A 55,231-nucleotide genomic window follows, 5' to 3' on the forward strand; every position below is an offset into this window, starting at 1 on the left:
CCATGGGGACGTGCGCACTTGCCGTAGATCGCTTCGTTCTCTTCCTGACTGAGTTCCGGACGGGCCAGTCGGTGAGCGGCGGCGAAGTGGGTGCGGATGGTGAGGAAGGCGTCCATGGGATGTCCGAGATAGTCGGCCCAAAGGCCCGGTTGTTCGTAGAGGCGCAGCGCCGTGATCGGCAGATGAGGGCTGAGGCGCTGCCAGATCACCCGCACCAGGGCCTCGGTGGTGGGGAGACAACCTTCAGGGGTGGCAACGTCAAATTCCGGCCAGGCCTCATTGAGGAAGCGGAAGTCGAGCTGGCCCGTCACCTCGTTGCGGATGGCGTGCTTCACCTCCGAGAGGTTGAGCACCATGCCGTCGGCGTCCAGACCACCAGCCATGGAGACAATCAACTCGTAGTTGTGCCCATGGCCAGGAGCCAAAGCGCAGGGCCCGAAACGGGCGGCATTGTCATCGGCAGACAGTTCTGGCAGCCAATAGCGATGGCTGGCACTGAAACAGGCCCTCCGGGTGATGACACAACCACGACCTTGGCCGTGCCGTGCTTGTGACTTCGTTTCAGTCATGTGACGTTCCGGCCGCGGTGCATCCTAATGAGCTATTGCCGTTTCCGAGTCATGGCGGATTCCACCCCCACCCTCAAGCAGCGTCTTGCCGGGCGCAGCCTCTATTTGGTGGGAATGATGGGCAGCGGCAAGACGAGCACGGGCCGCCCCCTGGCCGAACGCCTGGGCTACGGCTTTGTGGATGCCGATGCCGTGATCGAACAGGCGGCGGGCTGCAGCATCCCGGACATCTTCGATCGGGATGGCGAAGCGGGCTTCCGCAGCCTGGAAAGCCAGGTGCTCAGTGCGATCAGTCAGCGCCACTCGCTGGTGGTGGCCACAGGTGGCGGTGTGGTGACCCAGCCGGAGAACTGGGGAATGCTCCACAGCGGCATCGTGATCTGGCTCGATGTGGTGCCCGATCAGTTGCTGCAGCGGCTGAACGCTGACAGCACTGTGCGCCCGTTGCTGCAAACCGCCAATCCAGAGGCGGCTCTAAACGCGCTGTTGAACGAGCGTCGTCCCCTCTATGCCGAGGCCGATCTGACGGTGGTGATCAACGACGAAACCCCAGAGGCCGTGGCCGACGGAATCCTGCAACTTGTGCCAAGCCTGCTGAAGGATCCGACCCAACGCCGAACCGACTGAATCTCAAGCGGTGGGCGGCTCCAACCGCACCGCAAACCACTGCAAGGTCACCCCGGGGCTGATCTCCAGATCACAGGCCGTATCGATCAACCGCTGCGCCGCTGCATCGACATCCGGTTGATCTGCCAGATCGGCCGGCAACTGATCGAGGCTGCGCAACCAACCGCTCAGCCATGTCAACGTGTCGGCAGCGCTGAGCAGCTGCTCCGGCTTGCCGGGCTCCAGCACCACATAGTCATCAAGGGCACGGATCAGGGGATCAGACATGGAACGGCGGTTGTGGATGCTGCTGATCAGCCTCACCATCCTGCTCAGTGGCGGCCCCGCCTGGGCCCAGACAGGTCTTGAGCAGCGGTTGAACAGTTGGCCCGACTGGAGCCTGCCAGCACCGTTGCCGCGGCCCTCAAATCGGGACGACCTGATTTACCCCGACTGGTTTGCCGGGCTTTGGCAGGTGGAGAGCATTGATCTCGATGCCCCCGACGATCCACCGCTGCTGCATCAAGCACGGTTTCAAGCCGACCGGCGCGGTCGACTTGTCGGCGATCGCAGCTTCAACGCCACAGCCATCGGTCGTGCCCTGCTTGGCGAGCAACTGCTGAAGGTGGAAGAAGACCCCGACTCCGCCAACCGCCAGATTGCCCGACTCAAGGGAGATCTCTATCTCGAGACCACGGTGACGGGCCGCCGCCAGGAGAGCCCGAGCACCGAAATCTTCCTGGCCGATGAATTGGTGCTGCAGATCCTGCATGCGCCCGGGCCGCCGAGGCTGAGCAGGATCGAAACCCTGAGCCGTTATCACCGCTGCGGCAAGGACATCTGCGCCGAGCAATGGCAAGGGCGCTACGCCTCGCCGGGCGAGAGCCTGCGGGATCAGGCCATCGCCCAGCACCACTACCAACTGCGCTTCACACCTCTTCCAGAGTCCGCTCCATCAATTTGAGTTCGATCTGGTCGCGCCACTGGAACAAGGGCTGCAGCTTGGGGTGATCGCTCAGCCCAGGCACACCTTTGCCGGCCAGGGCTGCTCCCGCCGAGGAGGGGAAGCGCAGCAACGACAACTGAGCGGCAACGGCGATGTCGGCACTGGTCATGCTGTCCCCAACCAACCAGGGGCTGGCCTGCACGGATGTGGCCAACTGCTCCAGGCTGGCCAGCAGCTCGGTGCGCTCCTTCTGGTTGACCAGTTCAGTGATGTTGCTCACCCAACCGCCAGGGATCACGCCCATCACCGAACGCACGGGGTCGGGCAGATCGTCGGGCAACAGGGCCACCCGTAGCTCAGGATCCAGTGCCGCGGCCTGCACCAGAGAGGAGCGGCCCGCCATGGCCAGGGTAGTGTCGGCCCAGTCCTCCAGCAGATGCACCTGGGCGGCCTGACGCGGATCGGCGGGAATCAAGGCAGGGTCTGGCTCCCGCTGATCCAGATGCAGTGCAATGGCGCTGGAGTCGGCGATGACCTGATCACCATCCACCAACACGGGAACCTGCCGTTGGCCGGACAGCCGGAACACGGCCACCTGGCCGACACCGGGGGTCACCTCCACGGTGCGGAAACTCAGCCCCTTGGCCTGCAACACCATCCGCACCTTGAGACAAAACGCGGAATGGCGGAATTGATGCAGCTCCAACATGTCCAAAACAGCCATGGGCCCGGCAGAGTAGCCAGCAGATTTGCAAGCACGCCAGAACCATGCGGGAGTTTTTCCTCAACGTCTCCCGTTATCCCCGTTACTTGATCGCCTTCACCCTCGGGGTGATGAACTCCGTCGCCGAACCCCTGGCCGCACGCCGGAGCAATCCCGTCACGGCCGTGGCCTTGATCGGCGCCTTGATCAGCGGTGGAATCAGCCTCACCTTGGTGCTGCGTGCCATGGTGAATTCAGCACCGATGGCGTGATGGCACAGGGGCGTCGAGTGGAGCGGGTGGCCGCCCTGATCCGCAAAGAAGTCAGCGAACTGATGATCAACGGCATCCGTGATGAACGGGTGCACCAGGGCATGGTGAGCATCACCGAAGTGGAGGTATCCGGCGATCTGCAGCACTGCAAGATCTTCGTGAGCGTGTTTGGGGAAGCTCAAGAACGCGACCAGGTGCTCGAGGGGCTCCAGGCCGCCAGCGGCTTCCTGCGGGGGGAACTGGGACGGCGGCTGCAAATGCGCCGCGCCCCCGAGGTGGTGTTCCAACTTGATCGGGGCCTGGAACGCGGCACCTCCGTGCTGGGCTTGCTGAATCGCCTGGAGGACGAACGGCAACAGCGGGGCGACATCCCACCGGGCAGTGATGAACAGCCCGGCGACTGACAACCAAGAGGCAAACAGCCTGCGGCGCCAGGTGGCGGAACTTCTGGTGGTGCGGGGCAGTGGCCATCTCAGCGATCCGCAGCGCCGCTACCCCCAGTGGGAACTCCCCAACAGCGAACTGCAGCGGCTGCTGCAGGAGGGAGTCGGCGGCGTGATCCTGCTGGGGGGCAGTGCCGTGGAGCTGCAGCAGCGCACCCAGCAGCTGCAGGGATGGAGTGAGCAGCGGTTGCTGTTCTGCGCCGACGTGGAGGAGGGCGTGAGCCAGCGCTTCGAGGGGGCCAGCTGGCTGGTGCCGCCCCTGGCTCTCGGACGCCTCTACCAGGACAACCCAGAGCTGGCCTTGGCGTTGAGTGAACGCTACGGCCGCTGCACCGCCGAGCAGGCCCGCCGCTGCGGTCTGAACTGGGTGCTGGGGCCGGTGTGCGACGTCAACAACAACCCCGCCAACCCGGTGATCAATGTGCGGGCCTGGGGGGAGGATCCGGACAGTGCCGCTGCCCTGGCCGTGGCCTTCCTGCGGGGCCTGAAGCAAGCGGGTGTTCTCGGTTGTGCGAAGCACTTCCCCGGCCACGGCGACACCGCCAGCGACTCCCATCTGGACCTGCCGGTGCTGCCCCACAGCCGCGAACGGCTGGAGCAGATCGAACTGCCGCCCTTTCAGGCCGCCATCGCCGCCGGTGTGGACAGCGTGATGACGGCCCACCTGGTGCTGCCGGAGCTGGACCCGCAGCAGCCCGCGACGCTCTCCAAAGCCGTGCTCACCGATCTGTTGCGGCGGCAGATGGGCTTCAACGGGTTGGTGGTGACCGATGCCCTGGTGATGGAGGCGATCAGCGCAAGACACGGCGCCGCCGAAGCGGCTGTGCTGGCCTTTGAAGCCGGGGCCGACCTTATCCTGATGCCGGCGGATGCCGATGCCGCTATTGCGGGGCTCTGCGAGGGCTTCAGCAGCGGACGGCTGCCCCTCAAGCGCTTGGAGGAGAGCCGCCAACGCCGCGCCGATGCCCTGGCTTCGATTCCCCCCGGTGCAGCGGCCAGTCCGATCGTCACCGCAGCCGACCGGGCCCTGGAGACAGAGCTGGTGCACCACAGCATCAGCATCCGTGGTGGAGCGGTTCAGGCGACCACGGGCATCAACCTGGTGCGCGTGGATGCCCTGCTCCCCAGCGCAGCGGCCCTGAGCGGCTGGGCCCCGGCCCTGCGCATCCCGGAAACCCAGGGGTTTCGCTCGGTGGTGCTGCATGGTGAGGGGCTCTCGCCCTGGAGCGGCCAAGCGGATGCCCCGCTAGCGCTGGAGCGATTGGGTGATGGGCCGGTACTGCTGCAACTGTTCCTGCGGGGCAACCCCTTCCGCGCCGGGCGGGACGCCCGGGAGCCCTGGGCCGCAGCCATCCAACAACTGGTGGGCCTCAACCGCCTGGCCGGGGTGGTGATCTATGGCAGCCCCTACCTCTGGGAGAGCCTGCAGGCCGTCCTGCCCAGCGGCTGCCCTGCCGCCTATTCCGCCGGCCAGATGCAGGAGGCCCAGCGCCAGGTGCTCACCGGGCTGTTCCCCAAAGCTTCAGCAGCGGGCGGCGGCGGTGCCTTCACCGACTGACCACAGCCAACCAAACGCGACAGCCAACCGCATCTAACCTCGCGCCAACCTCCAGCCGGCCGGCCATGCTCAGCCTCTCGATGATCGTGCGCGATGAAGAAGCGCGCCTCGGGGAGTGTCTGCGCTCCGTGCAGGGCTTTGCCGACGAGCTGGTGGTGGTGGACACCGGCTCCACCGATGCCACGGTCGCCATTGCCGAGGCCGCCGGCGCCCGGGTGGAGCGGATCAGCTGGCCCGGGGACTTCGCACCGGCCCGCAACCAGGCCCTGGAGTTTCTCAACGGCGACTGGGTGCTGGTGTTGGACGCCGATGAACAGCTGCGCCCCGAGGCCATCACGGCCCTGAAGGCATTGATGGCCCAGCCCGATGTGCTGGTGATCAACCTGCTGCGCTACGAGGTGGGAGCCGCCATGGCCCCCTATTCCAGCGTCAGTCGCCTGTTCCGCCGCCACCCCTCCATCCAGTGGAGCCGGCCGTATCACTCGATGATCGACGACAGCGTTCGCGCCCTGCTGGAGACGGAACCGCAATGGCGCATCGCTGATTGCAGTGAGCCGGCGATCCTCCACGACGGCTACCGCCCGGACCTGCTGGCGGGCAGCGACAAAGCGGATCGGCTGCGGCAGGCCATGGAAGACGACCTGCGAGACCGCCCCGGTGATCCCTACGCCAGCGCCAAGCTGGGCGGACTGCTGATCAGCGAGGGCAAGACCGACCAAGCCATCGCACTGCTGCAGACAGGCCTCCAGCAGTGCGATGGGGCCAGTGCCGAACGCTATGAGCTGCTGCTGCACCTGGGCCTCGCACTAACCCCCAGTGATCCCGACAAGGCCCTGCACTGCTACCGGCAAGCCCTGGAGATTCCCCTGGACACCCGCGTGAGTCTGGGCGCGCGGCTCAACCTGGCGGCCCGACTGATGGACCAGGGCGACCTGGAGGAAGCCATCAACCTCACCCAAACCGCGGCCCAACGGGCGCCCGAGGTTGCCCTGGCCTGGTACAACCTCGGTCTGATGCAACGGCGACGCGGCGACCTCGCCGCGGCCCTCGAGGCCTATGGGCGCGCTCTCGCCCTGGATCCCAACAACGCCGCCTGCCACCAGAACAACGCTGTAGCCCAGTTGCTGGGCGGCAACATCGACGCCGCCCGCAGCAGCTTCATCCGCGCCATCAGCCTGCTGCAGGCCCAAGGGGACACCGATGCGGCAAACCAGCTGCGGGAGCAGGTGCAGGGGATCGTGAAGCTGGACGGGGAGGCGGTCGCTTGAGCCATCCCTTGCAGGGCCGCACGGTGATCGTCACCCGCGCGGCCGACCAACAGGGGGCCGCACGCCAGCTGCTGGAGCAACGGGGCGCAACGGTGCTCGACTTACCAGCTCTGGTGATCGGCCCCCCAGACCACTGGGGCCCCCTGGATGACGCACTTGAAGAGCTGGACAGCTTTCACTGGCTGGTGTTCTCCAGTGCCAATGGCGTGCAGGCCGTGGAACAGCGGCTGCAACGCCTTGGCCGTTGCCTGGCCAGACGCCCCGCCAGTCTCAAGATTGCCGCGGTGGGCCGCAAAACGGCGCAGGTGCTGGACGACCTTGGGGCGGCCGCTGATTTCGTGCCCCCAAGCTTCGTGGCCGACAGCTTGATCGATCACTTCCCGGTGTCGGGCTGGGGCCTCAAGATGCTGTTGCCACGGGTGCAGAGCGGTGGTCGCACCGTGCTGGCGGATGCCTTTGGAGAGGCCGGGGTGCGGGTGGTGGAGGTGGCGGCCTATGAGTCCGGCTGCCCCTCAGCGATGCCGGAGCAGACAGCCACAGCCCTTGAGCAAGGCAGCGTGGATGCCATCGCCTTCAGCAGCGGCAAGACAGCGGAGCACACCGCGCAGCTGCTGGAACAGCGCTTCGGCCCAGCCTGGGCTGAACGGTTGGAGGGGGTGAAGCTGGTTTCAATCGGCCCCCAGACCAGTCGCAGCTGCCGCCAATGCTTCGGCCGGGTGGATGCTGAGGCCGACCCCCACGATCTCGAAGGGTTAGCCGAAGCCTGCGCTCAGGCGATGCAGAAGGGATCCTGAGGTTCATCGTTCAGCGCGAAGCGAATGCAACCGCGCTCCACATAAATACTGAGCACCGACCATCCAGGCGGCAGCAGCAGCAGAGCGTCAGCACCGCAGCGGCCATCTGCGCCTGCACAGATCACACCAGTGCCGTTGGGGGTGGTCACGATGGCTCGTTTCTGATCTCCCACCAACAAAACGCCAGTCAGGGCAAGGCCAGTTGTGGGGTCCTGAGCATCCGCAGCCTCCACACCAACAAGAGGAGCAAAGGGATCCGCCCGGCCGCCGGGGGCAGCCTGCTGCACCTCCTCAGCCGAAGGCAGAGGGGTCAGGCCAATCGGCGGGGCCTGAACCGCTGAGGTTTCCGGAAGCGGCTCAGGTTTCACTGGAACCGATGGCAGCGCCGTGGCCGTTGGCGTTTTGCCACCACAGCCCCCCACGACCACCAACACGGCAACGGAGGCAAGCCAATGCTTAGCCGCCTGCTTCCACCAGGTCACGGAAACGGTCAAGATTCGCCTGAAGCTCCTTGGTCACGATGCCCCCCAGGATGCTGGGTTCCATAAGCGGTGCCAAGACCCTCGGCAATTCGTAGGTCACGCTCAACTTGACCACAGTGCGGTCGTCGGCTTCGGGATAAAAGCGAACGGCACCCTTGGTGGGCAGGCCACCCACTGATTCCCAGTGCAGTTGCTGGGCTTCAACCCGCTGGGTGATCCGGGCCTTCCAGCTGAAGCGAAAGCCCTGTGCCGCCAAAGTCCAATCGGTGAGATCAGGGTCGTCGAGTGGTTTGACCGACTCAATCCAGCGCATCCAACGGGGCATCGCTTCGAGATCACTCCAGACCTCCCAGACCTTGGCGGCCGGGGCCTGCACCTCGGAGGTGACCGTGTGTTCGAGCCAGCGTCCCATCAGGCCACCGCCGCGTTGGTGGCCAGCTTCACCGGCTGATCGAGGATGGCCGCCGCCGCCAGATGACCGCTCATCGTGGCCCCCTCCATCGAATCGATGTAGTCCTGGCGGGTGTAGCTGCCGGCCAGGAAGAAATTACGGATCGGCGTGCGCTGCTCCGGGCGGTAGGGCTCCATGCCAGGGGCTTCGCGGTACAACGATTGCGCCAGTTTCACAACGTTGCTCCAGGTGAGCTTGAGATTGCGGGCCGAGGGGAACAGCTCGCGCACCTGACGGTCGGTGTGGGCAACAATCTCATCCACCGACTTGGGAATCCAGGGATCACCAGGGGTGAGCACGCATTGGAGCAGGGAGCCCTCTCCCTCCTTGCGGTAATCCTCCGGACTGGCCAGGGCCAGATCGGCAAAACAGCTGAAATCGGCATCAGCCGTGTACAGCAGGTTGTTGAGCCCCGTGGGTGTCGCCACATCCCGGCGCTGGGCTTCCTGGGCATCTCCCAGCTCTGTCACCCAGCCGTCGTAGCGGAGCTGAACGGTGGCCACGGGTACAGCCTCCAGCTGATGAATCGCCTTGAACTGGGGGTAACGGTTCCAGGCCTCGGGCAGCAGTTTCTGAATCCCGGGCACGTCACAAGCGGCCAGGTAGGCGTCTGCCTCAACACGAATGTCTCCTTCGGGCGTTCCCAGCTGCAGGCCAGTGATCTCAGGGGTGTCACCCTCGCTGTAGTCCACCTGCTTCACCCGATGGCGCAGATGCAACTTGCCTCCACGCTGCTGGATGTAGTCGAGGATCGGACCCGTGAGCCAGCGATGGGGTGATCCCTTCAGCAGATTGAGCTTGGAGGCTTCCGTCTTGGCCGCAAACATCATGAAGATCGTAAGCATGCAGCGGGCGGAGATGGCCTCGCAGTCGATGAAGCCCAGGGCATAGGCAATGGGATTCCACATCCGCCGGATGCTTTCGGGGCTGCCGCCATGGCCCACAAACCAGTCCTGGAAACTGACGGAGTCGAGGGCTCGGATGGTGCGCATCGCCCCCTCGTAATCCACCAGACCCCGCACGATCGGACTCGTGCCCAGGGCCAGGGCATTGCGCAGCTTGTCGATCCAGCTGAGCTGCGGTGTGGTGAAGAACGCCTTGAGGCCGTTGAAGGGTGCGCCGATGGGGAAGCGAAAATCCAGCTCCCGCAGATCGCCCCCCTTGTTCACGAACAGGTGCGTGTGCTGCTTGGGCAGAAGGTTCTCGAACGCTCCCACCTTGCGCATCAGAGCGAAGAGGTTGGCGTAATTGAAGAAGAAGACGTGCAACCCCATCTCGATGTGGTTACCGCCCTCATCCACCCAGCTGCCCACCTTGCCGCCCATGAAGGGACGGGCTTCGTAGAGATTCACCTCATGGCCCGCATCCACGAGGTCCACTGCAGCGGAGAGGCCGGCGAGGCCGGAACCAACGATCGCGACCCGCACAAGATCTGGTCAACTAAGGCGACTCTATGTATGAGCGTTCATAGAGTGAGAGCAAGAGCCTGCGTTGACCATGACTTCCACCCCAGATACCGCGCCGGCCCATACCGCCAAAGACGGCAAGGGCATCCTGATCACTGAACCGGCGATGCAGCAGCTCGCCAAGCTGTGTGGTGAACAGGGTGAGAACCAGGTGCTGCGCGTCGGGGTGCGGTCTGGGGGCTGCAGCGGCATGAGCTACACGATGGATTTCGTGCCCGCCTCAGACACCCTCGACGATGACGAGACCTACGAGTACATGGCGGCTGATGGTCAGAGCTTCCGGGTGATCTGTGATCCCAAAAGCCTGCTCTACATCTACGGAATGCAGCTGGACTTCAGCACTGCTCTGATCGGTGGTGGCTTCAACTTCACCAACCCCAACGCCAGCCAGACCTGTGGCTGCGGCAGTTCCTTCGCCGTGTGAGCGAAGCCACGTGGGAGTCTGAGGTGAGATCACTGCCCTCTCCCCGTTGATGGAGACTTCCCAGGACAGCCTGTTTGAGCAGGCCATGGCCCGATATCAGGCCGGCGCAGCAGCAGAAGAGGTGCTCCCTGATTTCGCCCGCATCGTTGAAGCCGCTCCTCGCCAATCGGCGGGCTGGACCTGCCTCGCCTGGCTGCAGCTGCTTTGCGACCAACCGGAGGAGGCGCTGCGGTCGGCACGTTTCGCCGTGAGACTCAACGGCCAAGACCCCCAGGCCAGGATCAACCTGAGCCTGGCCTTGCTGGAAACCCAATCCAAAGGTGTGCGTGACCACATCCAGGTGGTCCAGCAGGTGATGACCCTGGCCCCAGAGGTGTCTGGCGAACTCAAGGCCTCGATCGCCGACGGGCTTGAGCGCAAACCCGGCTGGAAGGCCCTCGAGAAAGTGAAAGCCTGGCTTGAGCTCTGATCACAACGGACGCTCTGCATGACAGCCACTGCATGACAGCCACTGCATGACAGCCACTGCCTGACAAACCCTGCATGACAGCCACCTGGACCATCACCCGTCTGCCGTCCCAGGTTCGCGTGCGGCCTCCATCGGATCGTTCGGCCCAATTGCGGCAGGAACGCCTGGCCAGCGAAGCGCGGCGGTTGCAACTGGCCAGGCACGCCAACGGCATACCGGATCCGAGCACCTGGATGTGGTGATGGGCAGCCCGGCAATGGCACGCATCCTGATGCTGAGCAATGGCCACGGTGAAGACCTCTCCGGCGCCCTGCTAGCCCAGGAGCTTCAGCAGCAGGGCCACAACGTGCAAGCTCTTCCGCTGGTGGGGCTTGGCAGCGCATACCAAAAAGCCGGGGTGCCACTGCTGGGACGCAGCCATGAATTCAGCACCGGCGGCATCGGCTACACCAGCCTTCGCGGCCGCCTCACCGAGATCGCCCAAGGGCAAGTGCTGTATTTGCTCCGACGCCTGGTGCGTCTGATGCGGTACCGGCGTCGCTTTGATCTGATCCTGGTGGTGGGAGATGTGATCCCTGTGATCGCGGCATGGCTCAGCCAACGGCCTGTGGCGACCTACCTGGTGGCCTACTCCAGCCACTACGAAGGGACGCTGCGCCTGCCCTGGCCCTGCGCTGCTCTGTTGAAAAGCCGCCGCTTCAAAGCGGTGTACAGCCGCGATCAACGCACCGCCGAGGACCTCAGCAGACAACTGCAACGGCCGGTGACCTTCCTGGGCAATCCGTTCATGGATTCGGTGCTCACAGCGGCCACCCCGCCGCCCAGCAGCACGCCACGCATCGGTCTGCTGCCCGGCAGCCGCCGACCGGAACTGGAACAGAACCTTCAGCTGTTGCTGCGGCTGATCGAGCTGCTGCCCAACACAGTTCGCTGCAACGTCGATCTGGCCTTGGTGCCCAGCCTCGATGACGACAGCTTGCGGCGGCTGAGCGAACGAAGCGGTTGGCACTTGAAAAACGGCGTGCTGGAGCGTGAGGGGGCCTGGGGGATCAACGTTCGCCGCGGGGCCTTCCGTGCCGTGCTGCAGCACAGCGATCTGGTGATCGGCATGGCAGGTACCGCCATCGAGCAAGCCGTTGGCCTGGCCAAACCGGTGCTGCAGCTGCCGGGCCAGGGGCCTCAATTCACAGCAGCATTCGCCGAGGCCCAACGGCGCCTGCTGGGCCCCACGGTGTTCTGTGCCGACGGAGAGAGTGGCAGCCGTGAGGCCTTGGAGGGAACAGCAGAGCTGGCCATGGCTCTGCTGGATCGTGCGCGACAGGATCCTGACTTGCAACAGCAATGCCAAGAGGAGGCCAAATCGCGCCTCGGGAAAGCTGGTGGAGGCCCGAGAATGGCGGCAGCCATTTGCGCACTGCTTGCATGAGTGCCCCGCCAGAACCGGCCTGGAAACGCTGGCTCGACCGCCTGCTGATGGTGAATGTGCTGATGGTGTTTATCGGCGCAGGGGTCTTTGCCGTTGCCGTGGTGCAACAGGGCCAAGGCCATGACTGGCTGATGGACCAGGTTCAGCTGCTGTGGCAACCCCTGTTCGCCCCAGCCATCAGCCTGTTGATCATGGCCGCGCTGGTGAGTGGCATCTTCAGCTGGTGGCAGCGGCGAGTGCTGAAGCCAGATCGGGGTAGCGGAAGCTGAAGTTCAGAGCATCAAGCCGCTCCGAGGCAACCTGCTGGCCCTCCAACACCACCTTGGCGCCGTCCCCCAGAAGCACCTGAAGCACTGGAGCGGGCACCGGCAACAAACTCGGACGGCCCAGGCTGCGCCCCAGCTGCTTGCAGAAGGCCGTCATCGAGACGGGCTCAGGAGCCACGGCATTGATCACGCCACTCCAGCTCTCGTCCGTGAGGGATTGAAGGATCAGGGCGCAGAGGTCAGTGCGGTGGATCCAGCTCATCCATTGCCGGCCACTGCCGATCGGACCGCCAAACCCTGTGCGGAACACCGGAAGCATTTTTCCGAGTGCACCGCCGTCGGCCGCCAGCACAATGCCGATCCGCAGGGTGACCTGCCGTACAGCGGAAGGCACCGCCCCAGCCGCCGCTTCCCAGCGCTCACACAAGCTCGCAAGGAAGTCGTCACCAGGGGTGCTCGATTCAAGAAAACGCTTGTCCAGGCTGGAGCCGTAGAAGCCGATGGCTGAGGCATTCACCAGCAGCTTCGGTGGCGTTGCACAGGCCTCGATCGCCTTCACCAACTGAGAGGTCGTTTCCAGACGGCTGGTTTCGAGCAGCTGCCGGTGGGTCGGGGTCCAACGCTTTTCGGCAATCGGTTCCCCCGCCAGGTTGACCACTGCATCGGCCTGATTCAGGGCGTCCAACAGGCCGGCGTCGGTCCAGGTGCTGCTGCTGGCAGGGTCGAACTGCATCCAGATCAGTCGCCCATCCGCCCGTTCAGCGTCGTAGCCGCGGGCCAACCGGCGGCTCACCACTGTGAGCTGGTGCCCGGCCTGAAGCAGGAGCGGCAGGAGCTCACGGCCAACAAAACCTGTGCAGCCAAACAGCAGCAGACGCATGAAAGCGGGGGTGGTGCGGCTGGGAGGCTAAGGGGGTTCGTGGGCGATTGGTTTTAGCCTGGTGCCATCACCGTCCCCTGTCATGGCCGAATCCGACGCCGCTGCCCCCGCCAAGGCCAAGCCTGCTGCGCTGCGCAAAGGTGCCTTGGTCAAGGTGAACAGAGCCGCCTACAGCTCCAGCCTTGAGGCTGGAGCCAGCGATCCCACAGCACCCGACTACATCTTTGAAGGTCCCGGCGAGCTGCTGGTGGTGAAAGGGGACTACGGCCAGGTGCGCTGGAACCGTCCGGTGCCCGATGTTTGGCTGCGGATGGATCAACTGGAAGCCTGCTCCTGATCCTGATCTTGGTTGGAGGCAGGCTCCAGAGCCTCCTCCACGGCTGTGACGGCCGCTGGAATTGATGTGATGGCGGCGGGGATGCGCCAAACAGCACCAGAGAGCACCCCGCTGAGATCCCCCAGCGCCGCCAGGACAGGATTCGAAACGCTGGCCCCATCAGCAGCGGCGGCGGCCTGCCAGGGGTTCCACCCCGCCAGGTTGACCACACTGCGGTAGGCCACTGGCCAGGGGTTATCGGGCAACAGCCGTTGCAGCGCCTCAAACTGCTCCGCTGCCTGCGCCGGGCGGTTGTCCAGCACCGCCAGCAGCGCAAGGGTCCAACGCGGTTTCACGGCCTCGGGATCCTGCGCCAAGGCCGCCAAGGCCTCAGAACGCACCGGCTCCCGGTAGCTGAAATGGCCATCGAGCATGTGCTCCTGCCCCACCGCAGCGAACACCGGGTCCAGCCCCACCGGCCCTGCCGCCAGGCCAGCGGCAAGGTCGGGGAAGCGCTCCGCAAAAGAGGGGCCTGCAATCGGGTGCGTCGCGCGGCGGCGCCAGAGGGAATAACTCCCCCCCTTGGGGCGCTCAAATTGATGCACCGGCTCGAACACACCGCTGCTGCGCACGGCTTGATCCAGCTTTCGCGCCGCTTTGCGCACCGATCCCTGGTTCCCTTCCGCCAACACCACCCATTCCGTCCGTGCCAGCACAGGCCCACGGTCCTGGTGGCTGCCCCCCAGCTGCCGGCCAACGGTCTGCCCCCCGTGGCGACGGCCGTAGAAGCTGACGTTGTGCTGGTTGAGATCGGAGGTGCTGGGCACCACGATCAACGTGGCAGGAGGCCTGCTGGGATCCGCACCACCGGCGGCTTCCACCAGCGCCTCCACCGGGCCACGGGGCCGGTCTTCCAAGCGATGCAGCTGATGGGCCCAGCCCGCTGGCACACAGGCCAGCAGCCCAGCACCGAACAGGGGCCACACCAGCCTGGAACGCCTGGCCTCGAACCAATGGCCCCATTGCCACCAGCCTCGGGCCAGGAGCAACAGCAAGGAGGGGAGCAGGGGAGCGATGTAGCGGTCGCCTTTGTTGGGGCTCAGCGTGGTGAGCACCCAGGCCGCCACCAGATTGATCAGGAGCCAGCGCCAGGACCAGGCGTGGTCCATGGAGGGCTGCCGGCGCTGCCAGCACCAAAGCAGCAGCCCGGACAAGCCCACCACCAGAAGCACCATGCCGAGCTGCTCCGGCAACAGGCGCGGGTACCACAGCCAACTGGCCAGGCTGAACACGCCGGGATCGCCTTCCCGGGCTGCCGACTCGAACACGGCCCGGTTGGTGCCCCCGAGGCTGGTGATCCAGTTGTGACGCAACCAGGGACCGATCAGGACCGCCGTGAGCAGGGGCAGCAGCAGAGCCTGACGCAGCCAAGGGCCACCCCGTTGCAACGCGATTCCCGCAGCCCAGAGTCCCGCAGGAACAAGCACAAGCAGGGCGCTTTGCTTCACCAGCACCGCAGCGATGGCTGCCAGGGTGCAACCCCAGGCCTGCCCCCAGCGGCCACCGGTCTTGGGATCGCACCAGACCCCGAGACGCCAGATCGCCAGGCTGCAACTGGCCACCAGGGCCATCTCCAGCACGTAATCCGTACGCAGATCCAAAAAGGCCGGCGTCAATGCCGCCAACAGGCAGGCGATCAAGGCCAGGCCATCCCCTTGCAGCCGCCGCCCCCAACCCGCCATCACCACCAGGAGCAACCCGTGCCAGAGACTCAGGCTCCAAGCCGCTTGCTCCGGGGCATCACCACTCAGGGCCATCACGCTGCCGTTCACCAGCGAGGCCAGGGGCGGAATCTTCGGAGACAGATCCAGCAGCGCCTGCCAACCCTGCCACCCGCCACCGGGAAGCAAGCCCAAGGCGCGGCCATGGTCCATGGCGCTGTTGAGGTAATCAGCCTGATCCCAGGCGGGGACGCCGGTCTGGAGCGTCCACCAGAGCCGATCCACCAGGGTGGAGAGCACCCAGATCAGGGCAACCGAAGCCCAGAAACGCCAGCGCTGCTTCACACGATCTCCAAGCGACGCCGTTCATCCTGGAGCCGCTTGCGGCGCTGTTTGGCGTCCCGCAGCATCTCGCGACCATCGTGGAGATATCCATCCACGTATCCCATGGTGTATCGCTCCAGTTCGGCCAGAGCGTCTTCCACTTCCGAAAGACAGTGATAGAGGCTCAGCCCGAAGCCACGGGCTGAGGCCGGCGTGGGCAACGACTGAAACAGTTGCTTGACCTTGTCCATCCGGCGTCCGCTCGCCTCGAGATAGCTGCAGAACGCCTCCATCAGCTCGTCGTCGTAGGGGTCAGCTGACAGTGCCTTGAGTTGCTTGGGGAAGGGATTGATCACCTCACCGAGCATGCGGTCGATCGGCGCATAAACCCGCCGCAGCCACTCCACCAGGGCATCATCCGCGGCCACCGCACGGTCGTGGGCACGGCTGGCCCGGCGCAGGTCCGTCGGCGATACCGCTCGCCCCGGCTGGGGCCGCGTGCGATCAAAGGCCTTACGGCGCTCGGCATCCCCGAGAACTTCCCAGGCGGCATTGAGGGCCAGCATCTGCTGGTCGTCGCCACCGGCATCGGGATGGTGCTGCTTCACCAGCTGGCGGTAGGCCGCCTTGATCTCAGCGTTGCTGGCGGTGCTGCTGACACCGAGCACGGCGTAGGGGTCGCTCACAGCTGACCATCCCTGCGGGCGGGAAGCTGCGAAGCAGCACTGAACATCGGGGTGGAGAGATAGCGCTCGCCATAACTAGCCAGCATCACCACCAGGCGTTTGCCCGCCATGGCGGGGGCTTGGCCCACTCGAAGGGCAGCGGCCATGGCCGCGCCACTGCTGATGCCGCAGAGCAGACCCTCCTCCCGAGCCAGACGCCGGCCCACCTGCATGGCTTCCTCATCGCTCACCGTGAGGATCGAATCAATCCGATCGAGTTCCAGCACCGCAGGAACAAAACCAGCTCCAATCCCCTGGATGCGATGAGCCCCCGGGGGCTTTCCAGACAGCACAGCACTGGCCTCGGGCTCAACCGCAATCACCTGAAGCTGCGGCTGGCGTTGTTTCAAAAGACGGGCACAGCCGGTGATGGTGCCGCCGGTGCCCACCCCCGCCACAAAGGCATCGATCTGGCCGTCGGTATCGCACCAAATCTCTTCAGCCGTGGTGCGTTCATGCACGGCTGGATTGGCGGGGTTATCGAACTGCTGAAGCAGGTAGGCGTTGGGAATCTCATCCACCAACTCCTTGGCCAGCGCGATGGCCCCATTCATGCCCTGGGCACCGTCCGTGAGCTGCAACTCGGCGCCGTAGGCCCGCAGCATCGCGCGACGCTCCGTGCTCATGGTGTCCGGCATGGTGAGGATCAGCCGGTACCCCCGGGCCGCCGCCACCATGGCCAGGGCGATCCCGGTGTTGCCGCTGGTGGGCTCCACCAGCACCGTTCGCCCGGGAATGATCGTGCCGGCCTGCTCCGCCTCCAGCACCATGGCGCTGGCGATGCGGTCCTTCACCGAGGCGGATGGATTGAAGCTCTCCAACTTGGCGAGGATCTCGGCCTGACAGCCGCAGGCCTGGGGCAATCGGTTCAGCCGCACGAGGGGCGTGCCACCGATCAAGGCCGTGATGTCAGGAGCAATGCTCATGGCTGCAGCTTGCCCGCAGAACGACCATAAAAAAAGCCCTCCGCACGGGGGGGCTTGGGATGTGTGTGTGAGGAAGGTTGTTCTGAAGGCCCAACCGAAGTCGGGCCAAGGAATCAGAACTTGAAGGTGGTCTGAACCAGGCCACCGAAGACGCCGAGGGACTTGTAGTCGCCGTTGACGTTCTGGGTGTCGTCACCGAAGGGACGGCTCAGCCAGTAGATGGCTGGGGTGATCTGGATGTTGTCAGTCACCTGGAAGCTGTACCAGAGCTCCATGGCGTAACCGCCGTCAGCCACGAAGTCGTCGTTGCTGTCGTTGTCGACATCAAAAACGAACTGGGGCTGACCCACGGCGTAACCCAGAGCGTTGCCTTCCATGAAGACATCGTTCCAGGTCAGACCCACCATCCAGCTGGCCATGGCCCGCTTGGTGGTGTTGTCATCCCAATCGTCGTTGCCGTTCAGGTAGGACGCACCGACACCAGCGCTGATGGAGGGCATCCAACCGGACTCCTCAGGACGCCAGAAGCCGTGGAAAGACCAGCTGTGGCTGTCGGCGTTGGTGCGCTCCATGATGTCCTGCTCTTCGCCGTCGGCATCAATGAAGGTGCCGGTGGCAACATCGCAAGGGGTGCCGAACTTGCCGCCAGCAGCGAACTCAGTAGCGGTGCGGAACTTGGCACCACACTGGCCGTAGCGATAACCGGCGGCCAAGCCCCACTGCTTGTTGCCGTAGGCAATCTGAGTGGTGATGTTGCCTTCGGAGTTGTCGGTCATGAAGCCACCCGTGTTGGGGTTGCTGTCGTTGGCCTCACCCGAATCGGCAACGTAGTTCGCAGCCACGGTGAAGTAGGGGTTGCCCTTCTCCACTTGCTTCTTGTTGCTGTAGATGGCGCCGAAACCACCGCCAGTCTCCTTGTTCCAGACGCCGGGGGTGCCCAGGGAACCACCGAAGAAATCAAGGACCTTGCTGCCGCCCTTGGCATAGGCACTGGCTTTGTAGCCCATCATCTCAGTGTTCCGGGTCAGAGGACCGGCCTGGATGGTGAAGCTGTCGCCGAGGGGGAAGCGGTAGTAGATGCGATCAATCTCGACGATGTTGCCGCCGGGGGCAGCGGTGTCGAGCTTGTTCAGGGAGACGCCGTTGCCGTCCCACACACTGCTGTCGCCCATGTTGCCCGCGCGCAGACGGGTGTAGAGCAGATCCTTGCCGCTGAAGGAGGTCTTCAGGCCAAGACGCAGGTCGTAGCTGAAGGAGAAGGCGCCGTACTCAGCGTTGTAGGCAGCGCGGGCACCCTTCTCGCCACCGGTGTTGTAGTTGTCACCTTTGGCGCGCGTCGCACCAGCCACCCAGACGGTTTTGGCCTTGAGCTTGGTGGTGGTGGAGAACTGGGTTGCTTCCAGTTCGCCCACGCGGGCCTCGAGGCCGTCAACGCGACCCTTGAGGATGGCCAGCTCGGTTTCGAATTCCTTGAGCAGGCGACGCAGCTCGTCGGTCACTTCAGTGATCCGGTCGAGGCAAGCGTTCAGCAGGGCAGCCGCTTCGTAGCGGGTCATGGCCCGGTTGCCACGGAAGGTGCCGTTGGGGTAACCGGCGACGCAGCCGTAGGTCTCCACCAGGTTGGCCAGAGCCTGGTAGGCCCAGTCGGTGGGGTAAACGTCAGAGAACTGGGTGACGCTGGTGACCTGATCAAGGCTGTTGCCACTGGCAGTAGCCGCGTAATCAGAAACGCCGTTGATATTCAGCTCGGCGGCATTGGCACCACTGGCGATCAGGCCAAGGGCAGCAGGAGCCACCAGCAGTTGCTGGAAAAGCTTCATTTTGGGTTCTCACACCAAGAGAAATTGCCGGCAAAACATGCCAGCGGCCCAACGCTATTGCCACGAAGTCGCCATGTCGGTAACAGCAACCCAAGGGTTGTTTATGTATCGGTTAAGACCATCCAACCGAGCGTAATTAACCAAAAAAAAGCCCCCCACCGAGGTGGAGAGCTGCAGGATCTGAAGAGGACGAGACCCCAGAAGGGGCCTCAAACCAAGGATCAGAACTTGAACTGGGTCTTGATCAGACCGCTCATGGCGCTCATGCCATCGGAATCCTGGGAAGGGTCGGGCTTCGCCAGGTAGGTGATGGCAGGAGTCACGCTGATGTTGTCGGTGACCTGGAACTTGTAGAAGAATTCCCAGGCGTAGCCGGCACCGTCACCATCGGTGTCGAAGGTGGGCTGACCCACAGCCATACCCAGGGAGTTGCCGTCGATGAAGGCATCAGCCCACTCGAGGCCCACATACCAGGAGGCGCTCTCCTCATCATCGCCATCAGCGTCGGCGTAGGTCATGCCCACACCGGTGCTGACGGAAGGAATCCAGCCGGACTCTTCAGGCATCCACCAGGCGCTCAGTCCCCAGGAGTTGGTCTGCTCACCCATGCCAGAGATGGCGACACCAGCAGGGTTGGCGTTGCCTTCGTAAAGCTTCTCGGAAAGGCCAGAAGCCTTGGTGTAGGCAGCAGCGATACCCCAGTTCTCAGGCGCATAAGCGATCTGAGTGGTGGCACTGAAGTCAGCAGCGTCGGTGCCGATACCGCCGCCGGTGAGGTTGCCATCTTTGTCAACACAGGTTGTGCTGTTGGGGCAGCTGCTGTTGCCGTTGGTGGACAGGTAGCTGGTAGAAATGCTGAATTCGTCAGACGTCCAATACACACCAGCACCAGCGCCAAGGGCCAGGTTGTAAGCACCAGGGGCACCGGCGTAGGTGAAGAAGTCATACGTCATGGCAGCGGGATAAGCGCTGGGCCAGACGGGCAGCATGTCGTCCATACGGACGCGAGGGCCACCAACCACGGTGAAGTTTTCACCGACGGGGAAGCTGTAGTACAGGCGGGCAATCTTGACGACGTTCTTTGAGTCGAAGCCGTACTCCTGAGAGAACAGACCGCCATAGACGTTGCTCATGTTGCCTGAACGCAGGCGGGTGTAGAGCAGGTCCTTACCGGTGAAGGAGGTCTCCAGGTTCAGCGCCAGGTTGTAGCTGAAGGAAGTGCCACCGTTCTCGGCTTCAAAAGCATCACTGCCTTCGCCGTGAGCCTTAACTGCGCCGAAAGCCCAGTCAGCCTTGGCTTTCAGCTTGGTGGTGGTGGAGAACTGGGTTGCTTCCAGTTCGCCGACGCGGGCCTCGAGGCCATCAACGCGACCCTTGAGGATGGCCAGTTCGGTTTCGAATTCCTTGAGCAGGCGACGCAGCTCGTCGGTCACTTCGGTGATCCGGTCGAGGCAAGCGTTGAGCAGGGCAGCCGCTTCATAGCGGGTCATGGCCCGGTTGCCACGGAAGGTGCCGTTGGGGTAACCGGCGACGCAGCCGTAGGTCTCCACCAGATTGGCCAGAGCCTGATAGGCCCAGTCGGTGGGGTAGACGTCAGAGAATTGGGTGACGCTGGTGACCTGATCAGCGGAAGCCGCGTAATCAGAAACGCCGTTGATGTTCAGCTCGGCGGCATTGGCGCCGGAGGCCAGAAGGCCAAGGGCGGCAGGTGCCACCAGCAATTGCTGGAAAAGCTTCATTGGATTCCTCACACAGGAAATAGGCGCAACTACGCCATTTCCGGATTTTGAGGGCTGCTCATCGGCCCACCAACGCCACGTGTGCCGGTCCTTACATCGACATGTATCAGTAGATACCGTTGCAGGCGCAAGGCGCGCCCCCAAACAAACGATGCCCCCGCCCGGACATCCGGACGGGGGCTCTCGCCGGGTCCGCTTTTGCCGCGGAACCGGATGATCAGTTAGAAGGCGCCGTTCAGCCGGCGTTCTCCGCGATCAGCAGACCCTGAATCAAACAACTGGAAATCATGGACACCTCCTCCTGAAGGATTGTGAATGCCGGCAACGCCTTCGGAGTTGTGGGCACCTCCCGAAGGAAGCACTCACCTCTCCACGCCGCTGCATCCTGAACACCCGGACCATACTCAGTTTTTGATGTGAAGAGGGGCCCCATGCGCTCCGGCTCAGCTCCTGACGCAGCACCCTGGATCGCATTGGTGGCGCTCGGCAGTGCCGCTGCCGTGCTGGCCCTGATCGGCCTCGGCGATCTCCCCTTGCGGGACTTCGATGAAGCCACCGTGGCCCGGGTGGCCCTCGAACTTCGCCACGGCCTCGGGGAAGCCCCATTGCTGCCCACCCTCTGGGACCAGCCTTACCTCAACAAGGCACCTGGTCTGCACAGCCTGATCGCCCTCGTGATCGGTGCCACGACACAGCACAACCAGCTCCCTTCGGAGTGGACGATCCGTCTGGCTCCGGCCTTGCTGTCGTGCCTGGTGGTGCCACTGGGGGGCTGGCTGCAATGGGTGCTGCGACCGGGAGATCGCTCCAGCGCCCTCGCCACCAGCGTGATTCTGATGACGCTGTTGCCGGTGGCCCGGCACGGACGTCTGGCCATGCTGGATGGCACGCAACTGACAGCCATGGCTCTGCTTTGGCTGGCCCTGCTGCAGCTCAACGGCAGCCGAACCAGCGCACTCTGGGGGGGCGTCGCCGGCCTGATGGCCAGCGCCATGCTGCTGCTCAAAGCCCCGCTGTTGGTGCCCGCGGCGGTGGCCGCCGGATTGGCGCTGGCCTGGGGCCAGGAATGGAGACGCTGGAACAACAGGTCTGCAGCCCTGCTCGGGATGCTGCTGGGCCTGACGCCGGGGATCGGCTGGCATCTCTGGCATGCCCACATCCGTGGGAGCGAAGCGCTCTGGCTGTGGGGCGGAGATGGTGCCGGGCGGGTTCTTCTGGATGCTGGCGAAGGCAGTGATCTGGGCTGGCGGGTCCCGATGATCGAAGTGCTGGAGGGGGGCTGGCCCTGGCTGCCGCTGCTGCCCTTCGCCCTGGTCTGGGCCTGGCGATGGCGTCAGAGCCGCTGGAGCCGTTGGTCGCTGGCCTGTCTGATCACCCTGGGCGGGGCCATTCTTCCGCTGCGCACCCAGCTCCCCTGGTACAGCCATCCGCTCTGGCTGCCCATTGCTCTTCTTTGTGCTCCGCTGCTGGCCTTGCTGGTGGAGCGCCCCTCTTCTTCGTCGAATTCACCTGGCAACCCACAGCCCCCCTGGCGCTGGTTGCTGATGCAGCTTCCTTTGTTCTGGAGCGGGCTCGGACTGCTGCTCCTACTGCTTTGGCTGAGCAGCTTCAGCAGCATAGGCAGCAGCCTTGGGCCCTACCGCGACCTGGCGGTTGTGCTGGGCCTCGGCTGGAGTGGCGGCGGATGGTGGCTGCGCTCTGGCGCACCACAGCGACGACGCCTGGGGGTGATCAGCCTCAGCTGCGGCAATGTGGCAGCGCTGGCTCTGCTGTTTCACTCCCCCCTGTGGTTGTGGGAGCTCAACGAAACCTGGCCCGTGCAACCGGTGGCAGCCCTGGCCAGAGCCAACCCTGGAGGCGAGATCAGGCTGAAGGGTTACGACGAACGCCCCAGCCTCAACTGGTATGCCGAACAACGCATTCAGCGCTTCAAAGGTGGCCCAGGCCGCCGTCTCAGCGACAAGCTGCAGAAGGACTGCATCACCGAAGGCCAAGCGGGGCGATGGACTCTGGCCAACTGTCGGTAGCCTGAGCTCGACTGGAGCGCACTGTGTCGTCCACCGCGGAACGTGAAGGACCGACAAGCCACAGCGGCCTATCCATCGTGCTGCCCACATTCAATGAAGGTGGTTCCATCCGCCAGGTGATCGAATCCCTGCTGCACCTGGGGACGGATCATCCGCTCGAAATCCTGATCGTCGATGACGATTCCCGCGATGGCACCCCAGATCTGGTTCGCGCCCTGGCCCGCCAGGACTCCAGGATCCGGATCATCCAACGGGTGGGACGCTCCGGACTGGCCAGCGCCATCAAGGAAGGCCTGATCGCAGCCCTCTATCCCACTGCTGTTGTGATGGACAGCGATGGCCAGCACGAACCTGCGTCCGTTGGCGAGGCCGTGCAGCTGCTGAATCGCGAGGGACTGGACCTGGTGGCGGGGAGCCGCTTCCTCGACCACTCCGAAATCCGAGGCCTCAGCGATCGACGCACCGATGGCTCCACCCTCGCCAACAGTCTGGCCCGTTGGAGTCTTCCAAAGTCATACCGGCACCTGAGCGATTGCATGAGCGGCTTCATCGTGCTGCGCCTCAACCGCTGCCTGCCGCTGGTGCGTCAGGTGGACGTGAATGGTTTCAAATTCTTCTACGAACTTCTGGCCATCAGTCGCGGCCGCCTGCAGGTGGGAGAAATTCCGCTGCGTTTTCAGCCAAGGCTGCATGGCAGTTCCAAGCTCGATCTCGCCGTCCTCTGGGACTTCGTGGTGTCCCTGATTCACACCGCAACCCTGCGGCTGCTGCCGCGTCGGGCCATCAGCTTCGGGCTTGTGGGCGCCTCAGGCGTGGTGGTGCAATTGCTGTCCACAGCACTGCTGATGAGCCTGTTCAACCTGGCGTTTCAGCAGGCGCTTCCTGTGGCCGTGATCACAGCCGCAAGCTCGAACTATCTGGTGAACAACGCCCTCACCTTCCGCGACCGACGCCAGAGCGGACGGCAATTGATCCGAGGGTTGCTGAAATTCCTGCTGGTGGCTTCCCTGCCGGCCCTTGCCAACGTTGGCCTGGCCACCAGTTTCTACACCCTGATCCAGGCCCATACGCTCTGGGCCCAGTTGGCGGGCATTGTTGTCGTCTACGTCTGGAACTATGCGGCGTCATCCCGCTTTGTCTGGAACCACCCCTAGGCCGGCCTGGCTGCCCATCGGTCTGGGAAGCCTGCTGCGGCTGGTGCAGATCTGGATGCCGGTGCTGGGGGTTCACAGCTGGCGGCAAGCCGACACCGCGGCCATGGCAAGGCATTTCAGCCTGGCGGGCACACCGATCTGGCTGCCGCAGGTCGACTGGGGCGGTGCGAGTGCCGGCTTTGTGGAGTCGGAATTTCCCCTCTACCCCTTTTTGGTGAGCCGCCTCTACGGCCTGATCGGCGTGCACGAGTGGCTGGGCCGCGGTCTGTCGGTGCTCTGCAGCGCCTTGACCATCTGGCTGGTGATGCGCCTGGGCCGGCGATGGTTCAACACCGAAGCCGGTTGGTGGGCAGGCCTGGCCTTTGCCATCGCACCTTTGGGGGTGTATTTCGGGCGCGCCTTTCAGGCCGAAGCCCTGTTGCTGCTCTGTGCCGCAGGGGCCCTGGAGAGCCTGAGCCTCTGGCGTGAGCGACGCTTGCCCTGGGCCCTGGCCCTGAGCTGGGTGTGCTTCACCAGCGCTGGTCTGATCAAGGTGATTCCACTGCTCTGGTTGGGGCTGCCCCTGCTGATGGTGCAGCTCAGCTCCAACACTCAAGGCCAGGCCCCACCCCTTCAGACCTTGACCGGACGCATGCTTCGTCAGCTGGGGCGTCCGGGCTTCTGGCTCTACATCGGCACCAGCCTGATGGCGATCGCCGGTTGGTACTGGCATTCCCATCAACTGGGACAGACCAGTGGTCTGAGCTTCGGGTTCTGGGGGTCGGGAGCCGATCGCAGCAGCATCAGTCTTCTGCTGGACCTCAACGGCTGGATCAACCTGCTGCTGCGGGTGAGCCTGCGGCTCCTGGCGCTGGTGGGAGTGCCGTTCCTGCTGATCGGCCTCAGGGCGAGCTGGCGCAGCTGCGGAGGACAGACCGCGATCAGCGGCTTGGTGGGGGTGCTGCTCTGCACAATCGCCACCATGCGCTCGAGCACGATTCACGAGTACTACCAGCTGCCGCTGCTGCTGTTCAGTTCCCCACTGATCGGCTTGGGCTGGCAGACCTGGCACCAGCGGCGGCCCCGCTGGCAGCCTCGGCTGTTGCTGAGCCTTGCCCTAGTGGTGAGCCTCACGGTGCTTTCCCTGGATTACTGGGCGGTGGAGCATCGCCAGCGAGAGGCGTGGATGCCCTTGGCCCTCACCATCCGCAGGGATCTGCCCAGCGACGCGCGGATTGTGAGTGTCACCAGCACCGATCCCACCCTGCTCAACCTGGCCCGCCGTCAAGGCTGGCTGATCTCCAGCAAACAACTGACGCCGGAGCGACTGCAGCAGTGGAAACAAGCTGGAGCCAGCCATCTGGCCGGCAGCTTCGTGTGGGACAAGACCTACCGGCCGATGCCGCAGCGGCGGCAACAGCTCCTGCGGGAGATGGTGGAGGCAAGCCCCCATGCCTGGATGGACTCACGCAGCCAGACCTATCTGATCCCGATCGATGACCTCCAGCCCCGGCGCTGACTCCCGGCCATCGCAGCCGCGGGGCTGTCCTCCGCGACTGCTGGCGCTTTGCGCAGGGCTGGGCCTGCTGCTCTGGGGCGTTGCAGCGGCACGCCATGGCCTGCTGCAAAGCAATGCCTACGACCTGGGGCTGTTTGACCAGTGGGCCTGGCTGATCGGATCGGGAGCGGCACCGATTTCCTCGATGGAGCAGGTGCATGTGCTGGCCGACCACGGGGCCTGGATGCTCTATCTGGCGGGCGCGGCCTATCGGATCCTGCCCAGCGTGCATTGGCTCCTGGCCAGTCAGGCCCTGGCCCTGAGTTGCACCGCACTGCCGGTTTGGTGGCTGGCGGAGCAGGCGGGTCTGACCCGACGACGCTGCTGGCTGGCCTGCGGCCTCTGGTGGCTACAGCCGGTGGTGTTCAACGCCGCACTGTTTGATTTCCACCCCGAAACCTGGGTGATGCCGGCCTTCGCTTTGGCCCTCTGGGCCGAGCGCAACGGCCGCTCCCGGCTCTGGTTTGGCTTGCTGCTGCTGATGCTGGGCTGCCGCGATGGCTTGATGCTGATCACAGCAGGTATGGCCATCGATCTTGCGTGCCGGCGGCGTTGGCGGTGGAGCCTGGCGGCGGGGGCTCTCAGCATCGGCTGGCTGCTGATGCTCAGCCGTTGGCTCTATCCACTACTCAGGGATGGCGAAGGCCCCAAGGCTGCAACGCGGATGTTCAACCATTTGAGCGGCGATCCGCTCCCGGTTCTCAGTGGCCTGGATTGGGCCGGAGGAGCGGAATATCTGCTGCTGCTTTGCCTGCCCTGCATCGCCCTGTGGCGGCGGGCCTCCCTCAGCACGCTGCTGATCGGGCTGCCGTTGGTGCTGGTGAATCTGATCTCCGCATCCGCCAGCTACCGCACCCTGGTGCATCACTACAGCCTGCCCCTGGCGTTGGTGGCCGTGGTGGCCTGCATTGATGCCCTGCGGGGGCAACCCCAACCCCAGCGGGGCTTTCCCTGGATGCTGTGCTGGGCCATGGTCTGTTGGCTGGCGCTGGCCAAGCCCTGGTTCTTCTCCGGGCCCTACCTGAGCCGAGTGCCCCAGCTGCAAGGGGTCAATGAGGCCCGAGCGCTGATCCAACCGCAAGACGCCGTGCTCACCACCAGTTACCTGGTGCCACAGCTAAGCCAGCGCAGCAGCATCGGCTTCCCCAAGAACAAGCAGAGTCCAACCCACAAGGCTGGGCCTTGGAACGTGCTGCTGCTCAATCCCAATGACCCGGGCTGGGGATCAAGCCGCAAGGTGCAGAAGAAGTTACTTACCCAAGCCAGGGACAGGAACTGGAGCTGTCGGAACTGGCCGTCGGGTCTGGAGCTGTGTCGTGCACCTGGCGCTGCAGAACAACAGCCCCGCCGTGGCAATGCACCAAGCGATAGTCGCCCGACGCTTTGAGCTTCCGCAGTTCCCGCTGAATGCGCTGCTGTTTGTTGCGGGATCCCTTGAACACTGGAGCCAACGGCGAGTAATAGCCGGGCAGGGCCACCACCCAATCCACCGGTTGAACGCGTCCCTGACGATCGCGGTACTGAACATGCCGAGGGAAACGAATCGCAGCCTCTCGCTGGGCCAACAACGGCAGCAAAGGCGTATCGGCAGCCACGCTGGCATCCGCTGGAATCAGCGCCACAGCCTGTGAAGCCGCCTCGCGGCGGTTCAGCATTTGCTGAGGAGACACATAGGCCCACGGAGAAAAGCTGTCGGGGATCACGGCCGAAAGGGTGCGGTGGGGGTTCCCCACCAGCGTGAGCACCAGGCCAAGCGACAGGGCCGCGGTCCAACAACGGCGCAGCCAGGGCTTCGACCAGCCCTCCGGATGACGTTGCCACCAGAGCACAGCACCGAGATAAAGGCCGGGCACCAGAGCCAGCACGTAGCGCAGGGTGACGGACAAGGCCGATCGCCCTTGGGAGAGCAAGGCGATCAACAGCGGGGCCAGCATCAGCAAAGCGGCATCCACCGAGAACAGGGGCACCAGCACCAGCGGCAGGCTCAACGCCAGCACAAAGCCGAGGGTTGCCCCCGGCGGCGATACCAGCGCCTCGATCAACGCCAAAGGCTGGCGCAGCATGGCCCAAAGCACAGCAACTGTTCCCCCCGATGGGTCATCCACCAGATGGCCGAACTTCTCCTTCAAAAAGCGATCCGACAACGAGGAGTCCACCATCGGTTGAATCCAACCGGTGACCAGCACGACCCAGGCGAAGGACACGAGCATCAGCAAGGCCCCGGTGATGCGTTGGTCGGGACGGCGCACCAGGGCCCAGAGCCCAAGGGAAAACAACAGCAAGCCACTGTCTTCTCGCACCAACAGCAACAGAGCGCCAAACAGCCACACCCGCCAATGGCAGCCGTCGAGGAGACCTCCCACCACGAGAAAGGCCAACAGGGGCAGCCAAACCAGATCGTGAAAGTTCTCGAGAGCCGGGCCAATCACCGCACCACTGAGGAAGTAGGCGAGGGTGATCCGTTCAGCCAGGGGCCGCGGAAGGCGGGAGTCAGCCAATCGCCACAGCACCAGACCTGCGGCAGTGAGCAGGCCCACCTGAAGCAACGGCAGCGCCCACATCCCGAACCCAGCCACCAGGGGGGCCATCAGCACGGTCAAGACATTGGCGTGCTGCCCCAGGTGCAAGTAATCGATGGACGGGAGACCATCTCCGACCACCACCGCCCCCGACAACACCGATGAGAGGCTGCTTTCAAAGGGGCGACCCTGCGCTGTCGCCCAGAGCTCCTGCAGAAACAGGGCTTGGTCGTAGGTGGCGCTGAGGCTGAACAGCCGCCAGGCCTGAAGCCCAAAACAGATCAGGGCAAACAGACCCGCCATGGCCAACACCTTGTGTGGCCACCGGGTTGTGGAGGGCGCATCTATGCCGCTGGGTCGACGCATGCAGCCGTCCTTGAAGGATTTTGGGCAGGTTACGGAGCGTGCTGCACGGGGCCAAGCAGCACGCGCGTGCGCAACAACAACAGATAAATGGAGGCGTAGAGCACCAGCTCACCCCACTCCTGATCCCGATTGAGGATCAGCTCGGAGCAGGTGCGCGTCGCAATGCAGAACGCCAGTGCAGAAACCGCCAGAAACAACGGCCAGCTGTAGACCGCGGGAGTGAGGGCCCGAACCACGGGCGCCATCGATTCAGAAGAATTTGTGGTGAGCGCTCGCATCCAGCGCGGCGCCAGAACCACAACAGCCAAAACCCCAAGGGTCGCCAGGAAGGTGCCCACATCCAATCGATCCTGAAACCAATCGATGTTGTGCAGGGTGGTCTCGTTCTGCGCGTTGATCTCGTTCAACAAGGGCGGGGTCCGCCAACTGAAGATCACCTGGCCCCAGGCGAGCTCCTCCATCAACACCAGGGCCAGACATGCCGCGCCGCCCTGGAACAGCCGCCCGGGTCGGCCTTCCTGCAAACGAGCATTCAAGTCGGAGCCGATCAACCAGGCCGTCCGGCTGGCGAGCACCAGCACCAGCACCTGGCTCCACTCCACCAGGCCACCCTCGCCAAACACCAGATTTTTGTAGGCGTCACGGTCCGGCGAGCCGGTCTTCAAGCCGACAACCAGCAGAAGAACAAACAACAGCAGACCCCACACCGCACGGGTGCGGCCCTGATGGGCTGATGGATCGGCAACCGACAGCAATCGCAACAGCCCCTGGGAACGGGTTGCCCAGACCGCCAGTCCTGTGCTGACCCCCGCCACAAAACCCCAACCGAGATCAGGGTTTGAACCGCCAGAGACAGACATCACCAGCTGCACGGCCACCATCAACAGCGACGCACCCGCCACCACCAGGAACAATGCAGCGATGGCTGTTTTGAGGGCGCGACCCCGTGTGTAGATCACAGCCACCAAGCCATCCCTTGCATAAAGCGCAGGTTAAGCAGAGGTTTAGAACCGAACTCTGAGACCGGGGTTCACCCTCCGCACAAGCCAACCGTGATTGAGCAACCCACTGCAGCGGATCCAGGCCAGATCGGAATCATTCCGCTGACGCCACGATCGATCCGAAAGCTGCTGATGGCCATCACCGCAGGGCTCTTGCTGGCCCACAGCATCGTGCAAGTGGGCATTTACGGCTTCGGGGCGGAGAAGCATTGGCTGGACAGCCTCAACATGGACCGCGAACTCAACCTGCCCACCCTGTTCAGCAGCGCGCTGTTGCTGATGGCGGCCCTGTTGATGCAACGACTGGGGCAGAGCAGCGATCGCATCGCTGCCCGGGACTGGAGTTTACTGTCGAAAATTTTCATCTTTCTGGCACTCGACGAAGCCCTTCAGATCCACGAGATCCTGATCATTCCAGGGCTCAGGCACCAGGTGCACCCCGCCCTGGCATCCACCTGGGTGGTGCCTTACGCCATGCTCGCCCTTATTCTGCTGTGGCGCTTTCGCCGCTTCCTCGGCTCAATCTCCCGAGCAACGGCATCACGGTTGCTGCGATCAGGGGCCGTCTACATCGGCGGTGCCATCGGCATGGAGATGATCGGCAGCTTTGCCGTTCGATCGAATCTGATCCGACTGCATAGCCCCTGGTATGGCGCCATTACAGGCCTGGAGGAAGCGTTGGAACTGCTTGGCATCGTTCTGCTCATCGATGCACTGTTGCGAGCGCTGCTCGATCAACGCAGCGGCCTCGATCTCACGTTGCGTCTGGGACCTGATTCAGACAGCAACTGAACCAAAAAAAACCGCCCGGTTGGGCGGTTAGAAGGAACCATCGAACTTGCGATCAGAGGGCGTTGCCGCGGGGCAGAACCTCTTCAGGGAAGACGAAGTTTTCGTGCGGCTGGTCAGCCGGTGCCATCCAGGCACGCAGACCTTCATTCAGAAGGATGTTCTTGGTGTAGAAGGTCTCGAATTCGGGATCTTCTGCAGCTCGGATTTCCTGTGACACGAAGTCATAGGCGCGCAGGTTGAGGGCCAGGCCGATGATGCCGATGGAGCTGGTCCACAGGCCCATCACAGGCACGAACAACATGAAGAAGTGCAGCCAGCGCTTGTTGGAGAAGGCGATACCGAAGATCTGACTCCAGAAGCGGTTGGCGGTGACCATGGAATAGGTCTCTTCTTCCTGGGTGGGCTCGAACGCCTTGAAGGTGTTGGCCTGCTCACCGTCCTCAAACAGGGTGTTTTCCACGGTGGCGCCGTGAATGGCGCAGAGGAGTGCACCGCCGAGGATGCCGGCGACGCCCATCATGTGGAAGGGGTTCAGGGTCCAGTTGTGGAAGCCCTGGAGGAAGAGGAGGAAGCGGAAGATCGCAGCCACACCGAAGGAGGGCGCGAAGAACCAGCTGCTCTGGCCGAGGGGGTACATCAGGAAGACGCTGACGAACACCGCAATCGGACCGGAGAAGGCGATGGCGTTGTAAGGGCGGATGCCCACCAGACGAGCGATTTCGAACTGACGGAGCATGAAGCCGATCAGTGCGAAGGCGCCGTGCAGGGCCACGAAGGCCCAGAGGCCGCCGAGCTGACACCAGCGAACGAAGTCGCCCTGGGCTTCAGGGCCCCAGAGCAGCAGCAGGCTGTGACCCATCGCATCAGCGGGGGTGGACACAGCGGCGGTCAGGAAGTTGCAACCTTCCAAGTACGAGGAGGCAATGCCGTGGGTGTACCAGGAGGTGACAAAGGTGGTGCCTGTCAGCCAGCCACCGATGGCCAGGTAGGCCGTTGGGAGAAGAAGGATGCCGGACCAGCCGACAAAAACGAAGCGGTCGCGCTTGAGCCAGTCATCGAGGACGTCAAACCATCCCCGCTGTGGCGCGCGTCCTACAGCGATCGTCATGAGAGGTGCTTCATGATCCGTTACACGGATGAGCCTAGGGGGTGATCACCGAAATGGGGCGGCTCCCCGCACCCTTTTCGAGGGGATGAGTAGAAATGCGCATTTTTGGACCGACGGGATGCCGGTCCCTCCGCGAAGATGACGCATCGCTTCTTTCCAACGCTGTGTACGTCATCGAACTGGCCCTGCGCATGAGTCCTGTCCCGGTGTCTGTTCAGCGCAAGGAGCATGCAGATGCCGATGCGCTGTATCAGCAGATCCACCAGGCCCTCGAGAACGGCCAACCGCGGCTGCTGGAGCTCACCTGCGAGAAAGTGGAAGGCAAGAAAGTAACGCTGCTGGTCAGTGAGGTTCTTGCCGTTCAGCTTTATGAGAAAGCTGCGGCAGCGGGTGGCAGCAAGCGTCCCGGCTTTTCCTTTGATTCCTGACACCTCAACCGCCGAGCTGAACGTTGAGGCCGTCAGCCACCGCTGGCCGAACGGCCAGCAGGCCCTCAACCGTTGCAACCTGGTCATTCCTGGCCCAGGCCTCTGGATGCTGGTGGGCAGCAACGGCAGCGGCAAAAGCACCCTGTTCCGCCTGATTTCAGGACTGCTCGAACCCCAGAGCGGACGCATCGCCTGCCGCAGCAAAACGGCCCTCGTGTTTCAGAACCCAGACCATCAGCTGCTGCTCCCCAGTTGCGGCAGCGATCTGCTGCTGGGCATGGACCCTGAAGGGCCCCAGCAGCACCGCCTGAGCACCGTGCGCGGCCTGCTGAGCCAGCTTGGCCTCGCCCAACTGGAGAGACGGCCGATTCACAGCCTCAGCGGCGGCCAGAAACAACGCCTGGCCATTGCCGGAGCCCTAGCCAGTGACGCCGGGCTCCTGCTGCTGGATGAACCGACCGCCCTGCTCGATCCCAGCAGCCAAGCAACCGTGCTGACCACCGTGCAACGGCTTTGCAAAGACCCCGTGAAGCCGATCACAGCGCTGTGGATCACCCACAGGCTTGGGGAATTGGCCTTCGCCGATGGCGCCGCTCGCATGCAGGACGGTCGGATTGGACCATGGACCCGAGGCACAGAACTGCAACGGCGCTTGCAGTTGGGCACATTCGAGGGGTAAGTTCTTCGGGTCTCATTCCTCGGTAGCTCAGCGGTAGAGCGGTCGACTGTTAATCGATTGGTCGCAGGTTCGAATCCCGCCCGGGGAGCTTTCAAGCCACAGCTCACGCTGTGGCTTTTTTATTGACGAAAAGAGGAATTTCGTGACGGGTGATTGCCCGAAGCGGAAGACTTCCTAAACAGACACTGGCGGAAGACAAGCAAAAAAACCTCCAGATTGCTGTTCCTGCAATCGATCTGCGACAACCAAGCCCCTAACGGTCTCTTTGCTGAAAATCTGCAGACACTTGAAAAGCTTGAGAGAATCCGTTCAGCGTTAATCCCTACAGACAAGCGCTCGTTATTTCTCCAGCCGAATTGCCGCCGAACCGATGAAGCCCTGCATCCTGCTAATCGAAGATGACCAGGACATGCGCGACCTGGTCAGCGGCCATTTGGAGCACAGCGGCTTCGACGTGCAGCGCGCCGACGATGGCATCAAAGGTCAGGCCCTCGCGCTGCAATACACCCCGGATCTGATCCTGCTGGATTTGATGCTGCCCAAAGTGGATGGCCTCACCCTGTGTCAGCGCCTGCGGCGCGACGACCGCACCGCTGGGATTCCGATCCTGATGCTGACGGCTCTCGGCGGCACCAAAGACAAGGTGAGCGGTTTCAATTCCGGAGCCGACGATTACCTGACCAAACCGTTCGACCTGGAGGAACTTCAGGTGAGGGTCAAAGCCCTGCTGCGTCGCAGTGACCGAGCTCCTGCTGGGACCACCAACCACAACGAGATCCTCAGCTACGGGCCTCTCACCCTTGTACCCGAGCGCTTTGAAGCCATCTGGTTTGATCAACCCGTGCGACTCACACACCTGGAGTTCGAACTTCTCCATTGCCTGCTGCAGCGTCACGGGCAGACCGTGGCCCCCTCTTTGATCCTCAAGGAAGTGTGGGGCTACGAGCCCGATGACGACATCGAAACCATTCGCGTACACGTCAGGCACCTGCGCACCAAGCTGGAGCCCGATCCGCGCAAGCCACGCTTCATCAAGACGGTGTACGGAGCCGGCTACTGTCTGGAACTGCCCACCAGCGCTCAGATGGATGGCCTGGAGGACGTGGTGGCCATGGCCCGCGAAGAGCGCAAGCAGCAAGGTGATCGAGCCTCGGCCTGATCGCCTTCGAGCACCTAGGAGACGGATGGCGTGAGGTCGAGCAGCGCCACCTCCCAGGCCAATCGCGGCTGAACGAACGAGAGCAGCTGGCCGCGCAGCGTGTCCAGGCGCTTGAGACTTGAGGCGGAACTGCCGGAGCGCCAAAGCCGGTGCTGCCACCAGCCAATCAACCAGAGCTGCTGCTCGCCATCGAGGGCTTCGCAGAGATCGCGTGCCAATGCCAGCGCCTCCATTGGAGTGCTGGGGAGAGAATCAAGGCGCTGAACCAACGCCTCGGGCAGACCAGCCAGGCTGCGGCGATGGTCGATCAGAGCGCCTGGAGACCCGGCAGCCAAGGCCAGAAGTTCCGGAGCATCCTGAGCTGTAGCGCCGGTGCGCTCGAGCACCTGAGCCATGGCCTCGGGGTTGAGCCGAATGAAACGGATCAACTGACAGCGGGAGCGAATTGTGCTGAGCAACCGCTCGGGGGCTGAGGTCAACAGAATCAGCACCCCATGGCCGGGTTCCTCCAGCGTTTTCAACAGGGCATTGGCCGCAGCTTCCGCCATCGCCTCAGCAGCCTCAATCACAACCATCCCGCGCTTCGCCTCCACCGGCTGCCGGGCCAGACAGCGTCCGATGTCGCGGATCTGCTCCAAGCGCAACTGGGGCGGAGTGCGGCGGCTGAGCCCCGCCTCCTCAGCTTCGGCGCGGGTCAGCAAACGGCCCTGATGCTGATAGGTGGGTTCCACCCAGAGCAGATCGGGGTGATTGCGTTCCAGCAGGCGTCGGCGTTCCCGGGCCGAGGGCTGACCGTCGGCCAGCAGTCCCTCCAGAAAACGCACCGCCGCCAACTGACGACCCACCCCTTCAGGGCCGGCAAAGAGATAAGCCGGGGCCACACGGTCCTGGGCCAGGGCCGCCGAAAGCAGATCAACGGCACGGGGCTGGCCGATCAGATCCTCAAACAGCGCGCTCAAGCCAAATGCTCCTGAAGCTGACGTTCCAGAGCAGCACGAACGGCGCTGGCTGACTGATCTGCAGCGACGGTGCACCAGGAACGCTGCTGGGCCAACTGGGCAAAACCCTGTGACACCCGCTCCAGGAATGCGGCTCCCTCGGCTTCGATGCGGTCCTCCTTGTCCCCGAGACGGCGCCGCAGGCTCTCTTGAACGGAAAGGCGCAGCCAGAGGGTGAGATCGGGCTGGAGCCCCGTGGTGGCGATCTGTTCGAGCCGCTGAATCAAGTCCCGATCCAGACCCCGCCCATAGCCCTGATAGGCGAGGGTCGATCCCGCGAAACGATCGCTGATCACCCAGTCACCACGCTCCAGCGCAGGACGGATCAACGTTTCAACATGCTGCGCCCGATCGGCGGCGTAAAGCAGCAGTTCAGCGGTGGGAGCTGGTGCCACCTGGTCTGCCGTGTGCAGCAGGAGTTCACGGATTGAGCGGCCCAGGGGAGTGCCTCCGGGCTCACGGGTGCAGACCACAGCAGCACCCTTCGGCATCAGACCGCTTTTGGGCAACCACTCGACCAGATGCTGGATCTGCGTGGTCTTGCCGCAGCCATCGATGCCCTCCAGAACAATGAAGCGACCTGTCATGGCAAGCGAAGAGCCAGGGCGTTGAGCACCACAGTGATCGAACTTAGGGCCATCAACAGCGCCGCCAACGGGGGCGACAGCAGCACCCCATGGCTGGGGAGCAAGGCACCGGCGGCCACCGGAAGAACAATCAGGTTGTAACCGAAGGCCCAGAACAGGTTCTGCCGCACCTTCACCAGGGTGCGGCGCGCCAGGCTGAGGGCTTCGGGCAGGTTGTCGAGCCGATCGCCGAGCAACACCAGACCAGCGGAGTCCTGCGCGATCTGGGTTCCAGTGCCAATGGCAATCCCAAGATCAGCCGCGGCCAGGGCCGGCGCATCGTTGATGCCGTCGCCCACCATGGCCACCCGCTCGGCCTGCCGCAGCTGCTCGAGGCGCTGCAGCTTCTGCTCCGGCAGCATCTGCCAGCCCAGATCCTTGGCGGCAAAGCCCAGCTGCTGACCAAGGCGCTGCACAGCCGCCTGCCGGTCACCACTGAACACCGAAAGCGCCAGACCGTGAGAACGCAGGCGTTGCAACGCCGGGGCAACATCCGGGCGCAGCTGATCCTCGATCTGCACCAGGCCCACCAGGACAGCTCCCACAGCAACAGCCACCACCGAGCCTTCAGCGGTAGAGAGCCAGTCCTGGGCAGCGGGGGCGATGGCAACACCCTGCTCCTCCAACCAGTCGGGCTTGCCAGCACGCACCTGAGCCGATGCACCGTCCACGTGGCCCTCCAGGCCCTGGCCGGAGATGGTGCGAACGTCCTCGCAGTCCAGAAGCGCGAGCTCCCGGCGCTGGGCCTCCTGCAGCAGGGCGTAGGCCAAGGGATGGCGGCTGCTTTGCTCCAGGCTGGCCGCGAGCTGCAACAAATGATCCGGGTCATCCCCGTACACATCGGTCACGAGGGGGCGCCCCAAGGTGAGGGTGCCGGTCTTGTCGAAGACCACATGGTCCAAACCGGCGGCTGTTTCGATCACATCACCACCGCGGAACAGCCAGCCGCGCCGTGCTGCCAAGCCGGTGGCCACCGTGATCACAGTGGGGGTCGCCAGACCCAGGGCACAGGGACAGGCGACCACCAGCACGGCAATTGACAGTTGCAGGGCCAGACCCATCGGGGTGCTGGCTCCACTGCCCAAGCCGCCGTGATGCATCCCATGGCCATGGTCCATCCCATGGGACATCGCATGGGTCATGGGCATCCCAGGGGCTGACGCCTGCAGAACCTCAGGCCAGTGCTGGGCACCAAACAACCACCAGAACAGAAACGTGGCGAGGGCCAGGCCGATCACGCCATAGCAAAAACGGCCTGCCACACGATCGGCCAGGCCCTGGATGGGGGCCCGACGGGCCTGGGCCTGCTCCACCAGACGAATGATCCGGGCCAGGGCGGTTTCGGCACCGACACGGGTGACCTTCAAAACCAGGGTTGACTCCAGATTGAGGCTGCCGGAGGACAAATCCGTGCCGGGCTCCGCCTGCAGTGGCAAGGGCTCACCGGTGAGGCTGGACACATCAACGGCCGAGGCCCCCTCAAGCACCACCCCATCCACTGGAATGCGGTCACCGGCCAGCAACTGCACGGTTTCACCGGGCCTGAGAGCGCCAACGCGCACCTCACGAATCTCCCCGTCGCTCAACAGCAGGCGCGCCGTGTCCGGCTGGAGCTCAGCCAGCTGCTGCAGGGCCTGACCGGTCCGGAAACGGGCCCGTTCCTCGAGGAAACGTCCCAGCAGGACGAACCCCAGCAACATCACCGGTTCATTGAAAAAGCAGGGCCAACCCACCTGGGGCCAAACCAAGGCCACCAGGCTGGCCACATAGGCACTGCTCACCCCCAGGCCCACGAGGGAATCCATGCTGGGGGCCCCTGCGCGAGCGGCCGCAACACCACCCACCAGGATCGGACGGCCCGGCCCCAGCAGAGCCACCGTTGCAAGCGTGGCGTGAAAAGGCAGGCTGCCGATCAAGGGAAGCGACAGGTGACCGGCCTCGCTGACATGCCCCAGCACCGACAGCAACAGCAGCACCAGGGCCACCATCAGCTGTCGCCATTGCTGCCACCAGCCCGGCAGCGCCTGCCCGGCAGCCACCGCTCCGATCGGGGCATCCAGGGAACGCTCCTTGGCCGGAAAGCCTCTGTCTGCCAGGGCTTTCAAGACACCATCCACATCACTCTCACCGGCAGTGAGATCGAGCCAGGCCGAGCGGCTGACCAGATTCACATCGGCGCGCTGAACACCGGGCTGATCCAGCAGGGTGGTTTCCACAGCGCGGACGCAACCGCCGCATTTCATCCCTTCCACATCCAGGACGACGGTCTGAACCGAAGGGCTCACAGGTGTTTACGCAACAGGGATCTTTACGAGCAGGCTAGGTCGGGCTCTGGTCCCGTCAGGATGGGGGTCCGTCCGCCGGAGCGCCGTGCCCCGCAGCAACCGCAACGACAACTTCATTGACAAGAGCTTCACGGTGATGGCGGACCTGATCGTCAAGCTGTTGCCGATCAATGCCCGCTCCAAGGAGGCCTACGTCTATTACCGGGATGGCCTCTCCGCCCAGAACGATGGCGACTACGCCGAAGCGCTGGAGAACTACGAGGAGGCCCTGAAGCTCGAGGAGAACTCCACCGACCGGAGCGAAACCCTCAAGAACATGGCCATCATCTACATGTCCAACGGCGAGGAGGAGCGGGCGATCGAGACCTACCGCAAGGCGCTCGAGGAAAACCCGAACCAGCCCTCCTGCCTGAAGAACATGGGGCTGATTTACGAGAAATGGGGCCGCATCGCCGAGGAAGGCGGTGAGCAGGACGCAGCGGATCGCTGGTTCGACCAGGCCGCTGACGTCTGGACCCAGGCCGTGCGCCTCAATCCCGGCGGTTATCTGGACATCGAGAACTGGCTGAAGTCCACGGGCCGCAGCAACGTCGACGTCTACTTCTGAATCAGTCCTGGTCGGGCTGCACGGCATCACCGAGCGCCAGCACCAGTGCCTCGGTGACGCTGTCGGCCTCAAGAAGAGCGAGATCCAAACCAGAAGCCAGATCGCCCAGGCCACTGCCCCGGGGGACGACGGCCCGCTGAAACCCGATCCTAGCCGCTTCCTGGAGCCGAAGCTCCAGCTGACCCACAGGGCGCAACTGCCCCCCCAAACCAAGCTCACCGATCAACACCGTGCCCGCAGGCAGGGTGAGATCTCTGAAACTGGCCACCACCGCTGCAGCGACCCCCAGATCCGCCGCCGGCTCCTCCACCTCCAGGCCACCGGCAACGGCCAGATAGCAGTCGAATCGGGAGAGCGGCAGTCCCATGTGCTTCTCCAGCACCGCAAGGATCTGGTGCAGACGGTTGGTGCCGATCCCTGTCGCCGTGCGTCGCGGACTGGCATAGCTGGTGACGTTCACCAAGGCCTGCAGATCCACCACCAAAGAGCGCGTGCCCTCACAGGCCACGATCGTGGCGACACCGGAGGCGCGGGCATCGCTGAGGAACAGCTCACTGGGGTTGCCCACCTCGGCCAGGCCACCGCTTTGCATCTCAAACAAACCCAACTCATGGGTGGCACCGAAGCGGTTCTTGACGGCCCGCAGCAGGCGATGACTGGCGAAGCGGTCTCCCTCGAAGGTGAGCACCGCATCCACGAGGTGTTCCAACACCTTCGGGCCGGCCAACATGCCTTCTTTGGTGACGTGCCCCACCAACAACAACGAGATGTTCTGGCGTTTCGCCAGCCGTTGCAGGGCAGCTGCACATTCACGCACCTGACCGACGGACCCCGGCGCACTGGTGAGGTTGGCGTCATGCAACGCCTGAATGCTGTCGATGATCGCCACAGCAGGGCGCAAGGCCTCCAGCTCCTCCAGCACCAGTTCCAGATCGGTTTCGGCCAGCAACTGCAGCTCCGATGCCCCCCCGGCAAGCCGCTGCCAGCGCAGCTTCACCTGCTGCGCTGATTCCTCAGCGCTCACATAGAGCACTGATGCACCGGCCGCCATGGCCGAGGCGCTCTGCAGCAGCAATGTGCTCTTGCCGATACCCGGATCGCCTCCCACCAGCACCAGCGAACCGGGCACCAAACCACCACCCAGAACGCGGTCAAATTCCGCCGACCCGGTCGCCAGCCGCTGCAGCGGCTGATCCTCCAGCGAGGCCATGGCCGTGGACCGTCGCGGGGCAGCGGCCTGCTCCGGATCCGGAGCACTGCGGCGGCGACGGCCATCGTCGGCGGGCTGGGATTGCTCCACCAGCGAATTCCAGCTGCCGCACTCCGGGCAACGGCCGAAAAACTGTCGGGCACGGGCTCCACAGACCTGACAGATGAAAACAGCGGTGGATTTGGGCACTGCGAACTGTGAAGAAAGTTGCCGTTGAATGAACGGAGCAGGGGGCTGCCCTTTTATTTGTGGCGAGAAGTGACTAACGCCTCGGTGCCCATGACGGCCACGGCTCCCACCAAGGAAACGATCCTCGTGGTCGACGACGAGGCATCGATCCGACGGATCCTGGAAACCCGTCTATCCATGATTGGGTACAACGTCGTGACTGCCTGCGACGGCACGGAAGCTCTGGAATTGTTCCCCACCTGCATGCCAGACCTGGTGGTGCTGGACGTGATGATGCCAAAGCTGGACGGCTATGGCGTCTGCCAGGAGCTGCGCAAGGAATCCGACGTTCCCATCGTGATGCTGACGGCCCTCGGCGACGTGGCTGACCGCATCACCGGGCTTGAGCTCGGTGCCGATGACTATGTGGTGAAGCCCTTCAGCCCGAAGGAGCTTGAAGCCCGCATCCGCTGCGTGCTGCGCCGGGTGGAGAAAGAGCAGGTGGCGGGCATTCCCAACTCCGGCGTGATCCAGGTCAGCGACCTGCGCATCGACACCAACAAACGCCAGGTGTTCCGCGGCGATGAACGCATCCGCTTAACGGGGATGGAATTCAGCCTGTTGGAACTGCTGGTGAGCCGTTCCGGCGAACCGTTCAACCGCGGCGAGATCCTCAAAGAGGTGTGGGGCTACACCCCGGAGCGCCATGTGGACACCCGGGTGGTGGATGTTCATATCTCCCGTCTGCGCTCCAAATTGGAGGATGATCCTGCCAATCCCGAGTTGATCCTCACAGCTCGGGGCACCGGCTACCTGTTCCAGCGCATCGTCGATTCCGTTGCCTCCGAAGGACCCTGATCCCACCCCGGCTCCTCAGCCGCGGCATAAAACAAACCGTCCTCGGGCGATCCGTCGCCTGGTGATTTGGTATCGGCGCAACGCCGCCGTCACAACCATCGTTGATGGTGCTGCCAGCTCAGCAACGGCCGCGGGTTCGATGGCCGGCAACGTGGCGGAAACCGTGGTCTCCGGAGCAGGCACGGTGGCCAGCACCGTGCTCCAACCGCTGGGGTTCGATCCCCTGCGCTGGCTGCAAGGGGGCACCGATACCGATGAGATCGACGATGCGGAGCGCCTCTGGGTGGCCGTCGATGGCATGGGTGGTGACCATGCGCCGGGGCCGATCCTGGAGGGATGCCTGGACGCCATTGACCGGCTGCCGCTGAAGATCCGCTTCGTGGGGGAGATCGACCGGGTGATGGCTGACGCCAACAGCCTTGGCCTACGCGAAGCCTTGGAGAGTGCGCGGGCAGCAGGACATCTGGACCTGGTGGCCAGTGGGCCCTCCATCGGCATGGATGACGAAGCCACGGCGGTGCGGCGCAAACGGGACGCCAGCATCAATGTGGCCATGGACCTCGTGAAGAAAGGCAAGGCCGAGGCGGTTTACTCCGCCGGTAATTCCGGTGCGGTGATGGCCTCAGCGATTTTTCGGCTGGGACGGCTCAAGGGCATCGACCGTCCTGCCATCGGCGCCCTGTTCCCCACAAAAGATCCCAGCAAGCCGGTGTTGGTGCTCGATGTGGGCGCCAACATGGACTGCAAGCCCACTTACTTGCACCAGTTCGCTCTGCTGGGGAACATCTACAGCCGGGATGTGCTGCAGGTGAAACGCCCACGCATTGGCCTGCTGAACATCGGCGAAGAGGAGTGCAAGGGGAACGATCTCTCCCTGAAGACCCACGAATTGCTGCGGGACGAATCCAGGCTCCACTTCGCCGGCAACTGCGAAGGCCGGGATGTGCTTTCGGGCGACTTCGATGTGGTGGTCTGCGATGGATTCACCGGCAATGTGCTGCTCAAGTTCCTCGAGTCCGTCGGCAGTGTTCTGTTGGGGGTGCTGCGGGCGGAGTTGCCCCGGGGACGTCGCGGCAAGGTTGGCTCAGCGTTCTTGCGCAGCAACCTGAAGCGCATCAAGAAGCGGCTTGACCATGCCGAGCACGGTGGCGCTCTATTGCTTGGCGTGAACGGCATTTCCGTGATCGGCCACGGCAGCAGCAAAGCCCTCTCCGTGGTCAGTGCCCTGCGCATTGCCCACTCCGCAGCCAGCCATGGGGTGATGGAGGATCTCGCCACGCTGCAACAAAGTTGTGATTGACTGACGCGACGTCAATCAACCTCCGCCTTGGTCGAGCCGCTCAGCACAACCAGCGGAGTGTTGTTCCGAGGATCTGGCAGCGCGACGCCCAGCCGCTCGATCAGCAACGCTGAGCTTGGCCAGCGGGTTGAGACGAGTGACGAATGGATCCGCAGTCGCACCGGCATTGCCGCGCGACGGGTGGTCAACAGCGACGAATCCCTGGCGGAACTGAGCGGACTGGCGGCGGAACGGGCCTTGGAGATGGCCGGTTGGTCGGCAGACAGCCTCGATCTCATCCTGTTGGCCACCTCCACCCCGGACGACCTGTTCGGTTCGGCTCCACGGCTGCAGGCGCGCCTCGGCGCCACCCATGCCGCGGCCTTTGATCTCACCGCTGCCTGCAGCGGCTTTCTCTTCGCCGTTGTGACCGCCGCCCAGTACCTGCGCAGTGGGGCAATGCGCCGCATTCTCGTGGTGGGGGCCGATCAACTCAGCCGCTGGGTTAACTGGGACGATCGACGCTCCTGCGTTCTCTTCGGTGATGCGGCTGGTGCCGTGGTGCTGGAAGCTTCAGAGAGCGGTCAGGACGATCTCGACGGATTCCTGTTGCGCTCCGATGGCAGCCGCGGCGAAGTGCTCCAGCTGCCCCAGGTGAACCAGCGCCGGCCCCTGGTGGGGGACGCCAGCCATCAATGCGGCGGCTTCAGCCCCATCCAGATGAACGGTCAGGAGGTCTACAAATTCGCGGTGCGCGAGGTGCCGGCGATTCTCGAGAAGCTGCTTGCACAGGGTGGTGTCACCGCAGATTCCCTGGATTGGCTGCTGCTGCATCAAGCCAACCAGCGCATCCTTGATGCCGTGGCGGATCGCTTCTCGGTGCCCTCCGAAAAAGTGCTCAGCAACCTGGCCAACTACGGCAACACCTCGGCAGCCACCATTCCCCTGATGCTGGATGAAGCCGTGCGGGATGGCCGCATCCAACCCGGCCATCGCATCGCCAGCAGTGGATTCGGAGCGGGATTGAGCTGGGGTGCAGCCCTCTTCCGCTGGAGCGGGCCCGCCTAATCTCCGGCACGGTCTGCAGAACACAGCAATGGCGATCGCCTGGGTCTTTCCCGGTCAGGGCTCTCAAAAAGTGGGCATGGCAGAAGCGCTGCTCAGCATCGAAGGCAGCCGCGAGCGTTTCGCCATGGCCTCCGAGCTGCTGGGGCGTGATCTGCTGGCGATCTGCCAAGGGGAATGCGGCGGTGGTGATGGCCCGGATGACCTCAACGACACCCGCAACACCCAGCCCGCCCTGTTCGTGATCGAATCGGTACTGGCCGACAACCTTCAGCAGCAGGGCCGCGAGCCCGCGCTGGTGGCCGGCCACAGCCTGGGCGAGCTGGTTGCTCTGTACAGCGCAGGAGTGTTTGGGCTGGAGACCGGTCTGCAGCTGATGAAAACCCGCTCAGAACTGATGGCGAACGCCGGGGGCGGCGCCATGACGGCCGTGATCGGCTTCGATCGCGCTCAACTGGACGATCTGGTGGCCGCCACGGACGGCGTCAGCATCGCCAACGACAACAGCGATGCGCAGGTGGTGATCTCTGGCTCTCCAGAGGCCGTGGAACGCGTGAGTGGAGCCCTGAAATGCAAGCGCGCCATCCCTCTGGCCGTCTCCGGAGCCTTCCACTCCCCGTTCATGGCGGAGGCGGCTGAGCGCTTCGCCGCCGAGCTGGACAACGTGCCCTTCCTGGATGCCCGCGTTCCGGTGCTCAGCAACAGCGCCGCCAGCGCCAGCACCAGTGCAGACGAGCTCAAACAGCGCCTGAAGCAGCAAATGACCACCGGCGTGCGCTGGCGCGAAACCATGGCGGTCATGACCGACAGCGGCGTGGACACCCTGGTGGAAATCGGTCCGGGCAACGTGCTCAGCGGCCTGGCCAAACGCAGCATGAGCGGGGTCACCACCGCCCAGATCTCCGGAGCTGGAGACCTCGGACAGTGAGTCAGTCCAGCCTCATCCGCACCCCCAAGCCGAGCCTCACCTACCGGCTGGTCAGCAGCCTGCTGGTGTTCCCGGTCTTCCGCTTGCTGTTCCGCGGATCGACCTCCGGGAACAACCGAGTGCCCATGCAAGGGCCCCTTGTGGTGGTGGCCAACCATGGCTCGCACCTGGACCCGCCCCTCCTGGGCCATGCCCTGGGGCGCCCCGTGGCCTTCATGGCCAAGGCGGAACTGTTCAACATTCCGCTCCTGGGGCGCTTGATCCGGGCCTGTGGTGCTTACCCCGTGCGGCGGGGTGCCAGCGATCGCGAAGCGATCCGCACCGCAACGGCTCGACTCGAAGAAGGCTGGGCAACGGGGGTGTTTCTGGACGGCACCCGACAGAACGACGGCCGGATCAACAACCCACTCCCCGGAGCGGCCCTGCTTGCGGCTCGCACGGGAGCCCCGCTGCTGCCGGTGGCCATCTGCAACAGCCACCGCGCCTTGGGCAGCGGGCGCAGCTGGCCGCGCCTTGTGCCGATTCAGCTGCGCATCGGCGACCCCATTCCAGCCCCGGCCAATCGCCGCAGGCCTGATCTGGATGCCACCACCGCTCTGCTGCAGGAACGCATCAACGCTCTGCTGGATCAGGGGCCGCTGCATCCCTGAGGTCGCGACCGGTCATCACCCACGCCACCGCACGAAGCCAATCACTCCATTGCTTGAGGCGCCCCTCTTGGGCGCAGTCTTCGCGGCAGGCCACGGGAACGCCGGTGAGCTGAATTCCGCGGCTGCCGGCCACCACCTGGCCCACCGCCATGGAGCGGGGCAGGTGGTCTTCACTGGTCACCAGCAGCACGTGGCGAACGCCATCCGCCTGCAGCTCATCCACCACCGACGTGAAGTTGCTGAGGGTGTCACGGGCCCGGTAATCCAGGGTGACGCGGTCGGGATTGAAGCGCTCCTCACTGAGCATCCATTCGGCGTACTCACGGTTGCTGCCGCCGCTCACCAGCAGGGGCAGGTCGAGCTGACGGGCCAACCGGGCACCCAGTCGTTCCCGGTCCACATCCCCACCGAGCACCAGCACCAGCTGCGGCGGGCTGCGATCCAACAGAGCCCGCCGATAGGGCGACAACGGGCCAGGCCCCAACAGCCAGACCATCAGACCAGCTCCCAGTAGCAGCCCGGTACGCACACCCGCCATCAGACCTGTCCAACAGGGGAGGTGGGGTAGATCGGCAGAACCTCAGCCCAGGGCATCGCTGCCCCGGCAGCATGGCTGCGCTGCAGCAGCTTCAGCAACTGCGCCACATCCGCCTCCACATCAAGCTGCACCTCAACAGTGGGCTGGGGTGATGCCCCCTGCGGCAGCAGGGTCGGCAGGCTGAGTTCATGCACCTGCCCAGCCGTGATCTGGTATTCGCCACCCACCACCCCCCGCCGGGGCAACTCCTGGGTGATCCAGAACGGTTCCCCCTGCATGGCTTTTGGCAATTGCACCTCCAGACGTGGGGCCATCAGGGCATAACTGCTCACCCCCAGCAGGGGGCAATCCAGCTGTTGCGCCAGGGTGCGGGCCATCACCACCGTGAGGCGGGTGCCGGTGAAGCCACCGGGTCCCGTCGCCACAGCAAGGCCCTGCAACTGGGGCCAACGCTCAGGCGGGAGGAGCTCCTGAACCCGCGAAATCAAGCTGTTGGACAGGCCCCGGCCATCAGGATGGACCTGCACCAGAGGCTCTGCCCCGGGCTGCTGGGGATCCAGCAGTGCCATGCCGAAGAAGTCAGAACAGCTGTGCAGGGCGAGCAGCAGCGGCAGAGCCGTCATCGGGGCAGCTCCTGTCCAGGACGACAACGCTGCCACCGTCCTGGATCCGCCTTGAAGCTGGAGCAGGACCGCACATCCCATTCAATCCCGGCCTGGCCATCGGGGAGATCCATTACCGAAACGTGAATGCGAGGCGCGTCTGGCTCAAAATCCGGGGTCTGGGCCAGATGCGGAACACCATGCTGACGCTCAACTGCGTGATAGGCCTGACAACGGTCGACCCAACTGCAATCCACGCAGATGCACATGCCTCCCGAGGCCGTTCACTCTCCCCATTCTGATGGCCCAAGGCCCCGGCGACGCATTGCTTGACCAGCTGCGCGAGCGACTGGCGCCAGACCAGTGGCCTCTCCCCCTGGCACGGCTTCCGGAGGGCACGGCGCTGGTGGGTGGCGCCGTGCGGGATGGCTTGCTGGACCGTCTCCAGGAGCAGCCGGATCTGGACCTGGTGGTCCCATCGGATGCCATCGCCCTGACCAAGGCCCTGGCCCAGGAGCTCCATGGCACGTGTGTGGTGCTCGACGCGGAACGGAGCATTGCTCGGCTGGTGCTTGGGGGCTGGACGGTCGACATCGCCCGACAGGACGGAGACCGCATCGAAGACGACCTCTGGCGGCGCGACTACCGGCTCAATGCCATCGCCGTGTCTCTCCAGCCCTGGGGAGAGCTGTGGGACCCCACAGGAGGACTGAGCGACCTCCAGCAGGGGTGCCTGACCGCCGTCTCGGAAGCCAACCTCATCGACGATCCTCTGCGGTTGCTGCGGGGATTAAGGCTGATGGCGGAAATCCCTCTCACCATCTCCAGCCAGACCATGGCGTGGATTGAGCGCCACGCCGCACGGCTTCCAGAAGCGGCACCGGAGCGAATCCTGGCGGAGCTGCAGCGCCTGGTGCGGGGCGAACACGCTGACGCCGCGATGGCAGCCCTCACAAGCCTGCCGTTGCTGCATCCCTGGGCGGCCGGAGGGCAACCTCCCACGCCCGGCAACATCTATGGCCTGACCAGCGAGGAAGCAGCAGCAGCAGTGCCCTTGGCGCGACTGACGGCCCTGGTCAGCGATGAGGGGCTCAGCCAACTCCGCGCCAGTCGCGCGCTGCGCCAGCGCTGCAAACGGCTGCGGAGCTGGCAGCACCGCACCGGCCAGACCCCGGACGCGCTACCCGAGAGCGATCGACTGCAATTGCACGAAGAGCTGGAGGGGGATCTCCCCGCCCTGGCCCTGCAACTGCCCATGCTCGAAAAAGAAATCTGGCTGCGTCGATGGCGCAACGCCGAGGACCCTCTGTTCCACCCCAGAACCCCGGTCGACGGCAATGGCCTGCTCACGGCCCTGGAGATCGAACCCGGCCCCCGTCTCGGACGCCTGCTGCTTCATCTGAAGCTTGAACATGCCTTTGGACGCATCAAGACCCCAAGCGAGGCACTGAAGGAGGCCCAACATTTCTTGACCCGTGAAAGCGAGGCTCTGTGATTAACTTTGCTGGTGTCAATGATGACGGTCAGACACCGACAGATCGCATTTCCTTTCCTTCATGAGCATCCGCCTGTACATCGGCAACCTGCCGCAGACCTTTGAAGAACAGGAGCTGGTGGCTCTGCTCAAGACGGTGGGAGAAGGGATTCGGTTCAAGTCGGTTCTCGACCGCGAAACCGGTGCATGCCGCGGTTTCGGCTTCGCCAACGTGGACGATCCGAAGCTGGCTGACGCCGTGATCGAAGCGCTGAATGGCAAGGAGTTCGGCGGCAGCGCTCTGCGCGTCGAGCGCTCCGAGCGTCGCGACAACAATGCTGGTGGCAACCGTCGTGGGGCCCCCAACGCAGCCGGTCAGCCTCAAGTGGCCCGCAAGGCGGTGAACAAAGTGGTTCACTCCGATGCGAAGAACGAGGGCGCTCCCGACCCCCGCTGGGCCGGCGAGCTGTCCAAGCTTAAGGATCTCTTGCTTGGCCAACCAGAAGACGGCGGTTTGATCCCGTCACCGATCTGATTGAGGGAAACAGCCGATCAACACCAGCCCCTGCCGGTCTGACCGTCGGGGGTTTTTAGCGTGACTGAGCCAACAGGAATGAACGGGGCAGATCAAGCAGCTTGTTGACCTTGGCCACGTAGGCACGGTGATTGAACACGTCGTAATCGACCCGCTCGATTTCATCCAGGATGCCGCGGTAGAGCCGAAGCGACGTCCACACCGGCCAGCGCGCATCGGCAGACAGCCAACGGACTCCTGCCTCGGAGCGAGCAAACCAATCGCGAGCCCGCTCCAGCTGGAAGCGCATCAACGCACGCCAGGCGTTGTTGAGGGTTCCGGCCATCAACTCCTCCTCGGAATAACCGAACCGCTCGAGATCTTCCTGGGGCAGATAGATACGGCCACGGCCCCGGTCTTCCCCCACATCCCGAAGGATGTTGGTGAGTTGGTTGGCGATCCCAAGGGCGACAGCGGCATCGGAGGTGTCGGGACAGTCGCTCCAGGGGGCTGAGGTGTAGGCCTGGTCGACACCCATCACCCCCTGGGTCATCAGGCCAACGGTGCCTGCCACGCGATAGCAATAGAGTTTGAGGTCTTCAAAGCGGGGGTAGCGGGTCCAGGTGAGGTCCATCCGCTGGCCCTCAATCATGTCGAGGTAAGGCTGAATGCCCTGGGGAAAGCGCTCCAGGGTGTCCACCATCACCGCATCGAGGTCGTCCTCCACCCGGCCATCAAAGAGAGCACGGGTCTTCTCCTCCCAGCGGTCGAGCCGCTCTGCAAGTTCTTCGACCGGACGCGCTTGGGCCTCCGGGCTGTCCATCAATTCATCGGTGCGCCGGCACCACACATAAATCGCCCAGATGGCACGCCGCTTCTCCGGAGGGAGAAGCAAGGTGCCGATATAGAACGTCTTGGCCCACTCGGCGGTCTCCCGACGGCAGGCCTCAAAGGCTGCGTCGAGATCCGGGGAGGCGAGGGGCATGGCTCAGGCCGTCACAGGCTCACTGGAAGAGGTCGATGATGCCAGCTGGCCTGTCTTGCGGTCCACCGCACCGGCACAGAGCTTGCCACTGAGCACAGCACCCTCCATCGAGGCGAGATAGCGCTGCATGGTGTAGTCGCCCGCAAGGAAGAAGTTCTCGATCGGGGTGGTTTGATCCGGGCGCAGCTCCTGGCAACCGGGAGTCGTCTTGTAAACGGACAACGGCGTCTTCACGACCTTGTATTTGCGCAGGGTGGCGGGGTTATCGCCACTGAAGTGCATCGGGAACAGCTTCTTGAGCTCACCCATGGTGGCATCGATGATCTCCTCGTCGGGACGGCCGATCCAGTCTTTGGCGGGAGCAAAGACCAGCTCAAGCATCGACTTATCGGGGTCTTCGTACTCCCGGCAGGTGATGCTCATGTCGGCGTACACGCTGAGCAGGGGGGAGCGGCTGAACAGCAGATGGTCGATGTCGGTGAGCTTGCGATCGAACCAGAGGTGCAGGTTGATCACGGGGACACCCCGGAGGCCATCCAACTTCTGGAACACCTCCATCTGCTTCCAGGGCTCAGGCAGCAGCATCTTGAAAGGATCCACCGGCAAGGCACTGACATAGGCATCAGCGGTGAGATCGAAGCTCTCCTTGCCCTTCACGCCACCGATGTGGAAGGCCGCCACCGACCCATCGGCATTGAGCTTGATCTCACGCAGGGGGCTGTCGAGGTGCACTTCACCACCCAGTGACTCGATGTGCTCGACCACCGGCTGGCAGAGGCGCTCCGGCGGTGCGCCATCCAGGAACGCCATCTTGGAGCCGTTCTTCTCCTGCAGGAAGCGATTGAGCGCTGTGAGCACAACCGTGGCAGAAATTTCATCGGGATCGATGAAATTCAGGGCCTTGCTCATGGCCAAGAACACCTCATCGTTCACCCGCTCTGGGATGTTGTGGACCCGCAGCCACTCGGTCCAGGAGTATTTGTCGCACTCCTCGACGTACCCCTGACCCCGGAGCATCGCAGGCACAAGGCCCAGGCCGAAGCTGATTTTCTCAGGCCAGCTCAGCATGTCGTTGTTGCCCAGGATCGCCGCCACACCATTGACCGGTGCCGGCAGATCGGGGAAATCAAAGCGGCTGTAGGTGCCGGGTTCGTCCTGCTGGTTGAAGATCATCGAATGGCTCTTCCACTGCAGCCGGTCTTCGATGTTCAGCTCCTTGAACAGCTGCAGCATGTTCGGGTAGGCCCCGAAGAAGATGTGCAGGCCGGTCTCGTACCAGTCGCCGTCCTCGTCTTTCCAGGCCGCCACCTTGCCGCCCAGCACATCACGGGCTTCAACCACGATGGGGGTGTGGCCGGCATCTGCCAGGTATTTGGCACAGGAGAGTCCAGCAAGACCAGCTCCGGCAATAGCGACGCGCATGCGGCCGTCTCGAAAGTGAAACCAACCTTAAAAGGGCTTGACCCCCGTTCGCTTCTTAAAGTCGTGTCAGCTTTCCCGTGGGCGCGTCTTGGCTGACACCCTTCTCAAGTGCACCACCCGCCACGTGCGCCTGTTCACAGCAGCACTTCAAGAGGAGGATCTGGTTCCTTCGGATGACCAGCTGACCTTGGATCTGGATCCCGACAACGAATTTCTCTGGGATGCCGCCAGCCTCGCCAAGGTGCAGGGACGCTTCAAGGAACTGGTGGATGCCGCGGCCGGCGGCGAACTGAGTGACTACACCCTGCGCCGCATCGGCACAGACCTGGAGGGATTCATCCGGCAACTGCTCCAGGCCGGAGAACTCAGCTACAACCCAGATGGCCGCGTGCAGAACTTCTCCATGGGCCTGCCCCGCACCCCTGAACTGTTGTGACCGGCTCGCGCTACGACCGCGGCGGCCGCCGACCGCGGGACAGCCGCTACGACCGCGTTGAGCGTGACCGCTATGACGCTCCGCCCCGGGGCGGATACGGCCGTCCTCCCGGCCCCCCACCAGGAGGTGGAGGGGGCCAAGGCGGCTTTCAATTCAGCACCCTCACCGTGGCCGTCCTGGCAGGGGTTCTCGTGGTGGGGATCGGCATCGGCAGCGCTGTCACCAGCACCACCACGGGCGACCAGGGGAACATCGCCAGCTCCCAGCAACTGGACATGGCCGTTCCCGACCCGGAGTTCTGCCGCCAGTGGGGGGCGAGCGCCTTCGTCATGGACATCGAGATGTACACGACGCTCAACCCCTCCAGCAGCTTTGTGACCCAGCCGACCCTGCAACCGGGTTGTGTGATCCGTCGGGAGAACTGGTCGGTGCTGCGCAAGGAGGGAGCCATCACCGCCGAGCAGGAGCGTGAGTGCAAACAGCGGATGAACACCTTTGCCTACATCGGCTCCGTTCGGGACAAGCCCGTGGTGCGCTGCGTCTACCAAACCGACATCAGTGAGAACAAATTCCTCACCCGAGGTGTGGCAGATGACGCTGTGGGCGTCACACCAGAGGCCGATCAGTTCTAAACCAGTGCTCCCCGATCGCTTCAGGCACGACCTTCGCTGCCTGGCGAATCGGGCTGTCAGCACTGGCAAAGACGGGCAGAACGTCATTACGGAAGGCCACCGAAGCACGTGAGCAGTAGCGGGCGGGGTGGGTGATCAGCTTGAGCTGGCGCCGCACCTGCAGATCAGCCACCTGGGGCCGATGAATCGTGCCCGCCATTAACTCCCGCTCGATCGACACCACGGGAACAAAGGCGGCGCCCAGGCCCGCCTGAACGGCATTTTTGATGGCTTCCAGCGAATTCAGCTCCATATCGATGCGGAGGCGCTGCACATCCAGGCCGGAACGCGCCAGAAGCTGGTCGACCATCTTCCGGGTGGTGGATTGCGCATCGAGGCAGACAAAGCCCAGGCGATAGAGGTCTTCCTTGGTGAGTTCAGCCAGCCGGGCCAGGGGGTGCTTCACCGGCAGCACCAGCGCCAGCTCATCACTGGCGTAGGGCACCACCTGCAGCAGTTCATTGAGTTCCGCCGGCAATTCACCACCGATGATCGCCAGGTCGATCTGACCGTTGGCCACACTCCAGCCCGTGCGGCGGGTGCTGTGGACCTGGAGCTGCACGGACACGTCAGGATATTTCTGGCGGAACAGGCCGATCATCCGAGGCATCAGATAGGTGCCGGTGGTCTGACTTGCCCCCACGATCAGGGATCCACCTTTGAGGTTGTGGAGATCATCCAGGGCCCGACAGGCTTCGTGGCACTGGCTCAGGATCCGGTCGCAGTAACTCAGCAGCAGATGGCCAGCCTCAGTGAGCTGCGCCTTGCGCCCGCCGCGATCAAACAGCGACACCTCCAGCTGCTTCTCCAGGTTCTGGATCTGAAGGCTGACGGCGGGCTGGGTGACGTAAAGACTGTCGGCGGCTTTCTTGAAGCTGCCCTCACTGACAATCGCGCGAAGGATCCGCAGCTGGTCGAGGGTGAACGGCAGATCGGCCACCGCGGAACACCCGGAGGAACACCAGAAATTTAGGACCGCCACGTCCGCCAGCCAGAATCACGCCCTTCCAACGCAGCCGCCATGGCCTCCACCCACCACAGCAGCGTCGTGATGCTGGTGCTGCTGATCCTGTTTGCGGTGATTCACAGCGGTGGAGCTGCCCTGCGCAGCCGGGCTGAGGACGTGATCGGAGCGAGGGCCTGGCGCCTGATCTTCGCGGCAGCCAGCATTCCCTCGGCCGTGGTGGTGATCGGCTGGTTCCTGGCCCATCGCTACGACGGGGTGCGGCTGTGGAATCTCCAGGGCGTGCCTGGGGTGATTCCGATCGTGTGGATCGGAACCGCCATCAGCTTTCTCTTCCTTTATCCAGCCACCTACAACCTGCTGGAGATCCCGGCGGTGCTGAAACCACAGGTGCGTCTTTATGCCACGGGAATCATCCGCATCAGCCGCCATCCCCAGGCCATCGGGCAAATTCTCTGGTGCCTCACCCACGCCCTCTGGATCGGCAGCAGTTTCATGTTGGTGACCTGCGTGGGCCTGATCGGCCATCACCTCTTCGCCGTCTGGCATGGCGACCGGCGCCTGAAGACCCGCTTCGGTGAGGCCTTTGATGAGCTCAAGGCCAGAACCTCGATCGTGCCGTTCGCTGCCGTTCTGGACGGACGCCAGCAGCTGCAGTGGCAGGAATTTGTCCGCCCCGCGCAACTGGGCATCGCCATTGCCGTCGGCGTGTTCTGGTGGGCCCACCGCTTCATTCCGACGGCTGCCGAGTTGATGCGCAATTCAGCACTCCAGAACCTGCTGGGCTGAGCTGCCTACACTCGTTTAAACCTGCTTTTTGCGGATGCCCTCGGCCGAGGAACTCGCCTGGCTCATTCCCGTTCTGCCCCTGTTCGGCGCCGTGCTGACCGGGCTGGGATTGATCAGCTTCAACCGCACGATCAACCGGTTGCGCAAACCCGTTGCGCTGCTGTTGATCTCCTGTGTTGGTGCAGCTGCGGCCCTCAGCTACAGCATCCTGTTCAACCAGCTCAATGGCGCCCCGCCCGTTGAACACCTGTTCGTCTGGGCCAGTGCCGGCAGCTTCGTTCTGCCGATGGGCTACGTGGTGGATCCACTCGGGGCGGTGATGCTGGCGCTGGTCACCACCATCGCCCTGCTGGTGTTGGTGTATTCCCACGGCTACATGGCCCACGACAAGGGCTATGTGCGCTTCTTCACCTACTTGGCGCTGTTCAGCAGCTCCATGCTGGGGCTGATCATCAGCCCCAATCTCCTCGAGATCTACGTCTTCTGGGAGCTGGTGGGCATGTGCTCCTATCTGCTGGTGGGCTTCTGGTACGACCGTGATGGCGCCGCCCACGCTGCCCAGAAAGCCTTTGTGGTGAACCGGGTGGGTGACTTCGGCCTGCTGCTGGGCATCCTTGGTCTGTTCTGGGCCACCGGCAGCTTCGATTTCCAGGGAATCGCCGATGGCTTGCAGAACGGCCTGGCCGCCGGAACGGTGGCGCCATGGGCCGCGCTGCTGCTCTGCCTGCTGGTGTTCATGGGTCCGATGGCCAAGTCGGCCCAGTTCCCTCTCCACGTTTGGCTGCCCGATGCCATGGAGGGCCCGACGCCGATTTCAGCGCTGATTCACGCCGCCACGATGGTGGCCGCAGGGGTGTTCCTGGTCGCCCGCCTCGATCCCCTCTACGCCCAGTTCCCCGTCGTTCAAACCGTGATCGCCGTCGTTGGCACGATCACCTGCTTCCTGGGGGCCTCCATTGCCCTAACCCAGATGGATCTTAAGAAGGGTCTGGCCTACAGCACCGTCTCCCAGCTCGGTTACATGATGCTGGCGATGGGTTGCGGCGCCCCGGTCGCCGGCATCTTCCACCTGGTGACCCACGCCTTTTTCAAGGCGATGTTGTTCCTGGGATCAGGCTCCGTCATCCACGCCATGGAGGAGGTGGTGGGCCACGAGCCCGTTCTTGCCCAGGACATGCGCCTGATGGGCGGCCTGCGCAAAAAGATGCCCGTCACCTCGATCACCTTCTTCATCGGCTGCATCGCCATCAGTGGCATTCCGCCCCTGGCCGGCTTTTGGAGCAAGGACGAAATTCTTGGTCAGGCCTTCAACAGCTACCCACTGCTCTGGGTGGTGGGCTTCCTGACAGCAGGGATGACGGCCTTTTACATGTTCCGCCTCTATTTCCTCACCTTTGAAGGGGAGTTCCGCGGCAACGACACCGCCATGCAGGCCCAGCTGCTGAGCGCGGCCGGAAAGGATCCTTCCGAGCACCACGCCCATGGCGGCAGCGTGCATGAATCGGCCTGGCCGATGGCGGCCCCCTTGGCGGTGCTAGCGGTGCCTTCTGTGCTGATCGGCCTGCTTGGCACTCCCTGGAACAGCCGATTCGCAGGCCTTCTCAATCCCGAAGAAGCCCTCGAGATGGCCGAACATTTCAGTTGGGGAGAATTCCTTCCGCTGGCGGGCGCCTCCGTGGCCATCTCAGTTGCCGGCATCAGCCTGGCCGTTCTGGCCTATGCCCTGCGTCGGATTGATCTGGGGCAGCTGGTGGCAGGTCGCTTCCCGGCGGTGAATGCCTTCCTCGCCAACAAGTGGTACCTCGATGTGTTGAACGAGAAGCTGTTCGTTCGGGGCAGCCGCAAACTGGCGCGCGAGGTGCTCGAGGTGGATGCCAAGGTGGTGGATGGCGTGGTCAACCTCACCGGACTGCTCACCTTGGGCAGCGGCGAAGGTCTCAAATATCTGGAGACCGGACGGGCCCAGTTCTATGCCCTGATCGTGTTTGCCGGCGTGATCGGCTTGGTGGTGCTGTTTGGCGTGATCGGCGGACCAATCGCTTAAGGCCTAACGCCCATGTGTGTCATCGCCTATCGAGGTGATGACACAGCGGCCATGATTTCTACGATCCAACCAGTAAGGATCGGATTGACAGCGTGTTCGAATTCGCAGTCGCCGGGGTGAGTGAGCCGGTGCAGGCAACCGTTCCATGGCTGAGCCTGTCGATCCTGGTGCCGATTGTGGGTGCCCTGCTGGTTCCGTTGGTTCCAGACAAAGGCGAGGGCAAGCAGGTGCGCTGGTACGCCCTGATCGTGACGCTGATCACCTTCCTGATCACCGTTGCGGCCTACCTCACCGGCTATGACCCCAACCTGAGTGGTCTGCAGCTGTCCGAACGGGTGAGCTGGCTGCCGGATCTTGGCCTCACCTGGGCGGTGGGAGCCGACGGGCTCTCGATGCCGTTGATCCTGCTCACCAGCTTCATCACCAGCCTGGCCTGCCTGGCGGCATGGCCGGTGAGTTTCAAGCCTCGGCTGTTTTATTTCCTGCTGCTGGCCATGGACGGCGGCCAGATCGCCGTCTTCGCCGTGCAGGACATGCTGCTGTTCTTCCTGGCCTGGGAGCTGGAACTGATTCCTGTTTATCTGCTGCTGGCTATCTGGGGCGGCAAGAAACGCCAGTACGCCGCAACCAAATTCATCCTCTACACCGCCGGCAGCTCCCTGTTCATCCTGTTGGCCGCCCTGGCCATGGGCTTCTTCGGCGGCGGCACCCCCAGTTTTGAGTACACCGCTCTTGCAGCCAAAGACTTCGGCAC

58 protein-coding genes, 1 tRNA gene and 1 pseudogene (2 of these 60 running past the window's edge) are annotated in these 55,231 nt (G+C 63.8%); 35 read left to right on the forward strand and 25 right to left on the reverse strand.

Annotation, left to right across the window (positions count from 1 at the left end):
- A protein-coding gene (locus SynRS9902_RS11840) for a 6-carboxytetrahydropterin synthase (protein ID WP_115009310.1) crosses the window boundary here: on the reverse strand, positions 1-569 show its 5' portion. The gene continues 352 nt to the left of window position 1, outside the view; the window shows 569 of its 921 coding nt (coding positions 1-569); it begins with the start codon at positions 567-569; the stop codon falls past the left edge of the window.
- Between the two features lie 51 nt (positions 570-620).
- Here SynRS9902_RS11840 and SynRS9902_RS11845 point away from each other — a divergent pair, with 51 nt between their 5' ends.
- Positions 621-1,196 (forward strand): shikimate kinase, encoded by a 576-nt coding sequence (locus SynRS9902_RS11845; RefSeq protein WP_186509262.1) that lies wholly within the window; start codon positions 621-623, stop codon positions 1,194-1,196.
- A gap of 3 nt (positions 1,197-1,199) precedes the next feature.
- On the opposite strand, the gene SynRS9902_RS11850 is transcribed toward SynRS9902_RS11845, so the two are convergent.
- The gene (locus SynRS9902_RS11850; RefSeq protein ID WP_115009308.1) at positions 1,200-1,463 is read right to left on the reverse strand and encodes a chlororespiratory reduction protein 7; all 264 of its coding nucleotides are present in this window, start codon (positions 1,461-1,463) and stop codon (positions 1,200-1,202) included.
- On the opposite strand from SynRS9902_RS11850, the gene SynRS9902_RS11855 reads away from it, so the two are divergent.
- Complete coding sequence (locus SynRS9902_RS11855) at positions 1,462-2,139, forward strand: DUF6816 family protein (RefSeq protein WP_186509263.1); 678 nt, start codon at positions 1,462-1,464, stop codon at positions 2,137-2,139. The two genes, SynRS9902_RS11850 and SynRS9902_RS11855, sit on opposite strands and share 2 nt — an antisense overlap.
- Here SynRS9902_RS11855 and SynRS9902_RS11860 read toward each other — a convergent pair.
- Positions 2,105-2,830 (reverse strand): glutathione S-transferase family protein, encoded by a 726-nt coding sequence (locus tag SynRS9902_RS11860; RefSeq protein WP_186510651.1) that lies wholly within the window; start codon positions 2,828-2,830, stop codon positions 2,105-2,107. The two genes, SynRS9902_RS11855 and SynRS9902_RS11860, sit on opposite strands and share 35 nt — an antisense overlap.
- A gap of 59 nt (positions 2,831-2,889) precedes the next feature.
- Here SynRS9902_RS11860 and SynRS9902_RS11865 point away from each other — a divergent pair, with 59 nt between their 5' ends.
- From SynRS9902_RS11865 to SynRS9902_RS11885, 5 genes are all read left to right on the forward strand, one after another.
- Positions 2,890-3,096 (forward strand): DUF751 family protein, encoded by a 207-nt coding sequence (locus tag SynRS9902_RS11865; protein WP_006850467.1) that lies wholly within the window; start codon positions 2,890-2,892, stop codon positions 3,094-3,096.
- The gene (gene rbfA / locus SynRS9902_RS11870) at positions 3,096-3,500 is read left to right on the forward strand and encodes a 30S ribosome-binding factor RbfA (RefSeq protein ID WP_186509264.1); all 405 of its coding nucleotides are present in this window, start codon (positions 3,096-3,098) and stop codon (positions 3,498-3,500) included. Before SynRS9902_RS11865 ends, rbfA begins: the two co-directional genes overlap by 1 nt.
- Positions 3,481-5,097, forward strand: a complete 1,617-nt coding sequence (locus tag SynRS9902_RS11875) for a glycoside hydrolase family 3 N-terminal domain-containing protein (RefSeq protein ID WP_186509265.1) — start codon at positions 3,481-3,483, stop codon at positions 5,095-5,097. The genes rbfA and SynRS9902_RS11875 overlap by 20 nt, the downstream gene beginning before the upstream one ends.
- Positions 5,098-5,162: 65 nt before the next feature.
- Positions 5,163-6,365, forward strand: a complete 1,203-nt coding sequence (locus tag SynRS9902_RS11880; protein ID WP_186509266.1) for a glycosyltransferase — start codon at positions 5,163-5,165, stop codon at positions 6,363-6,365.
- Positions 6,362-7,159, forward strand: a complete 798-nt coding sequence (locus SynRS9902_RS11885) for a uroporphyrinogen-III synthase (RefSeq protein ID WP_186509267.1) — start codon at positions 6,362-6,364, stop codon at positions 7,157-7,159. Before SynRS9902_RS11880 ends, SynRS9902_RS11885 begins: the two co-directional genes overlap by 4 nt.
- On the opposite strand, the gene SynRS9902_RS11890 is transcribed toward SynRS9902_RS11885, so the two are convergent.
- The 3 genes from SynRS9902_RS11890 to zds are packed head-to-tail and all read right to left on the reverse strand — an operon-like array spanning position 7,135 to position 9,519.
- Positions 7,135-7,641 (reverse strand): hypothetical protein, encoded by a 507-nt coding sequence (locus tag SynRS9902_RS11890; RefSeq protein WP_186509268.1) that lies wholly within the window; start codon positions 7,639-7,641, stop codon positions 7,135-7,137. The two genes, SynRS9902_RS11885 and SynRS9902_RS11890, sit on opposite strands and share 25 nt — an antisense overlap.
- On the reverse strand, positions 7,616-8,053 hold the full coding sequence (locus SynRS9902_RS11895; RefSeq protein ID WP_115009301.1) for an SRPBCC family protein: 438 nt from the start codon (positions 8,051-8,053) through the stop codon (positions 7,616-7,618). The genes SynRS9902_RS11890 and SynRS9902_RS11895 overlap by 26 nt, the downstream gene beginning before the upstream one ends.
- On the reverse strand, positions 8,053-9,519 hold the full coding sequence (gene zds, locus SynRS9902_RS11900; protein WP_186509269.1) for a 9,9'-di-cis-zeta-carotene desaturase: 1,467 nt from the start codon (positions 9,517-9,519) through the stop codon (positions 8,053-8,055). The genes SynRS9902_RS11895 and zds overlap by 1 nt, the downstream gene beginning before the upstream one ends.
- 70 nt (positions 9,520-9,589) lie before the next feature.
- Between zds and SynRS9902_RS11905 the strand changes: the two genes are divergently transcribed.
- The 5 genes from SynRS9902_RS11905 to SynRS9902_RS11925 all read left to right on the forward strand — a co-directional run bounded on the left by SynRS9902_RS11905 (position 9,590) and on the right by SynRS9902_RS11925 (position 12,146).
- Positions 9,590-9,982 (forward strand): iron-sulfur cluster assembly accessory protein, encoded by a 393-nt coding sequence (locus tag SynRS9902_RS11905; RefSeq protein ID WP_114987465.1) that lies wholly within the window; start codon positions 9,590-9,592, stop codon positions 9,980-9,982.
- A 49-nt stretch (positions 9,983-10,031) separates the two neighbouring features.
- Positions 10,032-10,451, forward strand: a complete 420-nt coding sequence (locus SynRS9902_RS11910) for a hypothetical protein (RefSeq protein ID WP_115080526.1) — start codon at positions 10,032-10,034, stop codon at positions 10,449-10,451.
- Positions 10,452-10,525: 74 nt separating this feature from the next.
- A complete protein-coding gene (locus tag SynRS9902_RS11915) occupies positions 10,526-10,693 on the forward strand; it encodes a hypothetical protein (RefSeq protein WP_186509270.1) in 168 nt (55 codons plus the stop codon).
- Between the two features lie 14 nt (positions 10,694-10,707).
- The gene (locus SynRS9902_RS11920) at positions 10,708-11,877 is read left to right on the forward strand and encodes a lipid-A-disaccharide synthase-related protein (protein WP_186509271.1); all 1,170 of its coding nucleotides are present in this window, start codon (positions 10,708-10,710) and stop codon (positions 11,875-11,877) included.
- Complete coding sequence (locus SynRS9902_RS11925; RefSeq protein WP_186509272.1) at positions 11,874-12,146, forward strand: hypothetical protein; 273 nt, start codon at positions 11,874-11,876, stop codon at positions 12,144-12,146. The genes SynRS9902_RS11920 and SynRS9902_RS11925 overlap by 4 nt, the downstream gene beginning before the upstream one ends.
- Here SynRS9902_RS11925 and SynRS9902_RS11930 read toward each other — a convergent pair.
- The gene (locus SynRS9902_RS11930; RefSeq protein WP_186509273.1) at positions 12,094-13,023 is read right to left on the reverse strand and encodes a TIGR01777 family oxidoreductase; all 930 of its coding nucleotides are present in this window, start codon (positions 13,021-13,023) and stop codon (positions 12,094-12,096) included. The genes SynRS9902_RS11925 and SynRS9902_RS11930 overlap by 53 nt on opposite strands.
- Positions 13,024-13,105: 82 nt before the next feature.
- Here SynRS9902_RS11930 and SynRS9902_RS11935 point away from each other — a divergent pair, with 82 nt between their 5' ends.
- Complete coding sequence (locus tag SynRS9902_RS11935; RefSeq protein WP_006850906.1) at positions 13,106-13,360, forward strand: NAD(P)H-quinone oxidoreductase subunit O; 255 nt, start codon at positions 13,106-13,108, stop codon at positions 13,358-13,360.
- Here SynRS9902_RS11935 and SynRS9902_RS11940 read toward each other — a convergent pair.
- The 5 genes from SynRS9902_RS11940 to SynRS9902_RS11960 all read right to left on the reverse strand — a co-directional run bounded on the left by SynRS9902_RS11940 (position 13,339) and on the right by SynRS9902_RS11960 (position 20,594).
- Entirely contained in the window at positions 13,339-15,405 is a 2,067-nt protein-coding gene (locus tag SynRS9902_RS11940; RefSeq protein ID WP_186509274.1) for a phospholipid carrier-dependent glycosyltransferase, read from the reverse strand. The genes SynRS9902_RS11935 and SynRS9902_RS11940 overlap by 22 nt on opposite strands.
- On the reverse strand, positions 15,402-16,070 hold the full coding sequence (locus tag SynRS9902_RS11945) for a J domain-containing protein (protein ID WP_186509275.1): 669 nt from the start codon (positions 16,068-16,070) through the stop codon (positions 15,402-15,404). The genes SynRS9902_RS11940 and SynRS9902_RS11945 overlap by 4 nt, the downstream gene beginning before the upstream one ends.
- The gene (gene cysK, locus SynRS9902_RS11950) at positions 16,067-17,035 is read right to left on the reverse strand and encodes a cysteine synthase A (protein WP_186509276.1); all 969 of its coding nucleotides are present in this window, start codon (positions 17,033-17,035) and stop codon (positions 16,067-16,069) included. The genes SynRS9902_RS11945 and cysK overlap by 4 nt, the downstream gene beginning before the upstream one ends.
- A gap of 113 nt (positions 17,036-17,148) precedes the next feature.
- Positions 17,149-18,855 carry an iron uptake porin gene (locus tag SynRS9902_RS11955; RefSeq protein WP_186509277.1) on the reverse strand — a complete coding sequence of 569 codons (1,707 nt, stop codon included), beginning with the start codon at positions 18,853-18,855 and terminating at the stop codon, positions 17,149-17,151.
- Between the two features lie 221 nt (positions 18,856-19,076).
- Positions 19,077-20,594 carry an iron uptake porin gene (locus SynRS9902_RS11960; protein WP_186509278.1) on the reverse strand — a complete coding sequence of 506 codons (1,518 nt, stop codon included), beginning with the start codon at positions 20,592-20,594 and terminating at the stop codon, positions 19,077-19,079.
- A 431-nt stretch (positions 20,595-21,025) separates the two neighbouring features.
- Between SynRS9902_RS11960 and SynRS9902_RS11965 the strand changes: the two genes are divergently transcribed.
- From SynRS9902_RS11965 to SynRS9902_RS11980, 4 genes are read left to right on the forward strand one after another with little or no spacing between them, the layout of a single operon-like run.
- A complete protein-coding gene (locus tag SynRS9902_RS11965; protein WP_186509279.1) occupies positions 21,026-22,621 on the forward strand; it encodes a glycosyltransferase family 39 protein in 1,596 nt (531 codons plus the stop codon).
- A gap of 23 nt (positions 22,622-22,644) precedes the next feature.
- Positions 22,645-23,775, forward strand: a complete 1,131-nt coding sequence (locus SynRS9902_RS11970) for a glycosyltransferase family 2 protein (RefSeq protein WP_186509280.1) — start codon at positions 22,645-22,647, stop codon at positions 23,773-23,775.
- Complete coding sequence (locus tag SynRS9902_RS11975; RefSeq protein WP_255446136.1) at positions 23,738-25,273, forward strand: glycosyltransferase family 39 protein; 1,536 nt, start codon at positions 23,738-23,740, stop codon at positions 25,271-25,273. The genes SynRS9902_RS11970 and SynRS9902_RS11975 overlap by 38 nt, the downstream gene beginning before the upstream one ends.
- Positions 25,251-26,699, forward strand: a complete 1,449-nt coding sequence (locus SynRS9902_RS11980; protein WP_186509281.1) for a DUF2079 domain-containing protein — start codon at positions 25,251-25,253, stop codon at positions 26,697-26,699. Before SynRS9902_RS11975 ends, SynRS9902_RS11980 begins: the two co-directional genes overlap by 23 nt.
- Positions 26,700-26,706: 7 nt before the next feature.
- On the opposite strand, the pseudogene SynRS9902_RS11985 reads toward SynRS9902_RS11980, so the two are convergent.
- Positions 26,707-28,197 (reverse strand): annotated as a pseudogene (locus tag SynRS9902_RS11985) (DUF2079 domain-containing protein); the annotation flags it as partial.
- Between the two features lie 29 nt (positions 28,198-28,226).
- Entirely contained in the window at positions 28,227-29,162 is a 936-nt protein-coding gene (locus tag SynRS9902_RS11990) for a pectate lyase (protein ID WP_186509282.1), read from the reverse strand.
- 87 nt (positions 29,163-29,249) lie between these two features.
- Between SynRS9902_RS11990 and SynRS9902_RS11995 the strand changes: the two genes are divergently transcribed.
- A complete protein-coding gene (locus tag SynRS9902_RS11995; RefSeq protein WP_255446137.1) occupies positions 29,250-29,990 on the forward strand; it encodes a hypothetical protein in 741 nt (246 codons plus the stop codon).
- Between the two features lie 52 nt (positions 29,991-30,042).
- On the opposite strand, the gene psbD is transcribed toward SynRS9902_RS11995, so the two are convergent.
- Positions 30,043-31,098: a photosystem II D2 protein (photosystem q(a) protein) gene (psbD, locus tag SynRS9902_RS12000; protein WP_006851499.1), complete on the reverse strand. Its 1,056-nt coding sequence runs from the start codon at positions 31,096-31,098 to the stop codon at positions 30,043-30,045.
- Positions 31,099-31,262: 164 nt separating this feature from the next.
- Between psbD and SynRS9902_RS12005 the strand changes: the two genes are divergently transcribed.
- The 4 genes from SynRS9902_RS12005 (at position 31,263) to SynRS9902_RS12020 (ending at position 33,364) form a co-directional block, all read left to right on the forward strand.
- Complete coding sequence (locus SynRS9902_RS12005; RefSeq protein WP_186510654.1) at positions 31,263-31,526, forward strand: hypothetical protein; 264 nt, start codon at positions 31,263-31,265, stop codon at positions 31,524-31,526.
- Entirely contained in the window at positions 31,468-32,205 is a 738-nt protein-coding gene (locus SynRS9902_RS12010) for an ABC transporter ATP-binding protein (protein WP_370586306.1), read from the forward strand. The genes SynRS9902_RS12005 and SynRS9902_RS12010 overlap by 59 nt, the downstream gene beginning before the upstream one ends.
- A 16-nt stretch (positions 32,206-32,221) precedes the next feature.
- Positions 32,222-32,293: transfer RNA gene (locus SynRS9902_RS12015), tRNA-Asn, on the forward strand.
- 282 nt (positions 32,294-32,575) lie between these two features.
- On the forward strand, positions 32,576-33,364 hold the full coding sequence (locus SynRS9902_RS12020) for a response regulator transcription factor (protein ID WP_186509283.1): 789 nt from the start codon (positions 32,576-32,578) through the stop codon (positions 33,362-33,364).
- A gap of 14 nt (positions 33,365-33,378) precedes the next feature.
- On the opposite strand, the gene SynRS9902_RS12025 is transcribed toward SynRS9902_RS12020, so the two are convergent.
- Genes SynRS9902_RS12025 through SynRS9902_RS12035 form a run of 3 tightly spaced genes read right to left on the reverse strand, consistent with a single transcriptional unit; the run spans position 33,379 to position 37,273 of the window.
- Positions 33,379-34,323: a DNA polymerase III subunit delta' gene (locus tag SynRS9902_RS12025; RefSeq protein WP_186509284.1), complete on the reverse strand. Its 945-nt coding sequence runs from the start codon at positions 34,321-34,323 to the stop codon at positions 33,379-33,381.
- Positions 34,320-34,949, reverse strand: a complete 630-nt coding sequence (gene tmk / locus SynRS9902_RS12030; RefSeq protein WP_186509285.1) for a dTMP kinase — start codon at positions 34,947-34,949, stop codon at positions 34,320-34,322. The genes SynRS9902_RS12025 and tmk overlap by 4 nt, the downstream gene beginning before the upstream one ends.
- Positions 34,946-37,273, reverse strand: coding sequence for a cation-translocating P-type ATPase (locus SynRS9902_RS12035; RefSeq protein ID WP_186509286.1), 2,328 nt, complete (start codon positions 37,271-37,273; stop codon positions 34,946-34,948). The genes tmk and SynRS9902_RS12035 overlap by 4 nt, the downstream gene beginning before the upstream one ends.
- Before the next feature lie 85 nt (positions 37,274-37,358).
- On the opposite strand from SynRS9902_RS12035, the gene SynRS9902_RS12040 reads away from it, so the two are divergent.
- Positions 37,359-37,880: a photosystem I assembly protein Ycf3 gene (locus tag SynRS9902_RS12040; RefSeq protein ID WP_006849793.1), complete on the forward strand. Its 522-nt coding sequence runs from the start codon at positions 37,359-37,361 to the stop codon at positions 37,878-37,880.
- A gap of 1 nt (position 37,881) precedes the next feature.
- On the opposite strand, the gene radA is transcribed toward SynRS9902_RS12040, so the two are convergent.
- Positions 37,882-39,279, reverse strand: a complete 1,398-nt coding sequence (gene radA / locus SynRS9902_RS12045) for a DNA repair protein RadA (RefSeq protein ID WP_186509287.1) — start codon at positions 39,277-39,279, stop codon at positions 37,882-37,884.
- Positions 39,280-39,369: 90 nt separating this feature from the next.
- Between radA and rpaB the strand changes: the two genes are divergently transcribed.
- From rpaB to SynRS9902_RS12070, 5 genes are read left to right on the forward strand one after another with little or no spacing between them, the layout of a single operon-like run.
- Entirely contained in the window at positions 39,370-40,116 is a 747-nt protein-coding gene (gene rpaB / locus SynRS9902_RS12050; RefSeq protein WP_038552777.1) for a response regulator transcription factor RpaB, read from the forward strand.
- Positions 40,097-41,416, forward strand: coding sequence for a phosphate acyltransferase PlsX (gene plsX / locus SynRS9902_RS12055; RefSeq protein ID WP_186509288.1), 1,320 nt, complete (start codon positions 40,097-40,099; stop codon positions 41,414-41,416). The genes rpaB and plsX overlap by 20 nt, the downstream gene beginning before the upstream one ends.
- Before the next feature lie 27 nt (positions 41,417-41,443).
- Complete coding sequence (locus SynRS9902_RS12060) at positions 41,444-42,463, forward strand: beta-ketoacyl-ACP synthase III (protein ID WP_186509289.1); 1,020 nt, start codon at positions 41,444-41,446, stop codon at positions 42,461-42,463.
- A 28-nt stretch (positions 42,464-42,491) separates the two neighbouring features.
- Complete coding sequence (gene fabD, locus SynRS9902_RS12065; RefSeq protein ID WP_186509290.1) at positions 42,492-43,388, forward strand: ACP S-malonyltransferase; 897 nt, start codon at positions 42,492-42,494, stop codon at positions 43,386-43,388.
- Positions 43,385-44,038 carry a 1-acyl-sn-glycerol-3-phosphate acyltransferase gene (locus tag SynRS9902_RS12070; protein WP_186509291.1) on the forward strand — a complete coding sequence of 218 codons (654 nt, stop codon included), beginning with the start codon at positions 43,385-43,387 and terminating at the stop codon, positions 44,036-44,038. Before fabD ends, SynRS9902_RS12070 begins: the two co-directional genes overlap by 4 nt.
- Here SynRS9902_RS12070 and SynRS9902_RS12075 read toward each other — a convergent pair.
- Genes SynRS9902_RS12075 through SynRS9902_RS12085 form a run of 3 tightly spaced genes read right to left on the reverse strand, consistent with a single transcriptional unit; the run spans position 44,001 to position 45,447 of the window.
- Positions 44,001-44,576 carry a YdcF family protein gene (locus tag SynRS9902_RS12075; protein WP_186509292.1) on the reverse strand — a complete coding sequence of 192 codons (576 nt, stop codon included), beginning with the start codon at positions 44,574-44,576 and terminating at the stop codon, positions 44,001-44,003. The two genes, SynRS9902_RS12070 and SynRS9902_RS12075, sit on opposite strands and share 38 nt — an antisense overlap.
- Positions 44,576-45,199, reverse strand: coding sequence for a tRNA (adenosine(37)-N6)-threonylcarbamoyltransferase complex dimerization subunit type 1 TsaB (gene tsaB / locus SynRS9902_RS12080; RefSeq protein ID WP_186509293.1), 624 nt, complete (start codon positions 45,197-45,199; stop codon positions 44,576-44,578). The genes SynRS9902_RS12075 and tsaB overlap by 1 nt, the downstream gene beginning before the upstream one ends.
- On the reverse strand, positions 45,196-45,447 hold the full coding sequence (locus tag SynRS9902_RS12085; RefSeq protein WP_011365320.1) for a Ycf34 family protein: 252 nt from the start codon (positions 45,445-45,447) through the stop codon (positions 45,196-45,198). The genes tsaB and SynRS9902_RS12085 overlap by 4 nt, the downstream gene beginning before the upstream one ends.
- Before the next feature lie 32 nt (positions 45,448-45,479).
- On the opposite strand from SynRS9902_RS12085, the gene SynRS9902_RS12090 reads away from it, so the two are divergent.
- Positions 45,480-46,673: a CCA tRNA nucleotidyltransferase gene (locus SynRS9902_RS12090; protein ID WP_186509294.1), complete on the forward strand. Its 1,194-nt coding sequence runs from the start codon at positions 45,480-45,482 to the stop codon at positions 46,671-46,673.
- A 61-nt stretch (positions 46,674-46,734) separates the two neighbouring features.
- The gene (locus SynRS9902_RS12095) at positions 46,735-47,187 is read left to right on the forward strand and encodes an RNA-binding protein (RefSeq protein WP_186509295.1); all 453 of its coding nucleotides are present in this window, start codon (positions 46,735-46,737) and stop codon (positions 47,185-47,187) included.
- 55 nt (positions 47,188-47,242) lie between these two features.
- Here the strand turns inward: SynRS9902_RS12095 and SynRS9902_RS12100 are convergent, their stop codons facing one another.
- Positions 47,243-48,151, reverse strand: coding sequence for a phytoene synthase (locus SynRS9902_RS12100; RefSeq protein ID WP_186493980.1), 909 nt, complete (start codon positions 48,149-48,151; stop codon positions 47,243-47,245).
- 3 nt (positions 48,152-48,154) lie between these two features.
- On the reverse strand, positions 48,155-49,573 hold the full coding sequence (gene pds, locus SynRS9902_RS12105) for a 15-cis-phytoene desaturase (RefSeq protein WP_186509296.1): 1,419 nt from the start codon (positions 49,571-49,573) through the stop codon (positions 48,155-48,157).
- An 88-nt stretch (positions 49,574-49,661) separates the two neighbouring features.
- Here pds and SynRS9902_RS12110 point away from each other — a divergent pair, with 88 nt between their 5' ends.
- Positions 49,662-50,009 (forward strand): NAD(P)H-quinone oxidoreductase subunit M, encoded by a 348-nt coding sequence (locus SynRS9902_RS12110; RefSeq protein WP_025362552.1) that lies wholly within the window; start codon positions 49,662-49,664, stop codon positions 50,007-50,009.
- Positions 50,006-50,641, forward strand: coding sequence for a DUF3172 domain-containing protein (locus tag SynRS9902_RS12115; RefSeq protein WP_186509297.1), 636 nt, complete (start codon positions 50,006-50,008; stop codon positions 50,639-50,641). The genes SynRS9902_RS12110 and SynRS9902_RS12115 overlap by 4 nt, the downstream gene beginning before the upstream one ends.
- Here SynRS9902_RS12115 and SynRS9902_RS12120 read toward each other — a convergent pair.
- Positions 50,616-51,620, reverse strand: a complete 1,005-nt coding sequence (locus SynRS9902_RS12120; RefSeq protein ID WP_186509298.1) for a LysR family transcriptional regulator — start codon at positions 51,618-51,620, stop codon at positions 50,616-50,618. The two genes, SynRS9902_RS12115 and SynRS9902_RS12120, sit on opposite strands and share 26 nt — an antisense overlap.
- Positions 51,621-51,701: 81 nt before the next feature.
- Here SynRS9902_RS12120 and SynRS9902_RS12125 point away from each other — a divergent pair, with 81 nt between their 5' ends.
- The 3 genes from SynRS9902_RS12125 to SynRS9902_RS12135 form a co-directional block, all read left to right on the forward strand.
- The gene (locus tag SynRS9902_RS12125; RefSeq protein ID WP_186509299.1) at positions 51,702-52,433 is read left to right on the forward strand and encodes an NnrU family protein; all 732 of its coding nucleotides are present in this window, start codon (positions 51,702-51,704) and stop codon (positions 52,431-52,433) included.
- Between the two features lie 34 nt (positions 52,434-52,467).
- The gene (locus tag SynRS9902_RS12130; RefSeq protein ID WP_186509300.1) at positions 52,468-54,477 is read left to right on the forward strand and encodes an NAD(P)H-quinone oxidoreductase subunit 5; all 2,010 of its coding nucleotides are present in this window, start codon (positions 52,468-52,470) and stop codon (positions 54,475-54,477) included.
- Positions 54,478-54,569: 92 nt separating this feature from the next.
- Positions 54,570-55,231, forward strand: partial view of an NAD(P)H-quinone oxidoreductase subunit 4 gene (locus SynRS9902_RS12135; protein WP_186509301.1) — the 5' end (the start) only. The gene runs 976 nt beyond the window's last position; 662 of the gene's 1,638 nt are visible here — the first part of the coding sequence; it begins with the start codon at positions 54,570-54,572; its stop codon lies beyond the right edge, outside the window.

Origin of the sequence: Synechococcus sp. RS9902, assembly GCF_014279635.1 — a bacterium.
Lineage (GTDB): Bacteria > Cyanobacteriota > Cyanobacteriia > PCC-6307 > Cyanobiaceae > Parasynechococcus.

Coding starts and splice junctions, on each gene's coding strand:
- SynRS9902_RS11845 (WP_186509262.1), top strand. CDS start 621: ATGGCGGATTCCACCCCCACCCTCAAGCAGCGTCTTGCCGGGCGCAGC.
- SynRS9902_RS11855 (WP_186509263.1), top strand. CDS start 1,462: ATGGAACGGCGGTTGTGGATGCTGCTGATCAGCCTCACCATCCTGCTC.
- SynRS9902_RS11850 (WP_115009308.1), bottom strand. CDS start 1,463: ATGTCTGATCCCCTGATCCGTGCCCTTGATGACTATGTGGTGCTGGAG.
- SynRS9902_RS11860 (WP_186510651.1), bottom strand. CDS start 2,830: ATGTTGGAGCTGCATCAATTCCGCCATTCCGCGTTTTGTCTCAAGGTG.
- SynRS9902_RS11865 (WP_006850467.1), top strand. CDS start 2,890: ATGCGGGAGTTTTTCCTCAACGTCTCCCGTTATCCCCGTTACTTGATC.
- rbfA (WP_186509264.1), top strand. CDS start 3,096: ATGGCACAGGGGCGTCGAGTGGAGCGGGTGGCCGCCCTGATCCGCAAA.
- SynRS9902_RS11875 (WP_186509265.1), top strand. CDS start 3,481: ATGAACAGCCCGGCGACTGACAACCAAGAGGCAAACAGCCTGCGGCGC.
- SynRS9902_RS11880 (WP_186509266.1), top strand. CDS start 5,163: ATGCTCAGCCTCTCGATGATCGTGCGCGATGAAGAAGCGCGCCTCGGG.
- SynRS9902_RS11895 (WP_115009301.1), bottom strand. CDS start 8,053: ATGGGACGCTGGCTCGAACACACGGTCACCTCCGAGGTGCAGGCCCCG.
- SynRS9902_RS11905 (WP_114987465.1), top strand. CDS start 9,590: ATGACTTCCACCCCAGATACCGCGCCGGCCCATACCGCCAAAGACGGC.
- SynRS9902_RS11910 (WP_115080526.1), top strand. CDS start 10,032: ATGGAGACTTCCCAGGACAGCCTGTTTGAGCAGGCCATGGCCCGATAT.
- SynRS9902_RS11915 (WP_186509270.1), top strand. CDS start 10,526: ATGACAGCCACCTGGACCATCACCCGTCTGCCGTCCCAGGTTCGCGTG.
- SynRS9902_RS11920 (WP_186509271.1), top strand. CDS start 10,708: ATGGCACGCATCCTGATGCTGAGCAATGGCCACGGTGAAGACCTCTCC.
- SynRS9902_RS11925 (WP_186509272.1), top strand. CDS start 11,874: ATGAGTGCCCCGCCAGAACCGGCCTGGAAACGCTGGCTCGACCGCCTG.
- SynRS9902_RS11930 (WP_186509273.1), bottom strand. CDS start 13,023: ATGCGTCTGCTGCTGTTTGGCTGCACAGGTTTTGTTGGCCGTGAGCTC.
- SynRS9902_RS11935 (WP_006850906.1), top strand. CDS start 13,106: ATGGCCGAATCCGACGCCGCTGCCCCCGCCAAGGCCAAGCCTGCTGCG.
- cysK (WP_186509276.1), bottom strand. CDS start 17,035: ATGAGCATTGCTCCTGACATCACGGCCTTGATCGGTGGCACGCCCCTC.
- SynRS9902_RS11955 (WP_186509277.1), bottom strand. CDS start 18,855: ATGAAGCTTTTCCAGCAACTGCTGGTGGCTCCTGCTGCCCTTGGCCTG.
- SynRS9902_RS11960 (WP_186509278.1), bottom strand. CDS start 20,594: ATGAAGCTTTTCCAGCAATTGCTGGTGGCACCTGCCGCCCTTGGCCTT.
- SynRS9902_RS11965 (WP_186509279.1), top strand. CDS start 21,026: ATGCGCTCCGGCTCAGCTCCTGACGCAGCACCCTGGATCGCATTGGTG.
- SynRS9902_RS11975 (WP_255446136.1), top strand. CDS start 23,738: ATGCGGCGTCATCCCGCTTTGTCTGGAACCACCCCTAGGCCGGCCTGG.
- SynRS9902_RS11980 (WP_186509281.1), top strand. CDS start 25,251: ATGACCTCCAGCCCCGGCGCTGACTCCCGGCCATCGCAGCCGCGGGGC.
- psbD (WP_006851499.1), bottom strand. CDS start 31,098: ATGACGATCGCTGTAGGACGCGCGCCACAGCGGGGATGGTTTGACGTC.
- SynRS9902_RS12010 (WP_370586306.1), top strand. CDS start 31,468: ATGAGAAAGCTGCGGCAGCGGGTGGCAGCAAGCGTCCCGGCTTTTCCT.
- SynRS9902_RS12020 (WP_186509283.1), top strand. CDS start 32,576: ATGAAGCCCTGCATCCTGCTAATCGAAGATGACCAGGACATGCGCGAC.
- tmk (WP_186509285.1), bottom strand. CDS start 34,949: ATGACAGGTCGCTTCATTGTTCTGGAGGGCATCGATGGCTGCGGCAAG.
- rpaB (WP_038552777.1), top strand. CDS start 39,370: ATGACGGCCACGGCTCCCACCAAGGAAACGATCCTCGTGGTCGACGAC.
- fabD (WP_186509290.1), top strand. CDS start 42,492: ATGGCGATCGCCTGGGTCTTTCCCGGTCAGGGCTCTCAAAAAGTGGGC.
- SynRS9902_RS12075 (WP_186509292.1), bottom strand. CDS start 44,576: ATGGCGGGTGTGCGTACCGGGCTGCTACTGGGAGCTGGTCTGATGGTC.
- tsaB (WP_186509293.1), bottom strand. CDS start 45,199: ATGACGGCTCTGCCGCTGCTGCTCGCCCTGCACAGCTGTTCTGACTTC.
- SynRS9902_RS12085 (WP_011365320.1), bottom strand. CDS start 45,447: ATGTGCATCTGCGTGGATTGCAGTTGGGTCGACCGTTGTCAGGCCTAT.
- SynRS9902_RS12090 (WP_186509294.1), top strand. CDS start 45,480: ATGGCCCAAGGCCCCGGCGACGCATTGCTTGACCAGCTGCGCGAGCGA.
- SynRS9902_RS12095 (WP_186509295.1), top strand. CDS start 46,735: ATGAGCATCCGCCTGTACATCGGCAACCTGCCGCAGACCTTTGAAGAA.
- SynRS9902_RS12100 (WP_186493980.1), bottom strand. CDS start 48,151: ATGCCCCTCGCCTCCCCGGATCTCGACGCAGCCTTTGAGGCCTGCCGT.
- pds (WP_186509296.1), bottom strand. CDS start 49,573: ATGCGCGTCGCTATTGCCGGAGCTGGTCTTGCTGGACTCTCCTGTGCC.
- SynRS9902_RS12125 (WP_186509299.1), top strand. CDS start 51,702: ATGGCCTCCACCCACCACAGCAGCGTCGTGATGCTGGTGCTGCTGATC.
- SynRS9902_RS12130 (WP_186509300.1), top strand. CDS start 52,468: ATGCCCTCGGCCGAGGAACTCGCCTGGCTCATTCCCGTTCTGCCCCTG.